General features: G+C 71.9%; 50 protein-coding genes (2 of these 50 only partly in view). 20 read left to right on the top strand and 30 right to left on the bottom strand.

Annotated features, from left to right (window positions below):
* Both ACFYPA_RS16050 and ACFYPA_RS16045 read left to right on the top strand, forming a co-directional pair.
* On the top strand, positions 1-675 hold the 3' portion of the coding sequence (locus ACFYPA_RS16050) for an ABC transporter ATP-binding protein (protein ID WP_389132275.1). 207 nt of this gene lie to the left of the window's left edge; only the last 675 of its 882 coding nucleotides appear in the window; its start codon lies off the left edge, out of view; the stop codon is at positions 673-675.
* Positions 672-1,649 (top strand): iron-siderophore ABC transporter substrate-binding protein, encoded by a 978-nt coding sequence (locus tag ACFYPA_RS16045; RefSeq protein WP_359077859.1) that lies wholly within the window; start codon positions 672-674, stop codon positions 1,647-1,649. Before ACFYPA_RS16050 ends, ACFYPA_RS16045 begins: the two co-directional genes overlap by 4 nt.
* Before the next feature lie 405 nt (positions 1,650-2,054).
* On the opposite strand, the gene ACFYPA_RS16040 is transcribed toward ACFYPA_RS16045, so the two are convergent.
* Positions 2,055-3,107 carry a hypothetical protein gene (locus ACFYPA_RS16040; protein ID WP_389132273.1) on the bottom strand — a complete coding sequence of 351 codons (1,053 nt, stop codon included), beginning with the start codon at positions 3,105-3,107 and terminating at the stop codon, positions 2,055-2,057.
* 75 nt (positions 3,108-3,182) lie between these two features.
* Between ACFYPA_RS16040 and ACFYPA_RS16035 the strand changes: the two genes are divergently transcribed.
* Together ACFYPA_RS16035 and ACFYPA_RS16030 are read left to right on the top strand one after the other, a co-directional pair.
* Positions 3,183-5,636, top strand: a complete 2,454-nt coding sequence (locus ACFYPA_RS16035; protein WP_389132270.1) for a helicase C-terminal domain-containing protein — start codon at positions 3,183-3,185, stop codon at positions 5,634-5,636.
* Between the two features lie 536 nt (positions 5,637-6,172).
* A complete protein-coding gene (locus ACFYPA_RS16030; RefSeq protein ID WP_359085875.1) occupies positions 6,173-7,816 on the top strand; it encodes a DNA repair helicase XPB in 1,644 nt (547 codons plus the stop codon).
* Between the two features lie 21 nt (positions 7,817-7,837).
* Here ACFYPA_RS16030 and ACFYPA_RS16025 read toward each other — a convergent pair whose 3' ends face one another.
* On the bottom strand, positions 7,838-8,023 hold the full coding sequence (locus ACFYPA_RS16025) for a hypothetical protein (RefSeq protein ID WP_359085874.1): 186 nt from the start codon (positions 8,021-8,023) through the stop codon (positions 7,838-7,840).
* 354 nt (positions 8,024-8,377) lie between these two features.
* Here ACFYPA_RS16025 and ACFYPA_RS16020 point away from each other — a divergent pair, with 354 nt between their 5' ends.
* Entirely contained in the window at positions 8,378-10,474 is a 2,097-nt protein-coding gene (locus ACFYPA_RS16020) for an ATP-binding domain-containing protein (protein ID WP_359316342.1), read from the top strand.
* Positions 10,475-10,523: 49 nt separating this feature from the next.
* Here the strand turns inward: ACFYPA_RS16020 and ACFYPA_RS16015 are convergent, their stop codons facing one another.
* Positions 10,524-13,175 carry a glycoside hydrolase family 9 protein gene (locus ACFYPA_RS16015; RefSeq protein WP_389132266.1) on the bottom strand — a complete coding sequence of 884 codons (2,652 nt, stop codon included), beginning with the start codon at positions 13,173-13,175 and terminating at the stop codon, positions 10,524-10,526.
* Between the two features lie 271 nt (positions 13,176-13,446).
* Positions 13,447-14,136 (bottom strand): copper homeostasis protein CutC, encoded by a 690-nt coding sequence (locus ACFYPA_RS16010; RefSeq protein WP_389132264.1) that lies wholly within the window; start codon positions 14,134-14,136, stop codon positions 13,447-13,449.
* Between the two features lie 260 nt (positions 14,137-14,396).
* On the opposite strand from ACFYPA_RS16010, the gene ACFYPA_RS16005 reads away from it, so the two are divergent.
* Entirely contained in the window at positions 14,397-16,700 is a 2,304-nt protein-coding gene (locus ACFYPA_RS16005) for a heavy metal translocating P-type ATPase (protein WP_389132261.1), read from the top strand.
* Positions 16,701-16,738: 38 nt separating this feature from the next.
* Here ACFYPA_RS16005 and ACFYPA_RS16000 read toward each other — a convergent pair whose 3' ends face one another.
* Positions 16,739-17,365 carry a GNAT family N-acetyltransferase gene (locus tag ACFYPA_RS16000; protein ID WP_389132258.1) on the bottom strand — a complete coding sequence of 209 codons (627 nt, stop codon included), beginning with the start codon at positions 17,363-17,365 and terminating at the stop codon, positions 16,739-16,741.
* A 149-nt stretch (positions 17,366-17,514) separates the two neighbouring features.
* Here ACFYPA_RS16000 and ACFYPA_RS15995 point away from each other — a divergent pair, with 149 nt between their 5' ends.
* Entirely contained in the window at positions 17,515-18,675 is a 1,161-nt protein-coding gene (locus ACFYPA_RS15995; protein WP_389132257.1) for a hypothetical protein, read from the top strand.
* A 10-nt stretch (positions 18,676-18,685) separates the two neighbouring features.
* On the opposite strand, the gene ACFYPA_RS15990 is transcribed toward ACFYPA_RS15995, so the two are convergent.
* The 4 genes from ACFYPA_RS15990 to ACFYPA_RS15975 form a co-directional block, all read right to left on the bottom strand.
* The gene (locus ACFYPA_RS15990; RefSeq protein ID WP_389132254.1) at positions 18,686-19,552 is read right to left on the bottom strand and encodes a biotin-dependent carboxyltransferase family protein; all 867 of its coding nucleotides are present in this window, start codon (positions 19,550-19,552) and stop codon (positions 18,686-18,688) included.
* Positions 19,549-20,217, bottom strand: coding sequence for an allophanate hydrolase subunit 1 (locus ACFYPA_RS15985; protein ID WP_389132625.1), 669 nt, complete (start codon positions 20,215-20,217; stop codon positions 19,549-19,551). The genes ACFYPA_RS15990 and ACFYPA_RS15985 overlap by 4 nt, the downstream gene beginning before the upstream one ends.
* Before the next feature lie 74 nt (positions 20,218-20,291).
* The gene (locus ACFYPA_RS15980; protein ID WP_389132623.1) at positions 20,292-21,041 is read right to left on the bottom strand and encodes a LamB/YcsF family protein; all 750 of its coding nucleotides are present in this window, start codon (positions 21,039-21,041) and stop codon (positions 20,292-20,294) included.
* A 114-nt stretch (positions 21,042-21,155) separates the two neighbouring features.
* Positions 21,156-21,812, bottom strand: a complete 657-nt coding sequence (locus tag ACFYPA_RS15975; protein WP_359085867.1) for a maleylpyruvate isomerase family mycothiol-dependent enzyme — start codon at positions 21,810-21,812, stop codon at positions 21,156-21,158.
* 94 nt (positions 21,813-21,906) lie between these two features.
* Here ACFYPA_RS15975 and ACFYPA_RS15970 point away from each other — a divergent pair, with 94 nt between their 5' ends.
* The gene (locus ACFYPA_RS15970) at positions 21,907-22,578 is read left to right on the top strand and encodes a hypothetical protein (protein ID WP_389132251.1); all 672 of its coding nucleotides are present in this window, start codon (positions 21,907-21,909) and stop codon (positions 22,576-22,578) included.
* A gap of 93 nt (positions 22,579-22,671) precedes the next feature.
* Positions 22,672-23,904: a Cmx/CmrA family chloramphenicol efflux MFS transporter gene (locus tag ACFYPA_RS15965; protein WP_389132620.1), complete on the top strand. Its 1,233-nt coding sequence runs from the start codon at positions 22,672-22,674 to the stop codon at positions 23,902-23,904.
* A gap of 6 nt (positions 23,905-23,910) precedes the next feature.
* Here the strand turns inward: ACFYPA_RS15965 and ACFYPA_RS15960 are convergent, their stop codons facing one another.
* Positions 23,911-24,183, bottom strand: a complete 273-nt coding sequence (locus ACFYPA_RS15960; RefSeq protein WP_359085865.1) for a DUF4031 domain-containing protein — start codon at positions 24,181-24,183, stop codon at positions 23,911-23,913.
* Positions 24,180-24,548 (bottom strand): hypothetical protein, encoded by a 369-nt coding sequence (locus tag ACFYPA_RS15955; protein ID WP_359085864.1) that lies wholly within the window; start codon positions 24,546-24,548, stop codon positions 24,180-24,182. Before ACFYPA_RS15955 ends, ACFYPA_RS15960 begins: the two co-directional genes overlap by 4 nt.
* A gap of 124 nt (positions 24,549-24,672) precedes the next feature.
* Between ACFYPA_RS15955 and ACFYPA_RS15950 the strand changes: the two genes are divergently transcribed.
* The 3 genes from ACFYPA_RS15950 to ACFYPA_RS15940 all read left to right on the top strand — a co-directional run bounded on the left by ACFYPA_RS15950 (position 24,673) and on the right by ACFYPA_RS15940 (position 28,237).
* On the top strand, positions 24,673-25,590 hold the full coding sequence (locus tag ACFYPA_RS15950) for a MurR/RpiR family transcriptional regulator (protein ID WP_219575781.1): 918 nt from the start codon (positions 24,673-24,675) through the stop codon (positions 25,588-25,590).
* Positions 25,591-25,700: 110 nt separating this feature from the next.
* Positions 25,701-26,666: an N-acetylmuramic acid 6-phosphate etherase gene (gene murQ, locus ACFYPA_RS15945; RefSeq protein WP_359085863.1), complete on the top strand. Its 966-nt coding sequence runs from the start codon at positions 25,701-25,703 to the stop codon at positions 26,664-26,666.
* 41 nt (positions 26,667-26,707) lie between these two features.
* Complete coding sequence (locus tag ACFYPA_RS15940; protein ID WP_389132247.1) at positions 26,708-28,237, top strand: PTS transporter subunit EIIC; 1,530 nt, start codon at positions 26,708-26,710, stop codon at positions 28,235-28,237.
* A gap of 84 nt (positions 28,238-28,321) precedes the next feature.
* On the opposite strand, the gene ACFYPA_RS15935 is transcribed toward ACFYPA_RS15940, so the two are convergent.
* Positions 28,322-28,927, bottom strand: a complete 606-nt coding sequence (locus ACFYPA_RS15935) for a Uma2 family endonuclease (RefSeq protein ID WP_359085861.1) — start codon at positions 28,925-28,927, stop codon at positions 28,322-28,324.
* A gap of 188 nt (positions 28,928-29,115) precedes the next feature.
* On the opposite strand from ACFYPA_RS15935, the gene ACFYPA_RS15930 reads away from it, so the two are divergent.
* Positions 29,116-29,616: a calmodulin-binding protein gene (locus tag ACFYPA_RS15930; protein ID WP_359316357.1), complete on the top strand. Its 501-nt coding sequence runs from the start codon at positions 29,116-29,118 to the stop codon at positions 29,614-29,616.
* Positions 29,617-29,740: 124 nt separating this feature from the next.
* Here the strand turns inward: ACFYPA_RS15930 and ACFYPA_RS15925 are convergent, their stop codons facing one another.
* The 5 genes from ACFYPA_RS15925 to ACFYPA_RS15905 form a co-directional block, all read right to left on the bottom strand.
* Positions 29,741-30,556 (bottom strand): inositol monophosphatase family protein, encoded by an 816-nt coding sequence (locus ACFYPA_RS15925; RefSeq protein ID WP_359316360.1) that lies wholly within the window; start codon positions 30,554-30,556, stop codon positions 29,741-29,743.
* 79 nt (positions 30,557-30,635) lie between these two features.
* Positions 30,636-31,400: a hypothetical protein gene (locus tag ACFYPA_RS15920; protein WP_389132243.1), complete on the bottom strand. Its 765-nt coding sequence runs from the start codon at positions 31,398-31,400 to the stop codon at positions 30,636-30,638.
* A gap of 609 nt (positions 31,401-32,009) precedes the next feature.
* Complete coding sequence (locus tag ACFYPA_RS15915; protein ID WP_389132241.1) at positions 32,010-32,255, bottom strand: hypothetical protein; 246 nt, start codon at positions 32,253-32,255, stop codon at positions 32,010-32,012.
* Between the two features lie 316 nt (positions 32,256-32,571).
* Positions 32,572-34,965: an excinuclease ABC subunit UvrA gene (locus tag ACFYPA_RS15910; protein ID WP_359316365.1), complete on the bottom strand. Its 2,394-nt coding sequence runs from the start codon at positions 34,963-34,965 to the stop codon at positions 32,572-32,574.
* 41 nt (positions 34,966-35,006) lie between these two features.
* The gene (locus tag ACFYPA_RS15905; RefSeq protein ID WP_359085855.1) at positions 35,007-35,468 is read right to left on the bottom strand and encodes a helix-turn-helix transcriptional regulator; all 462 of its coding nucleotides are present in this window, start codon (positions 35,466-35,468) and stop codon (positions 35,007-35,009) included.
* Positions 35,469-35,731: 263 nt separating this feature from the next.
* On the opposite strand from ACFYPA_RS15905, the gene ACFYPA_RS15900 reads away from it, so the two are divergent.
* The gene (locus ACFYPA_RS15900) at positions 35,732-36,571 is read left to right on the top strand and encodes an SDR family oxidoreductase (RefSeq protein ID WP_359085854.1); all 840 of its coding nucleotides are present in this window, start codon (positions 35,732-35,734) and stop codon (positions 36,569-36,571) included.
* A 101-nt stretch (positions 36,572-36,672) separates the two neighbouring features.
* Here ACFYPA_RS15900 and ACFYPA_RS15895 read toward each other — a convergent pair whose 3' ends face one another.
* The 3 genes from ACFYPA_RS15895 to ACFYPA_RS15885 all read right to left on the bottom strand — a co-directional run bounded on the left by ACFYPA_RS15895 (position 36,673) and on the right by ACFYPA_RS15885 (position 39,438).
* Positions 36,673-38,748: a glycosyl hydrolase family 28-related protein gene (locus ACFYPA_RS15895; protein ID WP_389132238.1), complete on the bottom strand. Its 2,076-nt coding sequence runs from the start codon at positions 38,746-38,748 to the stop codon at positions 36,673-36,675.
* A 215-nt stretch (positions 38,749-38,963) separates the two neighbouring features.
* Positions 38,964-39,206 (bottom strand): hypothetical protein, encoded by a 243-nt coding sequence (locus ACFYPA_RS15890; protein ID WP_389132235.1) that lies wholly within the window; start codon positions 39,204-39,206, stop codon positions 38,964-38,966.
* On the bottom strand, positions 39,196-39,438 hold the full coding sequence (locus tag ACFYPA_RS15885; protein WP_389132233.1) for a hypothetical protein: 243 nt from the start codon (positions 39,436-39,438) through the stop codon (positions 39,196-39,198). The genes ACFYPA_RS15890 and ACFYPA_RS15885 overlap by 11 nt, the downstream gene beginning before the upstream one ends.
* Positions 39,439-39,551: 113 nt before the next feature.
* Here ACFYPA_RS15885 and ACFYPA_RS15880 point away from each other — a divergent pair, with 113 nt between their 5' ends.
* Entirely contained in the window at positions 39,552-39,875 is a 324-nt protein-coding gene (locus ACFYPA_RS15880) for a helix-turn-helix transcriptional regulator (RefSeq protein ID WP_359353938.1), read from the top strand.
* A gap of 193 nt (positions 39,876-40,068) precedes the next feature.
* Positions 40,069-40,881 (top strand): hypothetical protein, encoded by an 813-nt coding sequence (locus ACFYPA_RS15875; RefSeq protein WP_389132230.1) that lies wholly within the window; start codon positions 40,069-40,071, stop codon positions 40,879-40,881.
* A gap of 109 nt (positions 40,882-40,990) precedes the next feature.
* On the opposite strand, the gene ACFYPA_RS15870 is transcribed toward ACFYPA_RS15875, so the two are convergent.
* On the bottom strand, positions 40,991-41,485 hold the full coding sequence (locus ACFYPA_RS15870; protein ID WP_389132227.1) for an N-acetyltransferase: 495 nt from the start codon (positions 41,483-41,485) through the stop codon (positions 40,991-40,993).
* A 76-nt stretch (positions 41,486-41,561) separates the two neighbouring features.
* Entirely contained in the window at positions 41,562-42,005 is a 444-nt protein-coding gene (locus ACFYPA_RS15865; protein ID WP_359085849.1) for a MarR family transcriptional regulator, read from the bottom strand.
* Positions 42,006-42,111: 106 nt separating this feature from the next.
* Between ACFYPA_RS15865 and ACFYPA_RS15860 the strand changes: the two genes are divergently transcribed.
* Both ACFYPA_RS15860 and ACFYPA_RS15855 read left to right on the top strand, forming a co-directional pair.
* Positions 42,112-43,035: a zinc-binding dehydrogenase gene (locus ACFYPA_RS15860; protein ID WP_359085848.1), complete on the top strand. Its 924-nt coding sequence runs from the start codon at positions 42,112-42,114 to the stop codon at positions 43,033-43,035.
* A 149-nt stretch (positions 43,036-43,184) separates the two neighbouring features.
* On the top strand, positions 43,185-44,984 hold the full coding sequence (locus ACFYPA_RS15855) for a DUF4157 domain-containing protein (RefSeq protein ID WP_389132224.1): 1,800 nt from the start codon (positions 43,185-43,187) through the stop codon (positions 44,982-44,984).
* A gap of 302 nt (positions 44,985-45,286) precedes the next feature.
* On the opposite strand, the gene ACFYPA_RS15850 is transcribed toward ACFYPA_RS15855, so the two are convergent.
* The 4 genes from ACFYPA_RS15850 to ACFYPA_RS15835 all read right to left on the bottom strand — a co-directional run bounded on the left by ACFYPA_RS15850 (position 45,287) and on the right by ACFYPA_RS15835 (position 50,457).
* Positions 45,287-45,766 (bottom strand): Ig-like domain-containing protein, encoded by a 480-nt coding sequence (locus ACFYPA_RS15850; protein WP_359085846.1) that lies wholly within the window; start codon positions 45,764-45,766, stop codon positions 45,287-45,289.
* A gap of 211 nt (positions 45,767-45,977) precedes the next feature.
* A complete protein-coding gene (locus ACFYPA_RS15845; protein WP_359085845.1) occupies positions 45,978-46,994 on the bottom strand; it encodes an IPT/TIG domain-containing protein in 1,017 nt (338 codons plus the stop codon).
* Positions 46,995-47,212: 218 nt separating this feature from the next.
* A complete protein-coding gene (locus ACFYPA_RS15840; RefSeq protein ID WP_389132220.1) occupies positions 47,213-47,959 on the bottom strand; it encodes an IPT/TIG domain-containing protein in 747 nt (248 codons plus the stop codon).
* A 779-nt stretch (positions 47,960-48,738) separates the two neighbouring features.
* Entirely contained in the window at positions 48,739-50,457 is a 1,719-nt protein-coding gene (locus tag ACFYPA_RS15835) for a CocE/NonD family hydrolase (RefSeq protein ID WP_389132217.1), read from the bottom strand.
* A 107-nt stretch (positions 50,458-50,564) separates the two neighbouring features.
* Here ACFYPA_RS15835 and ACFYPA_RS15830 point away from each other — a divergent pair, with 107 nt between their 5' ends.
* Positions 50,565-51,281 carry a TetR/AcrR family transcriptional regulator gene (locus tag ACFYPA_RS15830; protein WP_389132617.1) on the top strand — a complete coding sequence of 239 codons (717 nt, stop codon included), beginning with the start codon at positions 50,565-50,567 and terminating at the stop codon, positions 51,279-51,281.
* 149 nt (positions 51,282-51,430) lie between these two features.
* Positions 51,431-52,789, top strand: coding sequence for an alpha/beta hydrolase family protein (locus ACFYPA_RS15825; RefSeq protein WP_389132214.1), 1,359 nt, complete (start codon positions 51,431-51,433; stop codon positions 52,787-52,789).
* 126 nt (positions 52,790-52,915) lie between these two features.
* Here ACFYPA_RS15825 and groL read toward each other — a convergent pair whose 3' ends face one another.
* The 4 genes from groL to thrC form a co-directional block, all read right to left on the bottom strand.
* Positions 52,916-54,541, bottom strand: coding sequence for a chaperonin GroEL (gene groL, locus ACFYPA_RS15820; protein WP_219573636.1), 1,626 nt, complete (start codon positions 54,539-54,541; stop codon positions 52,916-52,918).
* 333 nt (positions 54,542-54,874) lie between these two features.
* Positions 54,875-55,081, bottom strand: a complete 207-nt coding sequence (locus tag ACFYPA_RS15815; protein WP_003967346.1) for a cold-shock protein — start codon at positions 55,079-55,081, stop codon at positions 54,875-54,877.
* 445 nt (positions 55,082-55,526) lie between these two features.
* A complete protein-coding gene (locus ACFYPA_RS15810) occupies positions 55,527-55,805 on the bottom strand; it encodes a MoaD/ThiS family protein (RefSeq protein ID WP_148019364.1) in 279 nt (92 codons plus the stop codon).
* A gap of 40 nt (positions 55,806-55,845) precedes the next feature.
* A protein-coding gene (gene thrC, locus ACFYPA_RS15805; protein ID WP_359085840.1) for a threonine synthase crosses the window boundary here: on the bottom strand, positions 55,846-55,987 show its final stretch. 1,151 nt of this gene lie beyond the right edge of the window; 142 of the gene's 1,293 nt are visible here — the last part of the coding sequence; its start codon lies beyond the right edge, outside the window; its stop codon occupies positions 55,846-55,848.

Here is a 55,987-nt window from a genome sequence, read left to right as displayed (position 1 = left end):
GTGCTCCTGGACGGCACCGAGCTGTCGAAGATCCCCACGAAGCAGATCGCCCAGTCCATCGGGCTGCTCCCGCAGACCCCCGTGGCCCCCGAGGCGATCACCGTCTCCGACCTCGTCGCCCGCGGCCGCCAGCCCCACCAGCACTGGTGGCAGCAGTGGTCCCAGGAGGACGAACGGGCGGTGACCGAGGCCATGGAGCGTACCGACATCACCGCGCTCGGCTCCCGGTCGGTGGACGAACTCTCCGGCGGCCAGCGCCAGCGCGTCTGGATCGCGATGGCGCTGGCCCAGGACACCGATCTGCTGCTGCTCGACGAGCCGACCACGTACCTCGACATCGCCCACCAGGTGGAGGTCCTCGACCTGGTGCGCCGGCTCGCCACCCCCGCCGCCGACGGGACCCGCGGCCGGACCGTGGTGACGGTCCTCCACGACCTCAACCAGGCCGCCCGCTACGCCGACCACCTCGTCGCCATGAAGGCCGGCCGGATCGTCGCCGAGGGCCACCCGCAGGACGTCGTCACCGCCGAACTCGTCCGCGAGGTCTTCGGCCTGGAGGCCGTGATCGTCCCGGACCCCGTGACGGGCTCCCCGCTCGTCGTACCGGGCGCGCCCTGGAGCCCCACCACGCCTGCCGACGCTCCTCCCACCGAACGAAAGGCACCGCTGACATGACCGGAACCCTGCGCAACCGACATGGCCTCCTCGCCGGTTCCCTCGCCGTGACGGCCGCACTCGCCCTGTCCGCCTGCGGATCCTCGGACTCCTCCGACGCGGGCTCCGGCGGCGAGTCCGGCGGCGGTACACACACCGTGAAGACCGCCATGGGCGACGTGGCGGTGCCCGACGCGCCGAAGCGGGTCGTCGTCCTGGACACCGCCGAACTGGACTCGGCCCTCACCCTCGGCGTGAAGCCCGTCGGCGCGACGCACGCGGACGTCGAGTCGGGCTTCCTGAACTACCTGCCCGAGGAACAGCTCGCCGGCATCAAGGACGTCGGCGCGATGATGACGCCGAACCTGGAGTCCATCGCGGCGCTGAAGCCCGACCTGATCCTCACGAGCAAGATCCGGCACGGCGACAAGTACGCCGAACTGAAGAAGATCGCGCCGACCGTGATGACGGAGAACACGGGTTACACCTGGAAGGAGAACTTCCAGCTGCACGCCGACGCCCTCGGCAAGAAGGCCGAGGCGAAGATGGTCACCGACGACTACGCCTCACACACCGCCGACATCACGAAGGCGCTCGGCGGCAAGGAGAAGACCGCCGCGACCGAGGTCAACATGGTGCGGTTCGTCGAGGGCGCGGACATCCGCATCTACGGCAAGCAGAACTACATCGCGACGATCCTCGCCGACGTGGGCCTCGGCCGTCCGGCGATCACGGACAAGGCCAAGGACGGCTTCTCGTACGACGTCAGCCCCGAGAAGATCGACCTCGCCGACGCGGACGTCGTCTTCCACTCCACGTACGGCGACCCGGAGAAGTCCAAGGAGACGCAGACCACGGGCAGCGGCCTGTGGAAGAACATGTCCGCGGTGAAGGGCGGCAAGGTCTTCAACGTCGACGACCAGCTGTGGATCCAGGGGATCGGGTACACGGCGGCGGACAAGATCCTGAACGAGCTCCTGACGGACCTGAAGTAGGACGGCGTCGTCCTTGGTGCGGGGTTCTGTGGCTCGGGGTTCCGTCCTCAATCGCCGGACGGGCTTGGTGCGGGTCCCCCGCGGGGTCGCTTCTGTCCGGTGGGTGGGGGTTCGGGGTCCCTCCGGGGCGTCTCCTCAAACGACGAACGTTCGGCGGGTCCGTAGCCGACCCGGGTCGATGTTCGTCGTCCTGCGGGGACTCCCCTGCACGCCCCCGAACCCGGCCGTCTCGCGTGTGCGACCGGCCGGGACCGGGTGGGGGCGTGCAGGGCAGTCCCCGCAGAAGAGGGCGTACGACCCCGGGTACCTGTTCGTCGTCGGGCGCACACGCCATTTTTGAGGAGAACTGCCCGGAGGGCCCCCACCCCCACCCACCGGGCAGAAGGGCCCCGGAACGGGGCAACCTCACCCGCCCGCCCGAGGGCCCCGCGCCCGCCACACCAGGTACAGCGCCGAGGCCACGGCCGCCCCCCGCAGCACCCACGGCCACGCCTCGCCGATCGCCGGGCTCATCTGCCCCTCCGCGATGGGCGCGCCCCACCGGCCGTCCATCCGGCCCCACAGCCAGACCAGGGCGCCCGCCGCGACGGCCCCGGGCAGCCACATCGCCACCCACTTCGCCTCCGTGCGCGACAACTTGCGGGAGCCGTACGCGAGCAGCCAGCCGACCGCCAGGGGCAGCAGGGCCTGCGGGGCGTCCATCGCCGCTCCGACCGCCAGCAGCGCTGCGGGGAGCAGCAGTCCGGGGTGCGAGAACCCGCGGGAAGGGGCGTCCTCGCGGGCGCGGCGCAGCCGTGGCAGCCGCCGCCTGCGCGGCGTTCCCGCCTCCTCAGCCTCCTCCTCGTGCTCCTCGTCGTCCTCGTACGCGTCGTCCTCGTCCTCGTACGCCTCGTCATCCGCCGCAGGCGGCCTCAGGAGGGCCGGGATCTCCACCCCGCCCCGGAAGCCCGGCACGTCGGTCCCCGCGCCGAACTCGCCGACGTCGCCGAACCGGCCCGGGGCCACGCTCCACCAGTCCGTGTCGTCCCCGGAGGGGCCGAGTTCGTCCGAACCCGCCCGGTGCGGCGGTGACGGCGCCGGCGCGGGTGACGTCCCCGAAGCCTGCCCCCGGGCTTCCGACGCGCCCTTGCGTGAACTGTCTTTCCGGAGCCTCGCCCGGCGCGGGCGCGGGACCCCCGCCGGCGCGCCGCCCGGGTCCGGCTCCTGGGGCGACGGCGGTGTCCCACCGGCCGACGAGGCCGCCGCAGCGACCAGTTCGTCGGGAGTGCCGAGCTTCCCGATGATGCGCCGCACCGCCCCGGGCGTGTCCGCCGCCTGCGCCACGCGCTGCCGGTCGATCTCGCCCCGCAGCGTCGACACGAGCCTCATCCGGGTGCCCGAGGACAGCTGTTGCCGCTGCGCCAGGTCGCCGACCCGGCTCAGGTAGTCGTAGACCAGCTGGTCGCTCTCGATCCCCACGCGATGGTTCCCCTCTACGGCCCTGCACCGACGGTAGCGCCCTCGGGCCTGTCCGGAGCGACTACCGTGGGACGGATGGGGATGACCACACCACCGCGGACGCTCGCCGAGGCTCTGCGCGCCCGGGACGACGAGTCACTGGCCGGGCTGCTGCGTGCCCGGCCCGATCTCCTCTCCCCCGTGCCCGGCGACATCACCCAGCTCGCGACTCGCGCCGGCACCCGTGCCTCCGTCGTCCGCGCCCTGGAGCACCTCGACCGCTTCGCCCTGCAGACCGCGGAGGCGCTGGCGGTCGCACCCGACCCGGCCCCGTACGACATCCTGCTCGGCCTGCTCACGGGCCACGGCCAGGACGACGGGGAGCACCGCGACGACGCGGGCGCCGCGATCGTTGCGGCTTTGCCCGGTGCGCTCGCGACTCTGCGCGAACAGGCCCTCGTCTGGGGCGAGAACGACCGGCTGCGCCTGGTGCGTACCGCCCGTGAGCTGCTGTCGCCGTCCCCGCAGCACCCCTCCCCCACCGGTCTCGGGCCGACCGTCGCCGAGGCCACCGCCGGGATGTCGCCCGGCCGGCTCCAGGAGATCCTCCGGGCGGCCGGACTGCCGGCCACCCATGACCCCGTCTCCGCGGTGGGCGCCCTGTCCGCGCTGTTCACCGACCGCACCCGGATGGGCGAACTCCTCGACACCGCCCCGGTGGAGGCCCTGTCGGTACTGGACAGGCTCGTCTGGGGCCCGCCGTACGGCGAGGTGACCCCGAACCCCACCCCGCCCGTGAAGTGGCTGCGCGACCGCGGCCTGCTGCTGCCCGTGTCGACCCGGACCGTCGTCCTGCCGCGCGAGGCCGCGCTGCATCTGCGCGCCGGGCGCGCCCACCGCGTGCCCGAACCGCAGCCGCCCGCCGTCGTCGCCGCGGCCGAACGCGATCCACAGGCTGTGGACAGCGCCGCCGCCGGTCAGGCGTTCCTCGCGGTGTCGACCGTCGAGGAGTTGCTCAAGAGCTGGAACGGCGGCGGCCCCGCCATACTGCGGGCCGGTGGCCTCAGCGTCCGCGAACTGAAGAAGACCGCCACCTCCCTCGACGTCTCCGAACCCGTCGCCGCGTTCTGGATCGAACTCGCCTACGCCGCCGGGCTGCTGGCCTCCGACGGTGAGGCGGACGAGCGGTACGCGCCGACTCCCGCGTACGACGACTGGACGGAACTGTCCGCCCAGGACCGCTGGGTGGACCTCGCTTCCGCCTGGCTCGCCGCCACCCGCACCGCGGGCCTGGTCGGCGGCCAGGACGCCAAGGGCCGCGCCCTGTCCGCCCTCGGCCCCGAACTCGACCGCTCCGCCGCGCCGGAGGTCCGCCGCCGGGTCCTGGACCTGCTCGCCGCGCTGCCGGCCGGCACCGCCCCGGACCCGGAGTCCCTGCTCGCCCGGCTCCGCTGGGAACGTCCGCTGCGCGGGGCCTCCGCGTCCGCCGGGGACACCACCGACCTGCGCTCCCGGATCGCCCTGTGGACGCTCAACGAGTCGGAGCTCCTCGGCATCACCGGCCGCGGTGCCCTTGCCTCGCAGACCCGCTCCCTGCTCACCGGCGGGCCCGTCGAGGCCGCCGCCCGGCTCGCCCCGCTCATCCCGGAACCCCTCGACCACGTCCTGCTCCAGGCCGACCTGACGGCCGTCGCCCCCGGCCCCCTGGAACGCCCCCTCGCGGACATGCTCGCCGCCCTCGCGGACATCGAGTCCAAGGGCGGCGCGACGGTCTACCGCTTCACCCCCGGCTCCGTGCGCCGCGCCCTGGACGCCGGGCAGTCCGCCGCCGACCTGCACGCCTTCCTCGCCGCGCACAGCCGCACGCCGGTGCCGCAGCCCCTCAGCTACCTCATCGACGACGTGGCCCGCCGCCACGGCCACCTGCGGATCGGCGCCGCCTCCTCGTACGTGCGCTGCGACGACGAGGCCGTCCTCAACGAGATCCTCGCCGACAAGCGTTCCGCGACCCTGCGGCTGCGCCGCCTCGCCCCGACGGCCCTGGCCGCTCAGATCGACCCGGCGTCCCTCCTCGAAGGCCTGCGCGAACTCGGATACGCGCCCGCCGCGGAGTCCGCCGACGGCGACGTCCTGATCACCCGCGCGGGGGCGGTCCGCACGCCGCCGCGCACGGCCCCCGCCCCCGTACCCGAGGGCCCGCCGGTCCCCGACGACACCCTCCTCGGTGCGGCGGTCCGGGCGATCCGGGCCGGGGACACGGCGGCGACGGTCGTCCACAAGGAAACGGGCCCCTCCGCGCCCGCCGGCTCCCTGCCCCGTACTACCTCCGCCGAGACCCTGGTCACCGTCCAGGCCGCGGCGATGACGGGCTCGGCGATCTGGATCGGCTACGTCAACGCGGAGGGCGCGGCCAGCCAGCGGGTGATCGCCCCGGTCCGCGTCGAGGGCGGCTACGTGACGGCGTACGACCACACGGCGGACGAGGTCCGCACGTATCCGCTCCACCGGATCACGGGCGTGGCGGAACTGGCCGACGACCAGACGTCGTAACGGCTCCCCGGGCGCGGTTTTCCGTGGGCTGGGGGTTCCGTCCTCAAGCGCCGGACGGGCTGGGTTTGTGGGTGGGGGTCCGGGATCCCTCCGGGGCGTTTCCTCGAACGACGAACGTTCGGCGGGTACGCGATGGACCCGGGTATCTGTTCGTCGTCCTGCGGGGACTCCCCTGCACGCCCCCGAACCCGCCCGCCGTGAGTCTGCGACGGTCATCGGGCTGATCCGCAGACGCAGGAGCGGCCGGGTGGGGGCGTGCAGGGCAGTCCCCGCAGAAAATGGCGTACGACCCGGGTACCTGTTCGTCGTCGGGTGCACACGCCATTTTTGAGGAGTCTGCCCGGAGGGCCCCCACCCCCACCCACCGGGGCAGAAGCGCACCCCGCGGAGCACCCGCACAAAACCAGCCCGTCCGGCGCTTGAGGACGGAACCCCGCGCCCGGGCCGGGGCACGCAGAACACCCCCGCCCCCACATACGGCACACTGGACGTTTGGCCGGTACACGGCCGCCCCGCCGTAGAAAGGGCCGAAGCGCGTGACAGGACCCCTCATCGTCCAGAGCGACAAGACGCTGCTCCTCGAAGTCGACCACGAGCAGGCCGACGCCTGCCGCCGGGTGATCGCCCCCTTCGCGGAGCTGGAGCGTGCGCCCGAGCACATCCACACCTACCGGCTGACCCCGCTCGGGCTGTGGAACGCCCGCGCCGCGGGGCACGACGCCGAGCAGGTCGTCGACGCGCTCGTGAAGTACTCGCGTTACCCCGTACCGCACGCGCTGCTCGTCGACATCGCCGAGACGATGGACCGCTACGGCCGCCTCACGCTGTCCAAGCACCCGGTCCACGGGCTGGTGCTGACCTCCACGGACCGGCCGGTCCTGGAGGAGATCCTGCGGTCGAAGAAGGTCCAGCCGCTGGTCGGGGCCCGGATCGACCCGGACACCGTGGCCGTGCACCCGTCCGAGCGCGGGCAGGTCAAGCAGACGCTGCTGAAGCTGGGCTGGCCCGCCGAGGACCTCGCGGGGTACGTGGACGGCGAGGCGCACCCGATCGAGCTGGACGAGAACGGCTGGGCCCTGCGGCCGTACCAGCAGCAGGCCGTCGAGGGGTTCTGGCACGGCGGGTCCGGGGTGGTCGTGCTGCCCTGTGGCGCGGGCAAGACGCTGGTCGGGGCGGGCGCGATGGCGCAGGCCAAGGCGACCACGCTGATCCTGGTCACGAACACCGTCTCGGCGCGGCAGTGGAAGCACGAGCTGGTGAAGCGGACCTCGCTGACCGAGGACGAGATCGGCGAGTACAGCGGTACGCGCAAGGAGATCCGGCCGGTCACCATCGCCACGTACCAGGTGCTGACGACCCGCCGTAAGGGCGTGTACGCACACCTGGAGCTGTTCGACTCCCGGGACTGGGGGCTGGTGATCTACGACGAGGTGCATCTGCTGCCCGCGCCCGTCTTCAAGTTCACCGCCGATCTCCAGGCGCGGCGCCGGCTGGGGCTCACGGCCACGCTGGTGCGGGAGGACGGACGCGAGTCGGACGTCTTCTCGCTGATCGGGCCCAAGCGGTTCGACGCCCCGTGGAAGGAGATCGAGGCGCAGGGCTACATCGCACCCGCCGACTGTGTGGAGGTGCGGGTCAACCTGACGGACTCCGAGCGGCTCGCGTACGCGACCGCCGAGCCCGAGGAGAAGTACCGGTTCTGCGCGACGACCGCGACGAAGCGGAAGGTCACCGAGGCCCTGGTGCGCAAGCACGCGGGCGAGCAGACCCTGGTCATCGGGCAGTACATCGACCAGCTCGACGAGCTGGGTGAGCACCTGGACGCCCCGGTGATCAAGGGCGAGACCAGCAACGCCCAGCGGGAGAAGCTGTTCGACGCCTTCCGGCAGGGTGAGATCAGCGTGCTGGTCGTGTCGAAGGTGGCGAACTTCTCGATCGACCTGCCGGAGGCCACCGTCGCCATTCAGGTGTCGGGCACCTTCGGCTCACGTCAGGAGGAGGCCCAGCGGCTCGGCCGGGTGCTGCGGCCGAAGGCGGACGGGCACGAGGCGCGGTTCTACTCGGTGGTCGCGCGCGACACGATCGACCAGGACTTCGCGGCGCACCGCCAGCGCTTCCTGGCCGAGCAGGGCTACGCGTACCGGATCGTGGACGCGGACGAGCTGCTGTCGGACAGCTGACGGCGAGGGTCCTCCGTACGCTCAGTGCGTGCGGAGGACGCCCGCCTCCTCCGCGTACTCGCCGAGGACGACGACGCCGAACGCCGCCCGTACGAAGACCTTGACGGCGCGCAGTGCCTCTCCGGTGCGGTGGTGGGAGTGACCGGTGGCCGCTGTCGCGCCGTGCGCGGGGCCGGTCCTTCGCGGGTTCAGGGTGACGGTGCTCATGTCTTCCATGGTGCTCCGGACGGGCCGCGGGGGCGTCGGTCCGCGGGTGGAACCCTGGGCGCGTGCTTCTACCTCTGGAGTCGCACGGCGTCCCCTACGGGGTGGAGGCGCGATATTCGTTCGCGTCGCACAGGACAGGTCGATACAATCGCCGGTCTGCCCGCCTCCCGCACCGTGGTACCGGCCGTCCGCAAGGACGCGCGCCGGCAGCCGGGGGAGCGCCGCCGACCGGACGGAAACCGGCCGACAGCCGTACGTGCGCCCGCGTGCGTACCAGTGATCGATTCCTGAGCGGACCGCATCGCCTCCCTCGGTGCGGCCCGCCGTCCTGCGTTGAATGCCGGAGGCAACACCGTGCCCGCGCACGAACACGAAAGCGACACCACCACCGACCCCCTCGCCCATGAGCGCGCCCATCTCGCCGCCTCGCGCGCCGCGCTGCGCGCCATGCGCGAGGACGCCCAGGCCCTGAACATCCGCGATGTCACGGCGAACTGGGTGAACGCCGCCGTACTCCAGGCCCAGATCGCCGACCGCATCAAGTCGCTCGCCGACCTCTCCCACACCCCGCTCTTCTTCGGGCGGCTGGACTACCTCCACGTGGTGGGCGCGGCCCAGGCCGAGGGCGCGGAGGGCGAGCAGTTCTACATCGGGCGCCGCCACGTCCACGACGCCGACGGTGATCCGATGGTCATCGACTGGCGTGCGCCGGTCTCCCAGCCGTTCTACCGGGCGTCCCGCAAGGACCCGCTGGACGTCGGTCAGCGGCGTCGCTTCGGCTACACGGGCGGTGAGCTGACCGCGTACGAGGACGAGCACCTCACCGATCCGACGGAGACCGAGCGGACCAGCAAGCTCCTCCAGGCGGAGATCGAGCGGCCCCGTGTCGGTCCGATGCGTGACATCGTCGCGACGATCCAGCCCGAGCAGGACGAGATCGTCCGCAGCGGCCTCGGCGGGTCGGTGTGCGTGCAGGGCGGGCCCGGCACCGGTAAGACGGCCGTCGGCCTGCACCGGGTCGCGTATCTGCTGTACGCGCACCGCGAGCGCCTCGCCCGCACCGGAACGCTCGTCATCGGGCCGAACAAGTCGTTCCTCCACTACATCGAGCAGGTGCTGCCGGCCCTCGGTGAGATGGAGGTGAAGCAGGCGACCGTCGACGACCTGGTGACGGCACAGGTCGAGGTGCGGTCCACGGACGACGCGCGGGCCGCCGTCGTGAAGGGCGACGCCCGGATGGCGGAGGTGCTGCGCAGGGCGATCCGTTCGCACGTGACGATGCCCGCCGAGCCGGTCATGGTGGTGCGCGGATCGCGGCGCTGGCGGGTTCCGGCGTACGAGATCGAGGAGATGGTGAAGGAGCTGCTGGCCCGCGACATGCGGTACGGGGCCGCGCACGAGGCCCTTCCGCAGCGCATCGCGCACGCCGTGCTGGTGCGGATGGAGGAGGCGGGCGAGGCGCCCGACGACCGGGTGCAGAACGCGGTGGCGCGCACCCCGGCGGTGAAGGCGGCGGTGAAGGCGATCTGGCCGGCGGTCGAGCCGTCGAAGCTGGTGCTGCGGCTGCTGTCGGACCCGGAGTTCCTGGCCGCGCACGCGGACGGGCTGCTGAGCGAGGACGAGCAGAAGACGATCCTGTGGGCGCTGCCCGGATCCGGTAAGAAGCCCGCCCGCAGCGTGAAGTCCGCGAAGTGGTCGGCGGCGGACGCGGTGCTCATCGACGAGGCGGCCGACCTGGTGGCGCGTACGCACTCGCTGGGTCACGTCGTCATCGACGAGGCCCAGGACCTGTCCCCCATGCAGTACCGGGCGGTGGGCCGGCGCTGCTCGACCGGTTCGGCGACCGTGCTCGGCGACCTGGCGCAGGGTACGACGCCGTGGTCGACGCGGAGCTGGGAGGAGGCGCTGCACCACCTGGGGAAGTCGGACGCGGTGGTGGAGGAGCTGACGGCGGGCTTCCGTGTGCCGCGCGAGGTGATCGCGTACGCGTCCAGGCTGCTGCCGCTGATCTCGCCGGGTCTGGCGGCGGTGGAGTCGGTGCGTGAGTCGCCCGGTTCGCTGTCGGTCCGGGCGGTGGGGGCCGCAGGAACCGGTGCGCTGGACGCGGCGGTGGTCGCGGCGTGCGCGGAGTCGCTGGAGCAGGAGGGTTCGACCGGTCTGATCGCCGCCGACGCGCGCATCCCGGCGCTGGCCGAGGCGCTGACCGCGGCGGGGCACTCGTATCTCTCCCCCGGTCAGGAGACGACCGCCGAGTCCCGGCTGACGCTGGTGCCCGCGTCGCTGGCGAAGGGTCTGGAGTACGACTACGTGGTGCTGGACGAACCGGCCGCCGTGGTCGACGGCGAGCCCGACGAGCGGACGGGGCTGCGCCGGCTGTACGTCGCCCTGACGCGTGCCGTGTCGGGGCTGATCGTCCTGCACGCGGCGCCGCTGCCGGAGCAACTGGGCTGAGACGGGCGGGGGCGGGAGCGGGTGGGCCCGCCCCCGCCCCCGCGTCCGGTCAGCCGGCCGTGCAGGCCCTCCCGTTCAGCTTGACCGTGCCCGGGTCCGCTGCCGGGCCCGTGACGTCGCTGTTGAACCCGAAGTCGACCGCCGCGCCCGGGGCGAGGGTGCGGTTCCAGGACAGCGGCGCGGCGGTGACCGTACGGCCGTACTGGGCGAGTTCGGCGCTCCAGGTGTGGCTGATCCTCTGGTCGCCCGGCAGCAGCCAGGTCAGGGACCAGGGGGTGAGCGCCTCGGTTCCGGTGTTCTTCACCGTGACCGTGGTGGTCGAGCCGGTGCGCCACGGGTGCGAGGAGTACGTGACGGTGCAGGCGCGGGCCGGGCCCGCCCCGTCACCGGCGTCGTCCAGGTAGGAGGCGACGAAGGCCAGCGGCGCGTTCCAGTTGATGGCGACCTCGTTGGTGGCGTACGAGCCGTTGTCGTCGAGATAACACATCGCCGCCGCGCAGCCGCCCAGCTTCTCGGCGGCCGCCGGGTCCCCGGACGTGGGCGCGGTGAGGTTCGGCCCGCCCGCGAGGGAGCCGGCCGGCGGGTGGGGCAGGTCGGGGTCGCTCTGGTGCGCCCACACCCGGTGGTGCTGGTTCTCGGAGCTGCGCTCGCCGTATCCGGTGACGTACGACTGGTTCAGCGGGTTGCGCCCGAAGAGGTAGTCCGCGCCGCGCAGCACCGCGTCGCGGTATCCGGCCTTCCCGGTGAGGTCGGCGGCGGTGGCGAGCACGATCATGTTGTTGAGCACCTGGCTGTTTGATCCCCAGGCGTAGTTCTGTCCGGCCGGGGCGTACGGCACGCCGTACAGCTGGTCCTCGGTCTGAGCGGCGTAGCGGTCGGCGGCGGTGGTCACCACGGTGCGGACCTGGGCCAACTGGCCGGCGGTCAGGTCGTTGGGCACGGTGGCCAGGGTCAGCACGCCGAGACCCGCGGTCCCGCCCCACCACATGCCGCCGTCGGCCGGGAAGGCCGCGTCGGTGTCGCCGTGCAGGGGCGAGCCGAGGAGCGCCTGGCGGTAGGTGTCGGCGCCGGTGGTGGTGAACAGTTCGGCGGCGGCCCAGTAGAACTCGTCGGAGACGTCGTTGTCGCTGTAGGTGCCGCCGCCGGTCCCGTCGTTGGGGTCGGCGAGCACGTCCGGGTGGGCCTTCGCGGCGTTCCATGCCGTCTCGGCGGCCGTACGGCACCGGGCGGCGAAGTCCGCGTCGTACGGGGCGTAGAGCCGGGCGCACTGGGCGGCCGTGGCAGCCAGGTTGAGGGTCGCGGCGGTGGACGGCGGGTGCAGCTCGCGCTGCTGCGGGTCCAGGTGCGGCATCATCGGCAGGCCGGTCCACTGGGCGTCGTGCACCTTGTGGTGGACCATTCCGGCGAGCGGCTGCCCGGCCGGGACCTGCATGCGCATCAGGAAGTCGAGCTCCCAGCGCGCCTCGTCGAGGATGTCCGGCACGTCGTTGCCGTGCTCGGGGACGCGCAGCGCGCCGTCGCCGAGTTCGGCGGACTCCGCCGCGTCGGCCGTCAGGGTCCGCTCGTAGGTGTCCATCAGTTCGGCGACGGCGATGCCGCCGTTGACCACGTACTTGCCCTGGTCACCGGCGTCGTACCAGCCGCCGCGCACATCGAGCCGGTAGTCGCAGACGCCCGGCTGGCAGGGCACGTCCGTGTCGCCCTTGTTGGGGGCGACATCGAGGTGTCCGGCCGGGCGCGCGTACTGCTCGCCGACGAGGTCCGCGTCGATCTCGATGCCGCTGCGGTTCTGGTAGAAGTACGCGAGCGAGTCGCCGCGCAGGGTGTCGTACAGGTCGGACCCGATCGAGAACGGTTCGCTGACCTGGCCGTCCGCCTCGACGGTGTAGCCGTCACCGGCGGTGGTGACGTCGCTGAAGTCGAAGGTGTGGACGTTCTGGCGCGAGGTGGGGTCGATGCCGCCCGGAGTGGTGGTGCCGGTGGCGGCCGCCGTTCCGTCGGCCGTCCGGAGGGTCCAGGGCAGCGGGTCGGTCGCGTCGGTGACCAGGGTGGCGTTCTTGGGGCCCTGCGGGAGGTAGCCGACCTGGTTCACGCGGACGCGCGAGCCGGTGTCGGGCACGTACACGGGCGGCTCGGCACCGCCGCGCAGGGACACGTCGTCGAGGCAGAAGGTGGCCGCCTCGTCGCTGCCGCCTATCTGGAAGGCGAGCTGGGCGGCGTCGCGGTCCGCGGTCGCGGTGAAGACGTGCGTGACGGGGGCCGCCTCCGTGCCGATCAGGTCGGTCGCGGAGAGGTCCGTCGTCCACGGGTCGGTGGCCATCTGCACGTTGGTGTGGATGGACAGCGGGGTGGTGGAGGTGGCCGTGTAGGTGAGGCTGTACGTCTCCCCCGCGACGAGCGGGATGTCGTTCTGGCCGACGATCACGTCCCACGGGTTGGCCGTTCCGGCCGGTACGTCGGTGCAGAGCCGGCCGTCCGTGACGGCGGCGGCGGTGTTGGCGGTCCACCACCAGGGCGCGGTGCCGGCGGCGAAGTCACCGTTGGTGATCTGCTCCGGGGCCGGGTCGGCGTCCTCGGCGGCGGCGCCCGGTGCGGTGAGGACACCGCCGAACAGAGCGGTGAGGGCTAACGTGCCGAGCACACGGCGCCCGCGCCGGGCGCGGGTGCGACCGGTGGGGGACGGGGGCGGAGAGGCGTTCACCGAGGGGCCTTTCGGTAGCAGCGAATGACGGTCCGAGGCACGACGGTTGAGCGGTGGGAACGCTCCCATTGGCTGAGGAAAACGCCGGGGAGGCACCGTGGGAGCGTTCCCACACCGCCGTGTGGCCATTGTGGAGCCGGTGGTGTTTGTTGCGCCAGGGTCGTGACAGCACGAGCCTGGCGCGCCAGGCCGGACCCCACGCACGACGGGCGGGGGCGGGACGCCGAATCCGGCATCCCGCCCCCGCCCGTAACGCCTGCGCGCGACCGCTCTACGCGTCGAGCACGTCCCGCCATTCCCGTACCGCGGCCTCGTCCACCGGCCCCGACCAGCCGCCGGGCCGGGCGGCCCCGCCGATGTGGACGGCGTCGATGCCCGCGGTGAGCAGCTCCGGCAAGTGCTCCAGCCGCAGGCCGCCGCCCACGAGGATCTGCGGCTCGTACCCGGGCTCACCCTTGCGCGCCGCCTCGACGACCAGCGTCGGGATGCCGTCGTCCACCCCGGCGGGCGAGCCCGCGGTGAGGTACGTGTCCAGGCCCGGCAGGTCGGCGAGGGCCTTGCGCAGCGCGTCCCGGTCGACGGCGCGGTCGATCGCGCGGTGGAAGGTCCAGTCGCAGCCGTCGAGCTCGGCGACGATGCGCTCGACCGCGACGAGGTCGGGATGGCCGTCCTCGTCCAGGAAGCCGAGCACGAACTCGTCCGCGCCCTCCGCACGCAGCTCGCGCGCCTTGCGTACGAGTACGCCGACGTCGCCGGCCGCGAAGCCGTCCGCCACCCTGAGCATCACCCGCAGCGGGATGTCCACCGCGGCGCGGATCGCCGCGAATGTCGCGCAGGACGGGGTGAGACCGTCCGCCGCCATGTCGGTGACCAGCTCAAGCCGGTCCGCACCACCCGCCTGGGCAGCGACCGCGTCGCCCGCGTCGAGAGCGATCACCTCCAGGAGTGCACGGTTGCTCATGGGAACCCAATCCTCCAGAAACCATCTATAGGTCTAGTCCAATGCCAGCCTACGGGGCGGTAGGCGTGGGCGCAGCCTCACCGTGAACGTGAAGATACGCGAGGCCGGCCGCCCGACAGGCGACCGGAGGCGGGCGGCCCGGCGGTCGATGGACGGATGGCCTTGCGTTCGAATAGGGGCAGGGGGTATACCTGAGTCATCCATACATACCCCCTAGGGGTATCAATCGAACTCCGGATGAACGAGCGAAGGAGGGCCCCGTGTCCGCGCAGACCGCAGCCACCGTCGGCACCACTGCCCCCAGTGGTCCCGCCGGTACCGGCGTCGCCGCAGAGGTCGAGCTCGCCATCGGGGGCATGACCTGTGCCTCGTGCGCGGCCCGGATCGAGAAGAAGCTCAACCGGATGGACGGGGTCGAGGCCACCGTCAACTACGCCACCGAGAAGGCCAAGGTCAGCTATCGGGGCCAGGACGTCTCCGTGCGGGACCTGATCGCCACGGTCGAGAAGACCGGGTACACGGCACACGAGCCCGCTCCCCCGGTACGTGCCGGCGACGCCCCCCTCAAGGAGGACGACGAGGCGGACGCGCTCCGCCCGCTGCGTCAGCGGCTGCTCACCGCCGTCCTGCTCGCGTTGCCGGTGATCGCGATGTCGATGATCCCCGCGCTCCAGTTCGACAACTGGCAGTGGCTCTCCCTCACCCTCACCGCACCCGTGGTCACCTACGCCGCCTGGCCCTTCCACCGCGCCGCGTGGACCAACGCCCGGCACGGCGCGGCCACCATGGACACGCTGATCTCGGTCGGCACCTCGGCCGCGTTCCTCTGGTCGCTGTGGGCCCTGTTCTTCGGCACCGCCGGAATGACCGGCATGACGCATCCCTTCGAACTGACCATCGGCCGCACCGACGGCTCCGGGAACATCTACCTGGAGGCGGCTGCCGGCGTCACCGCGTTCATCCTGGCCGGGCGCTACTTCGAGGCCCGCTCCAAGCGGAAGGCGGGCGCCGCGCTGAAGGCGCTGCTGGAGCTCGGCGCGAAGGAGGTCACCGTCCTGCGCGAGGGCCACGAGGTCACCGTGGCCGCGGCCGAACTCCGGGTCGGGGACCGGTTCCTGGTCCGGCCCGGCGAGAAGATCGCCACGGACGGCACCGTGGTGGAGGGCAGTTCGGCGGTGGACGCCTCCATGCTCACCGGTGAGTCCGTCCCCGTGGAGGTCGCGGTCGGCGACCCCGTGACCGGCGCGACGCTGAACGCGGGCGGCCGGCTCGTCGTCGAGGCGACGCGGGTCGGCGCCGACACCCAGCTGGCCCGGATGGCGAAGCTCGTCGAGGACGCGCAGAACGGCAAGGCCTCGGCCCAGCGACTGGCCGACCGGATCTCGGCGGTGTTCGTCCCCGTCGTGATCGCGCTCGCGCTCGGCACGCTCGGCTTCTGGCTGGGCAGCGGTCAGGGCCTGACGGCCGCGTTCACGGCCGCCGTGGCCGTTCTGATCATCGCCTGCCCCTGCGCCCTGGGCCTCGCCACCCCGACCGCCCTCATGGTCGGCACCGGACGCGGCGCCCAGCTCGGCATCCTCATCAAGGGCCCCGAAGTCCTGGAGACCACCCGCCGCGTCGACACGATCGTCCTCGACAAGACCGGCACCGTAACCACCGGAAAGATGACCCTCCAGACCGTCCACACCGCCGACGGCGTCGCCGAGACCGACGTCCTGCGCCTCGCCGGAGCCCTCGAACACGCCTCCGAACACCCCATCGCCCAGGCCGTCGCCACCGGAGCCACCGACCGCACCGGCGCCCCCCTCCCCACCCCCGAGGACTTCACCAACGTCCCCGGCCTCGGCGTCCAGGGCATCGTCGAGGGCCACGCCGTCCTCGTCGGACGCGAGGCGCTGCTGGCCGAGTGGGAGATCCACCTGCCCGTGGAACTGGGCCGTCGCAAGGCCGAGGCGGAGGCCGCGGGCCGTACCGCCATCGCGGTCGCCTGGGACGGCGAGGCGCGCGCGGTCCTGGAGGTGGCCGACGCGGTGAAGGACACCAGCGCCGAGGCGATCGCGCGGCTGCGCGCCCTCGGACTGACGCCGATCCTGCTGACCGGCGACAACCGGGCGGTGGCGGAATCCGTCGCGGCCGAGGTCGGCATCGACGAGGTGTACGCGGAGGTCATGCCGCAGGACAAGGTCGACGTCGTCAAGCGCCTCCAGGGAGAGGGCCGGTCGGTCGCGATGGTCGGTGACGGCGTGAACGACGCGGCCGCCCTCGCCCAGGCCGACCTGGGCCTCGCCATGGGCACGGGCACGGACGCGGCGATCGAGGCCGGCGACCTGACCCTGGTGCGCGGGGACCTGCGGGCCGCCGCCGACGCGATCCGGCTGTCACGGAAGACGCTCGGCACCATCCGTACGAACCTGTTCTGGGCCTTCGCCTACAACGTGGCCGCGCTGCCGCTGGCCGCGATGGGGCTGCTGAACCCGATGATCGCGGGCGCGGCCATGGCGTTCTCCTCCGTGTTCGTGGTCGGGAACTCGCTGCGGCTGCGCGGGTTCCGGGCGGGGGTGTAGTCCACCTCGGCCTCGGCTTGTGGGGCCTGACCCGTCGGTCAGGCCCCACAGGCGCGTGCGATGCGCTCTTCGAGCGCCTTGCGCCGCTCCGGCCACTCGTCCGCCGTGATCGAGAAGATCGCCGAATCGCGCAGCGTCCCGTCCTCACCCGGCGCCCACGACCGGGACCAGTTCCGCAGCACGCCCTCGGGGCTCGCGCCCACCGATTCGATGGCGGCCCGGGAACGGCTGTTGCGGGCGTCGGTCTTCAGGTCGACCCGCGCCACCTGCCAGGTCTCGAACGCGTAGCGGAACAACAGGTACTTGGCCTCTGCGTTGATCCCCGAGCCCTGGGCGGAGGCGGCGAGCCAGGTGAAGCCGACCTCGATCGCGCTCAGCGTGTCCTCGTCCAGCCAGTGCCGGGGCTCCCAGTACGCCGTGACGCCGACCGCGCGGCCGGACGCCCGGTCGATCTGCGCGTACGGGAACAGCTTCCCGGTGACGGTGCGGGCGAGTTGGGCGTCGAGGTAACCGCCGACCTCATGGGCGCGGGGCACCCAGGTGAAGCGGTACGAGCTCCGGTCCTCCTCCGCGGCCACCGCGAGATCCTCCGCATGACGGTGCCCCAGCGGCTCCAGGCGCACGCGCGCGCCCTCCAGAACCGGTCCTTCCAGCACGAAAGCCATCGCTCACCCATCCAGTCGCCCTACGGAATGTCCTGGGCAGCCTTCCAGAGACCGTGCGGCCCTGTCGTGCGATTTCGGCCGGGCCGAAGCTGCGGTAACAGGGCTTGTGGGCAGCAGCGTTGTCAGTGGCCGCGCCTACCATCGGATCCATGACGACATGGCTGCACGACGCGTTCCCCGGCCGCGAGGTGAACCTCGCCTTCGCCCGGGGCCTGCCCGCCGACGCCTTCCTCGAGGGGCTGCGCGAGCAGAACCGCGAGCCGCTCGCCCGGGGCGAGGCGGACGGCTGGGTGTGGGCCGTGCACGACATGATCAACGAGGAGGAGGACACCGACTACGAAGAGGTCGACTACGGGCGGCTCTGCCCGCAGGGGGCGGAAGTGGTCGTCTTCGTGACCGAGCCGTGCAGCGCGAAGGCGCACGGCCCCCAGTTCGTGTACTACCGCGAAGGGCGCACGACGCTCTTCTTCAGCTTCGAGGACTTCCGACAGCAGCGGGTGGGCGACAACCCGGACTATCTGTCGGCCGAGCTGCTTTCGGCGGGCTTGATAGGCCCGGCGGCGGAGTGCCAGGAGTGGGAGGACGGCGCGCACGACTGCTACGAGCACGAGGACGGCGACGAACTGCGGCTGGTGCGGACGATCGCCGACGCCTTCGGCCTGCCCTCCCCGCCGCTGGCCGCCCTGCCGCGCGACCCCTCGCCGCTCGCCGCGCCGCTCGCCGCGCCGCCCGCCGCCACGGAGCCGGTGGGCGCGGTGAGCGGGACGAGCCCGGTCGTCGCCCCGGGGACGTACGCCGTCCACGCCCGGGGCATCGATGTGACCGAGCTGGCCGCCGCGTGCGCGGAGGCCGGGTATCCGGCCCGTACACAGGGCGAGTCGGGCGGCTGGGCCTGGGTGACGTGGGACGCGGCGGCCGTGCGCGGCGGCGAGGTGTCCCAGCTGGCGGGCTTTCTCACCGGATTCCGCTACGACGAGCGCTTCGGCGGGCCGGACCGGGTCGAGACGGTCTTCCTTTCGGGCACACCCGCGTGCGCCTGCCCGAACGGGCGGAACTACAGCATTCAGCACTGCGAGGACCACCCGTTGCAGTTCGAGAACAGCCGGGGCGGATTCGGGCGGACGTACTTCAACGTCGGCCGGGGCCGGGAGACGCAGCGCCACGGAGATCTGCTGCTACGGGAGCTGCTGGACGCCGGGATCGTCGGCCGGGAGACCCCGGCGTACGACGCCGATCCCGACTTCAACGCCGACGGCGCCGTCACGATGCGGATCATCGCCGACCACTTCGGGCTGCCCGCCACGACCTGACCGCCACGGCTCACCTCCCGGCGCGCACGAACCGCACCCCCGTCCCCGCCCCCGCCTGGGCCGCCGCCGCGAGCGCGGGTCCGGCGACGACACCGACCACCGGGTAACCGCCCGTCGTCGGATGGTCGTTGAGGAACACAACCGGCCGCCCGTCCGGCGGGACCTGGACGGCGCCGAGCACCATGCCCTCGCTGGGCAGTTCGCCCGTACGGGCCCGCTCCAGCGGCGGGCCCTCGGTGCGCAGGCCGATGCGGTTGCTCTGCGCGCAGACGCGGTACGCGGCGGTGGTGAGCGTGCGGAGGGCGGCGGGCGTGAACCACGAGTGGCGGGGGCCGAAGTACACCGGGAGCACGAGTTCGGCGGGCGCGCCCGGCCACGGAACGGGGTCGACGGCGGGTGCGCCGGCCGACGGGGTGGGTCCCAGCGGCAGTACGTCCCCGTCGCGCAGGGGTGCCGGGCCCAGCCCGGAGAGCAGGTCCGCGGACCTGCTGCCCAGCACCGGCTCCGACGCCACGCCGCCCGCGAACGCCAGGTAGCTGCGGAGGCCGTGCACCGCCGGCCCCACGTCCAGCACCGCACCCGCCGGCACCCGCACAGCCGCGCCCCAGGCCACCGGCCGCCCGCCCACCGTCACCCGGCAGGGGGCCCCGCCGACGACCACGCGCACCGCACGGCCGGGGCGGACGGCGCAGCCGGTGGCGGTCGTCTCCAGGACGGCCGCGGTGACCGGGTTGCCGGCCAGCCGGTTGGCGAGCGCGGCGGCGGGCGCGTCGAGTGCGCCGGCCCGTCCGACCCCGAGGTGAGCGAGTCCGGCGCGGCCCTCGTCCTGCACGGTGGTCAGGGCGCCGGCGCGGACCACCTCGAAGGACGCCGTCATCGCGCCGCCTCCACGAAGCGCACCCGTGCGCCCGGTCCGAGCAGCGCGGCCGGTTCACGGTGCGGGTCCCACAGCGGCCCGGGGTCCGGCATCCGGCCGATGAGCTGCCAGCCGCCGGGGGACGGGCGCGGGTACACCCCGGTGTACGGGCCGGCCAGCGCCACGGCGCCCGCCGGGACGCGGGTGCGCGGGGTGGCCCGGCGCGGCAGGTGGAGGTGGTCGGGCAGGCCGGTCAGATAGCCGAAGCCGGGGGCGAACCCGCAGAAGGCGACCCGGAACGCGGTCCCGGCGTGGATGCGGGGCACCTCTGCGACGGCCACGCCCCAGGCCTCGGCGACGTCGGCCAGGTCCGGGCCGTCGTAGACGACGGGGAGCTCCACCGCCGCAGCCGTGTCGGGGAGCGGCGGCGGTATGTGCCAGGTCGGCAGCTCCCGGGCGAGCGCGGCGGCGCCCCGCGCGATGCCGTCGAGCAGCACCGTGCGTTCGCCGGGCACGATGTCGCGGACGTCCGGCAGTTCGCCCGCCGCACGACGCCGCAGCACCTCCGCGTGGAAGGCCTCCGCGGCCTGCCGTCCGTCCAGCTCGACCAGCAGCGCCCGGGGCCCGGCGGGCAGGACGACGAGCGGCGGGGCGAACACGGCCTGCTGCGGCTGCGAAGGCGGCAGCGCGCGCGGGTCCTCTCCCTGCTGCCCCTGCTCCCCCTGCTCCCCCCGCGAACCGAAGTCGGGGCGCCCCGTGCTCACGCGAACGCCCGCACCGCGACGCCCGCCTCTTCCAGCGCCGCCCGGACCTGTCGGGCGAGCGCGGCGGCTCCCGGGGTGTCGCCGTGGACGCACAGCGAGCGGGCGTCCACGGGTATCCGGCGGCCGTCGGCCCCGGTCACGCTCCGGTCCACGGCGAAGCCCACGCTGCGGCGTACGACCTCGGCCGCGTCGCCCACCACCGCGCCGGGCTCCGCGCGCGGCACGAGCGTGCCCTGCGGGGTGTACGCGCGGTCGGCGAAGGCCTCCTCGACGGCGGGCAGCCCCGCCGCCCGCGCCCGTGCGAGCAGCCGGGAGCCGGGCAGCCCGAGGACGGTCAGGCCCCCGCCCGCCAGCCGGACGCCCTCGATGACGGCGGCTGCCTGCTCGTCGTCCCTGACGGTGCGGTTGTAGAGGGCGCCGTGCGGTTTGACGTACGAGACGCGGGAGCCGGCCGCTTCCGCGAACACCCGCAACGCACCGATCTGGTACGCCACTTCGGCGGCGAGTTCGGCGCCCGGTACGTCCATGGCGCGGCGCCCGAAGCCCGCCAGGTCGCGGTAGGAGACCTGCGCGCCGATCCGTACACCCCGCGCCGCCGCCGAGTCGCAGACCCGCCGCATCACGGAGGCGTCCCCCGCGTGGAAGCCGCACGCCACATTGGCGCTGGTCACACAGGCGAGGAGCGCTTCGTCGTCGGTGAGCGTCCAGCGTCCGAAGCCTTCGCCGAGGTCGGCGTTGAGGTCCATGACCGCGACCGGCGCGCCCGCCGCGTCCGGCCCGTCCGCCCTGCCGGGCAGGTTCGTCAGATTCGTCACGGGCGCACCGTAGCGCCCGTCCCGCGCCCCATGTGCGGGGACGCCTCAGTCGAAGAGGCCGAGCTCGCTCTCCCGGACGCCCTCCAGCTCGTACCGCGTCCCCACCAGCGGCCGGTCCGCGCAGAGCCTGATCAGCGTGGCGCCGTCGCCCCGGTACCGCCCGGGGGCACGGCCCTCGCGCTCGACGCCGATGGTCACTTCCCGCCCGCTGTCCGTGAGCTCCGCGACGAGCAGCGGCACCTTCCGGCGCAGGGCGCGCGGGACGAGCAGGCCGAGCGCGTGCGGGAACCCGGCGCCGTCGTACGCCCCGGGCAGTCCCCAGGCCGCGCGTACGTCCCCCGCGTGCACCCACTCCCCCAGGGCCACCGCGTCCAGCACCCCGCCCGCGGCGGCGATCACCGGGCCGGCGTCGGTCATGCCCCGCTCCAGCTCGTCCACCACCTCGGTGTGCGTCCAGCCGGTCCGTTCGGCGATGTCCCGGGCGTTGCACCCGGGGCTGAACACGTCCGGCCCGAACCGGCTCTCCACCACCCGGCTCAGCACGGACCCGCAGTGCGCGAGCACGTCCCGCACCGTCCAGCCGGGACACGCGGTACGCAGGGCGAAGTCACCGTCCGACGCGGACCGCAGCAGCGGGATCAGGGCGTCCCGTTCGGTGCGCAGGAGGAGACCGGGCAGCTCGGGATCACGTTCGTCAGCCATGGCCACAGCCAACCACCCCGGCCTCGGGCGCACTTGGTGTTCGGCGCCCCGGGTGAACAAGGACACAGGCCGCCGGACGATCTAGTCTCGGTTCATGGACGACATGGACCGGGCCCCCCGCAGCAGTGAGGCCGGCGCGCTCCGCGGCCGCTGGCACGAGTGCGTCGTCGCGGCCCGGGGCGGTGGCGTGGGCCCCGACCCGTTGCCGTACGCCGACAACCTCCTGGCGCGGTGGGCGGAGCCCCAGCGGCGCTACCACACCACCGCCCACCTGGCCGCGGTCCTCGACCACGTCGACACGCTCGCCGCTCATGCCGCGGACGCGGACGCGGTACGGCTGGCCGCGTGGTTCCACGACGCGGTCTACCGGCCCGACCGCTCCGAGAACGAGGAGCGCAGCGCCGTCCTGGCCGAGCGCGCCCTGCCCGAGGCGGGGGTGCCGGGCGCGATCACCGCCGAGGTCGCCCGCCTGGTCCGGCTCACCGTCTCGCACGACCCGGCCGACGGCGACAGCAACGGCGAGGTTCTGTGCGACGCCGACCTCGCGATCCTCGCGGCGCCGCCGAAGGAGTACGCGGAGTATGCCGCCCGGGTCCGCGCGGAGTACGGCTTCGTTCCCGACGAGGCGTTCCGGGAGGGCCGGGCGGCGGTGCTGCGGCAGTTGCTGGAGCTGCCGCGGCTGTTCCGTACGCCGCACGGGGCGGCCGAGTGGGAGGCGCGCGCCCGGCACAACCTGGGCACGGAACTGGAGCTGCTCACGCCCTGAGCACGGCCCGTGCCGGAACGCTGCGGGGGAATGCCAGGGGCCATCGCGCTGTTGGCACCTGTCATGCCCGACTCTGCCGCTCGCCGCTCCCGTATGCCCCTGGCCGTGTACATCCTCGGCCTCTCGGTCTTCGCCCTCGGCACGAGTGAGTTCATGCTGTCCGGGCTGCTGCCACCCATCGCCGAGGACATGAACGTGTCCATTCCGCGGGCCGGGCTCCTCATATCCGCCTTCGCGATCGGCATGGTCGTCGGCGCCCCGCTGCTCGCCGTGGCCACGCTCCGGCTGCCACGTCGCACCACCCTCGTCGCGCTGATCTCCGTCTTCGGCCTCGGTCAGATCGCGGGCGCGCTCGCGCCGACGTACGAGGTGCTCTTCGCGTCCCGGGTGATCAGCGCCTTCGCGTGCGCCGGGTTCTGGGCCGTCGGGGCGGCCGTCGCCATCGCGATGGTCCCGGTGAACCAGCGGGCCCGTGCGATGGCCGTGATGATCGGCGGGCTGTCCATCGCGAACGTGCTCGGGGTGCCGCTGGGCGCCTTCCTGGGCGAGAACCTGGGCTGGCGGTCGGCGTTCTGGGCGGTCGGGGCGGCCTCGGCCGTGGCGCTGGCCGGGGTGGCGACGATGATCCCCCGTATCCCGTTGCCGGACGAGAAGCCGCAGCTCAAGCGGGAGCTGGGGATCTACCGTGACCGGCAGGTGTGGCTCTCCATCGTGCTGACCGCGCTCGCGGCGGGCGGGGTGTTCTGCGCCTTCAGCTACCTGGCACCACTGCTGACGGATGTCGCCGGGCTGGACTCGGGCTGGGTACCGACCGTGCTCGCACTGTTCGGAATCGGCGCGCTGGTCGGTACGACGATCGGCGGCCGGGTCGCGGACGCGCACCTGTTCGGGGTGCTGCTGACCGGGATCGCGGCTTCGACCGTGTTCCTGGCCGCGCTGGCGCTGTTCGCGTCGAACCAGGCCGCCGTGATCGTCCTGTCGTTCCTGCTGGGCCTGTCGGCGTTCTACACGGCTCCGGCGCTGAACGCCCGCATGTTCAACGTGGCGGGCGCCGCCCCGACCCTGGCGGGTGCGACCACCACCGCCGCGTTCAACCTGGGCAACACCGGCGGGCCCTGGCTGGGCGGCACGGTGATCGACCTGGACTTCGGCTTCGAGGCCACCGCGTGGGCGGGGGCGGCGATGACCGTGCTGGCGCTGGTGACGGTGGTCTTCTCGCTCCGGTTGCAGCGCAGCCGCAACGCGTCGTCCCGGCTGGTGGCGGGCGCCCCCGCTGCCACGTCCGGGAGCGTGGCGGCGGAGTCCGCCGCCTCCACGACCGTCTGAGCCGGTTCAGCCCGGAGCGGGGCGGCCCTTGGGGCGGCGCAGGCCCGCTTCGGTGATGCGGCGGACCAGTTCCTTGGAGCCGATCTGCCGGGCCCCGGCCCGTACGGCGTCCTCGTACCGCGCTTCCGGCACGTCGTAGTGGTCGCGCTCGAAGGCGCGGGGCGGGCAGCCGATGGACGCCGCGAAGGTGTGGAGTTCCTCGAAGGACACGTCGCTGACCAGGTGCGACCAGAGCCGTCCGTGGCCCGGCCAGTCCGGCGGGTCGATGTAGAGGGTCATGGCCGCACTATCCCGGCGAGCGAGCCGACGGGGGCGACGGCGACCGTCGCCTTCGTGCAGACCCAGTGCGGGTCGGGGCCCAGCTCCGGCTCGACGTCCAGGGCGTGCGGGTCGCCCGCGTCGCAGACCGGGCACAGCGGCCAGCGGCCGTACCGCTCCAGCAGGGCGTCCTGCACGTCCTGGGCGACGAGGCCGACGACGAACTCCGCCCCTTCCGGCCACTGCTCCAGCCACCAGCGCCGGTGCGTCACCGCGTCCTCGACCAGCGAGACGATCTCCGCCTCGGCGACGTCTCCGGCGGCGAGGTCGGCCATGACCAGTGCGCGGGCGGTGTGCAGTGCCTGCTCCAGGGGGTTCAGCTCCATGCAGCCATTGTCCACCTGCCCGCGCGGCGCCCCTTCCCCGTTCCGCCGGAGGCGGGCTCGTTCCGCCAGAGGTCGGGACCAAAGGGGGGTTGACGGACACCGGGGTTGAAAATATCTTTCAAAGGTGACCAACGACCTGAAGGAAAGTTTCAGCGCTGATTCGCCGCCCGCCCCGGCAGCCCTCGCGGCGAAGGTGCGGACGCTCGCGCCGTCCATGACCCGCTCCATGCAGCGGGTCGCCGAGGCCGTCGCCGGCGACCCGGCCGGTTGCGCCGCCCTGACGGTCACCGGTCTCGCCGAGCTCACCGGCACCAGCGAGGCGACGGTGGTCCGCACCGCCCGCCTCCTCGGCTACCCCGGCTACCGGGACCTGCGCCTCGCACTGGCCGGTCTCGCCGCACACCAGGAGTCCGGCCGGGCGCCCGCCGTCACCGCGGACATAGCGGTCGACGACCCGATCGCCGACGTGGTCGCCAAGCTGGCCTACGACGAGCAGCAGACCCTCGCCGACACCGCCGCCGGGCTCGACACCGTGCAGCTCGGTGCCGCCGTGGCCGCGGCCGCGACCGCCCGCCGCATCGACATCTACGGCGTGGGCGCCTCCTCGCTCGTCGGCCAGGACCTGGCCCAGAAGCTGGCCCGTATCGGCCTGATCGCGCACGCCAACATGGACCCGCACCTCGCGGTGACCAACGCCGTGCAGCTGCGCTCCGGCGACGTGGCCATCGCGATCACCCACTCCGGTTCGACGGGCGACGTCATCGAGCCGCTGCGCGTCGCCTTCGACCGCGGCGCCACGACCATCGCGATCACCGGCCGTCCCGACGGCCCGGTCACGCAGTACGCCGACGTCGTACTGACCACGTCCACGGCCCGCGAGAGCGAGCTGCGCCCGGCCGCCATGTCGAGCCGCACGAGCCAGCTGCTGGTCGTCGACTGCCTGTTCATCGGGGTCGCGCAGCGTACGTACGAGACGGCGGCCCCCGCCCTCGCCGCGTCCTACGAGGCGCTGGCCCACCGCCACACCCCCCGCACCCGCTGACCGACGGCCACTCGGCAGCACGAGCACTCGCACCCGCACCCGCACCCGCACCCGCACCCGCACCCGCACCCGCAGAACCGTACGAGTTCAAGAAAGCAGAGCCGCTCTCCATGACCTCCCTCACCGACGCCGACGCCACCACCCCCGACGGTTACGGCGAACTGCGCGCCCAGCTCGCCACCCTCACCACCGAGGCGTTCCGCCCCGAGCTCGCCGAGATCGACCGGCTGGCCACCTCGGAGATCGCCCGGATCATGAACGACGAGGACCGGACCGTCCCGGCCTCCGTCGCCGAGCGGCTGCCCGAGATCTCCGCGGCGATCGACGCCACCGCGGCGCGCATGGCCCGCGGCGGCCGGCTGATCTACGCGGGCGCGGGCACCGCGGGCCGCCTCGGCGTGCTGGACGCCAGCGAGTGCCCGCCCACCTTCAACACCGACCCGGCCGACGTGATCGGTCTGATCGCCGGCGGGCCGTCCGCCATGGTCACCGCCGTCGAGGGGGCGGAGGACAGCAAGGAGCTGGCCGCCGCCGACCTCGACGCGCTGGGTCTGACCGCCGACGACACGGTGGTCGGTATCTCCGCCTCCGGCCGTACGCCGTACGCGATCGGCGCCGTCGAGCACGCCCGCACCAGGGGGGCCCTAACCCTCGGACTCTCCTGCAACGCCGACTCCGCGCTGGGCGCCGCCGCCGAGCACCCCCTGGAGGTCGTCGTCGGCCCGGAGCTGCTCACCGGTTCCACCCGGCTGAAGGCGGGCACGGCACAGAAGCTCGTCCTCAACATGCTCTCGACGATCACGATGATCCGGCTCGGCAAGACGTACGGAAACCTCATGGTCGACGTGCGCGCCTCCAACGAGAAGCTCCGCGCCCGTTCCCGGCGGATCGTCTCGCTGGCCACCGGAGCCTCCGACGCGGAGATCGAGGCCGCGCTGGCCGCCACCGACGGCGAGGTGAAGAACGCCATCCTGACCATCCTCGGCCAGGTCGACGGCCCCACCGCCGCCACGCTGCTGTCCGCGTCGGACGGACACCTCCGCGCCGCGCTCGCAGCGGCCCCCCGCACCACCTGACCCCGAGCTCCACCTCCCCGCACAGCAAGGCACCACGCACCATGGCTACAGAAGACAAGAACCGCGCCACTGCCGCCGCGATCCTTCCGCTCGTCGGTGGCGCCGCGAACGTCAGCTCCATCGCCCACTGCATGACCCGGCTCCGGCTGGGTCTGCACGACCGTTCGCTCGTCCAGGACGAGGCACTGAAGGCCGTGCCCGCCGTCATGGGCGTGGTCGACGACGACACGTACCAGATCGTTCTCGGTCCCGGTACGGTCGCCCGCGTCACGCCGGAGTTCGAGAAGCTCGTCGAGGAGGGCCGGGAATCGGCCCCGGCCCCCGCGTCGGCCGCCGCCCCGCTCACCGCGGAGGAACTGGCCGCGCAGGGTGCCGAGATGAAGGCGGCGCGGAAGGCGAAGAACGCCACGCCGTTCAAGCTGTTCCTGCGCAGGATCGCCAACATCTTCGTGCCGCTGATCCCGGCCCTGATCGGCTGCGGCATCATCGCGGGTCTCAACGGCCTGCTGGTCAACCTGGAGTGGCTGCCCTCCGTCACCCCGGCCCTGGCGGCGATGGCGTCCGGCTTCATGGCGCTCATCGCGGTCTTCGTCGGCTACAACACGGCGAAGGAGTTCGGCGGCACGCCGATCCTCGGCGGTGCGGTCGCGGCCATCATCGTCTTCCCGGGCGTCGCGAACATCGAGGCGTTCGGCCAGAAGCTCTCCCCCGGCCAGGGCGGTGTCCTCGGCGCCCTGGGGGCGGCGGTGCTCGCGGTCTACGTGGAGAAGTGGTGCCGGCGCTGGGTCCCGGAGGCGCTGGACGTCCTGGTCACCCCGACCCTGACGGTCCTGATCTCCGGTCTGGTGACCATCTTCGGCCTGATGTACGTGGCGGGTGAGGTCTCCACCGCGATCGGTACCTTCGCCGACTGGCTGCTGTCCAACGGCGGCGCCGGCGCGGGTCTCGTCCTCGGCGGCTTCTTCCTCCCGCTGGTCATGCTGGGCCTGCACCAGGCGCTGATCCCGATCCACACGACGCTGATCGAGCAGCAGGGCTACACGGTCCTGCTCCCGATCCTCGCCATGGCCGGTGCCGGCCAGGTCGGCGCGGCCATCGCGGTCTTCTTCCGCCTCCCGCGCAACGAGTCGATCCGCAGGACCATCAAGTCCGCCCTGCCCGCGGGCTTCCTGGGTGTCGGTGAGCCGCTGATCTACGGTGTCTCGCTGCCGCTGGGCCGCCCGTTCATCACGGCGTGCGTGGGCGGTGCGTTCGGCGGCGCGTTCGTCGGCTTCTTCAACCAGCTCGGCGACGCGGTGGGCTCCACCGCGATCGGCCCGTCCGGCTGGGCCCTGTTCCCGCTGCTGGACGGCAACCACGGTCTGGGCGCGACGATCGCGATCTACGCGGGCGGCCTGGTCGTCGGTTATGTGGCGGGCTTCGTCGCCACCTACTTCTTCGGCTTCAGCAAGGACCTGCTGGCGGAGTTCAACGTCTCCCAGGAACCGGCCGCCTCCCCGGTCGCGGCCACCGGCCCGGCCACGGTCGGCGCGGGCCCGGACACCACCGCGAAGGAACCTGCGGGGGTCTGACGGACCACGGAAGAACAGGGAAGGGCGGCACCCCCGGGGGTGCCGCCCTTTTCCGCCGCTGTACGCCTCAGGCCGGGGTACGCGTCAGCCCGGGAAGGCGTCCGTGGACAGCGTGACGTCGAAGGGCGCCGGCAGCACGAGCGGCTTCCCGAACGGCACCGGGTCGGAGCGCTTGTACGTGCCGTCCTCGTTGGGCTCGGTGAACAGCGTGGCCATCGCCCCGCGCGTGTCGAACCGGTCGATCAGCAGGTACATCGGCACTCCTCCGCGCGCATAGGCGCGGTACTTCTTCGTCCGATCCTCGCGGGCGTTCCCCTTCGACGTGATCTCGACGATGAGCAACGCCTCGGAGGCGTCCACCGGATCGCTGGTCTCGGGGTCGGCGGTATCGATCAGCTCGGCCGGCATGACGACGAGATCGGGAACATACAGCTTGTCGAGGGGGGCCACATGCACCCCCAGGGTCTGGTAGATCTCCAGCTCATCGGGCAGATTCGCGTAGAGGCGGCGCTGCACCTTCGCGGCGATGCCGTTGTGATGCGCGTGCGGCGGCGGTACCAAGACGATCTGCCCTTCGTCGATCTCGGCGCGCCACCCCTCGGGCACGTCCAGTTCCTGCCAGGTATGAAGCAGGTAGTCCCACGGGCGGCCTTCAGAGTCCTGCTGGTGCTCGACCATCGCGGCGGTCATCGCGGGTCCCTTCTCCTGAAGCCAGTCCGGGGAGCGTAGATCGACAATGCAGCGGCGCACGGCCGCTTTCCTCAGCGTCCCACGATCGTGTGAGCGACGCACCGAACGCCCCCGCGTTCCGGAGAAGTCGGCAGCGCGCCGCCTTCACTCTTAGTAGCCATTCCGCTACCGTCCGTGATGAGACGACCATGATCATCATGGTCACCCCGGCATCCCTGGAGACTCCCATGCGACACCTCGTCACCAAAGCCGCAAGCCTCGCGGCCGTGGCCATGCTCGCCTTCACCGCGGCCCAGCCCGCCCAGGCCACCCAGAGCCGAGAGGGGGCGCGTGACGCCGCCGTCGCACCCGCGTACTTCGAGATGACGGACATCACGCGAAGCACGTTCGTCGTAAAGCTGGTCGAGGAGCGCGAGATCAACCACGCAAGGGACCTGGTGAGTGGTGCCACCACGGAGCAGCCGCACGTGATCGGCCGCATCGTGAAGCGTACGGCCGCGTACAACCCGCGGTGGAGCTTCCACTACGACCCGCAGACCGTCCAGTTCTTCGACTACGCCATCGAGGTCTGCGACGCGACAGTGCCGTACGTCGAGGAGCACCTCGACGAAGCGGGCGGCGCCTTCCTGCCCGGCAACGTCTTCTGCCCCTGGTCCTCGACCCTCGTGAAGGAGGTCCCGGCCCCGTAGCACCGGTCGCCGGACAAGGGCGCGCGCGTCGCGCGCCCCGCGGCACGATGCCCGCACCCGCTCGCCGGGGTGCGGGCGAGTGCGCGATGCGCGGGCGGCCTTCCGCAAGGGGAGGACGAACTGCTCAGCGGTCGGCCGCCGCCTGGGCCCGGACCATCTCCAGCAGCGCCTCGTGCGTCTCCCGGTCGGCCGCCGCGATCAGCCCGCCCCGGCCGGTGTGCGGCGGCAGGCCGCGCAGGTCCGTCACCACACAGCCGGCGGCTTCGCAGAGCGCGATCCCGGCGGCGAAGTGCACGCTGTCGCGCAGGTCCCCGTCGGTGACGTACGCGGCCCTGCGGCCGGCGGCGACCCAGGCCACGGCCAGGGTCGTGGAGACGACGCGCGGCCGGAACCGCTCGGCGAACTCCGGGGCGGCGAGGAGTTCCACCGCCCGGAAGGCGGGGGCGTTGGGGAACGGTGGGTCGAGGTTGACGTCGACGAGGCTGGAGGCGGGCGAGGGCGTCAGTTCCTCGTCCACGCCGGCCGTACGGACGCGAGCGTGTGCGCCGTCGGTCCAGAACACCTCACCGCTGAACGGGTCCGCCGACGCGGCCGCGGTGACGGTGGGCCCCACCCGCAGGGCGACGTTCACCGCGACCAGCATGTTCCGCACGGCGTAGTTCAGCGTCCCGCACAGGGGATCGACCAGCCATCGGCGACGTGCGTCGCCCGGGCCGGTCCGGCCGCTCTCCTCGGCTGTCACGGCGTCGTCGGGGCGGGCGGCCCCCAGCACACCGAGGATGGCCTTCTCGGCGGCGAGGTCCGCGGCCGTCGCGAAGTCACCGCCGGGCTTCTCCGTACGGGGCAGTGAGGTCCCGTACATGTCGCGGACCACCGCCGCCCCCGCCTGGGCGGCTTCGAGGGCCAGTCGCGCATCGGTCTTCGTGTCCATGCTCACCATGCCCGGCAGGCTATCGGCGCGCCGCCCCGCCCCTCACCGCCGTAGCCGCTCTGCCGGCCGGCCGCCGCAGCAGCCTGCCTCAGACGGAATCAGCGCCGGCCGCCTGCGTGCGGTTCCAGTCGTGCAGGATGCCGTCCCAGTCGTGCCGGGGAAGGGACTCGGTGGAGTCTGCGGCCCAGCCGCTCATGCCCTGTCCGTACATGGTGCCGGTCCAGGTGCCGTGCTGCCCGGAGGGACCGGCCCCGTCGAATGACGAGGGCCAGGACCCGGCCGCGGGCGCGTGCAGGGTGCGGGCGGAGGAGGACGGGGTGGGCGGGTCGGAGACATGTCCGCCGTCCGCGCGCCGGTGACGGCCCCCGTCGCGTCGCGCCGGGCTGAGGCGGCCGTCCGCGAACAGGCGCTGGGCCCGGGAGACCAGTTGGGGAAGCCCGACGCCGAGCCGGGTCGAGAGCGTCGCGGCCTCGATCCCCCCGTTCCACCCCTCGACGAGCAGGGCGTCCTGAGCGGGAGACCACTCCTGGCCCCGTGTGGGCGCCGACGGCTGGAGGGAGGCCCCTTCCGACCGGGGTGCCGGTACGGGGGACGGCGCGTGAAGCGGGCGCTCCCCCGTGACTGTCACGGTCTCCGAGGCCGAGGTGGAGCGGGAATCGCCCTCCCCGGGCCGGATTCCCGACTCCGGGCCGGGGCCCTCGCCCGGTGACGGGGTGAGCAGCGCCGCCGCGAGTGACCGCGCGACGTCCTTGCCCACGGTGCGCCGGGCCAGGCGCACTTCGCGCTCGGCCAGTCCCAGCAGTTCGGCGACCGCGCCGTCACTGCCCACCGAGACGGCGAAGGCGGCGAGCATCCTCACACGCTCGGCCTGGCACCCGTCAAATACCGACTGCGCCTCTCGCACGCTGTCGTCCGCACCGCAAAACGCTTCGGCCAGCACAGCATGCCGCTCCCACAGTTCCCTTGATTCCACGAGTGGTTCAACGTCGACGCGCCAACTTGGAACCGACACATTGAGACAAGATCACCCGGTTGGTCCACTTTCACGCGCTCGCCCCTGCAATCGGAGCATCCGCAGGGTCTCTTCCGTTTCTTCGTGAAAGTGCCGATAGGAGGTCAGGCGGCGCCAGTCGGCGTCGAGAACCCCCGGGAGCGTGGCTTCGCGCGCGGCCCACAGCCTCAGCAACTGCGCGTACAGCGGCGTAGCCTCCGCTCCGCCGCTTTCCCGCCCCTCAGTCACGTGCGGCAGCATCACGTCGGGGTGTGAGTTCGCGACACGGGGGCCGGGCAGTTCCGCGCCCCTCCTGCGAGCACGGCCTTGCGGAATCGAAGGGGCGAAACCACTGCCTACCGCCGTCGGGCTGTCAGATGCGCTCATGGCCGTAGAAACGATTCTTTTTCCCAGTCGTCACTGTCGCGTCACTCTCGCAGGCCCCGGAACCGGTCGGACCGGTCGGCGCCCTCACCGCGGCAACTGCCCCTGCCGGTTGATCTCCGTGACCCGAGCGCGTAGCGCGAGCCCAGGCGGGGCCGGCCGGACGGACTCGGGCGGGCAGTCCCACTCCGGGCCGCCCCCGGGGGGCCGCAGCCGCACATAGGGTCCGGCCCACCCCGTCACCCGGCCCACCCGGCCGTCCCGCTCGTCGACGGCGAACGACCCCCGTTCCGGCACGGAGACATTCGGGCCCCTGCCACGCTCACCCGCCATGACCGGCCGCCTTCCCGCACAGCGGCCTGTTCCGCTCCTTCATCGCCATGATCCATTCATTCCACGCCGCGTAACCGAAATGCGTACTTAGCGTGCCAATTCTTCCGGGATCCCGGAATCGGCACAGGTCCGCCACGTCACGCACCGAAGTGGAGCGCGCCGCACCGGACCGGCCCACTCCAGTGCGCCGGGGCGCGCAGACCGGCGCACTCCGGCCACCCCCAGCCACCCCCGGCTGCCCCGCATATCCCCGTGCCGAACGGGCGGAGGGCTCGGAGTCCGGGCTCCGGACCCTCCGCCCGTCACCGCGGTCGTGTCAGCGGCCGACGTACGCCGCCAGGTGCTCGCCCGTGAGGGTGGAGCGGGCGTCGACGAGGTCCGCGGGCGTTCCCTCGAAGACGACCTTGCCGCCGTCGTGACCGGCGCCCGGGCCGAGGTCGATGATCCAGTCGGCGTGCGCCATCACCGCCTGGTGGTGCTCGACGACGATCACGGACTTGCCGGAGTCGACGAGCCGGTCGAGCAGGCCGAGCAGTTGCTCGACATCGGCGAGGTGGAGTCCCGTGGTCGGCTCGTCGAGGACGTAGACGCCCCCCTTGTCACCCATGTGCGTGGCCAGCTTCAGGCGTTGGCGCTCGCCGCCGGACAGCGTGGTGAGCGGCTGACCGAGGCTGAGGTAGCCGAGGCCGACGTCGGCGAGCCGGTCCAGGATGCGGTGCGCGGCCGGCAGGTGCGCCTCGCCCGAGCCGAAGAACTCCTCCGCCTCGGCCACCGACATCGCGAGCACCTCGCTGATGTCGCGGCCGCCGAGCTCGTACTCCAGCACCGCCGGCTGGAACCGCTTGCCCTCGCAGTCCTCGCAGGGAGTGGCGACCCCGGCCATCATCGCCAGGTCCATGTAGATGACGCCGGCGCCGTTGCACGTGGGGCAGGCACCCTCGGAGTTGGCGCTGAACAGCGCCGGCTTCACACCGTTCTCCTTGGCGAACGCCTTGCGGATCGGGTCGAGCAGTCCGGTGTACGTCGCCGGGTTGCTGCGCCGCGAACCACGGATCGGGCTCTGGTCGATCGACACCACGCCCTCCCCCGCCGGAATCGAGCCATGGACGAGCGAACTCTTGCCGGAACCGGCGACACCCGTGACGACGACGAGGACCCCGAGCGGGACATCGACGTCGACCTTGCGCAGGTTGTTCGCCGTCGCGCCCCGGATCTCCATCGCACCGGTGGCCTCGCGCACCGTCTCCTTGACGGCGGCCCGGTCGTCGAAGTGGCGCCCGGTGATCGTGTCACTGGCCCGCAAGCCCTCGACCGTGCCCTCGAAGCAGATGGTGCCGCCGCCCGAACCGGCGCCCGGGCCGAGGTCGACGACATGGTCGGCGATCACGATCGTCTCCGGCTTGTGCTCGACGACGAGCACCGTGTTGCCCTTGTCTCGCAGCCGTAGCAGCAGGTTGTTCATCCGCTGGATGTCGTGCGGATGAAGCCCGATCGTGGGCTCGTCGAAGACGTAGGTGACATCGGTGAGCGACGAGCCGAGGTGCCGGATCATCTTGACGCGCTGCGCCTCACCGCCCGACAGCGTGCCCGCCGGCCGGTCGAGCGAGAGGTAGCCGAGGCCGATCTCCACGAACGAGTCGAGCGTCTGCTGCAGCGCGTCGAGCAGCGGCGCCACGGACGACTCCTCGATGCCGCGTACCCATTCGGCGAGGTCCCTGATCTCCATCGCGCACGCGTCGGCGATGCTGATCCGCTTGATCTTCGAGGAGCGGGCGCCCTCGCTGAGCCGCGTCCCGTCGCACTCCGGACAGGTGGTGAAGGTGACCGCGCGCTCCACGAACGCCCGGATGTGCGGCTGCATCGCCTCCTTGTCCTTGGACAGGAACGACTTCTGGATCTTGGGGATCAGCCCCTCGTACGTGAGGTTGACGCCGTTGACCTTGACCTTGACCGGCTCCCCGTAGAGGAAGTCCCGCAGCTCCTTCTTGGTGTACTTGGCGATCGGCTTGTCCGGGTCGACGAAGCCGGACTGGGCGTAGACCTGCACGGTCCACTGGCTGTCCGACTTCCAGCCGGGGATGGTGAACGCGCCTTCGGCCAGTGACTTGGTGTCGTCGTAGAGCTGGGTGAGGTCGATGTCGGAGACCGAGCCCCGGCCCTCGCAGCGCGCGCACATGCCGCCGGTGCGGTGGAAGGTCGCCTTCTCCGCCTTGGTCCTGTTGCCGCGCTCGACGGTGATCGCACCGCTCGCCCGGACCGAGGCGGTGTTGAAGGAGTAAGCGCTGGGCGGGCCGATGTGCGGCTTGCCCAGCCGGCTGAACAGGATGCGGAGCATCGCGTTCGCGTCGGTGGCGGTGCCGACCGTGGAGCGGGGGTCGGAGCCCATCCGCTGCTGGTCGACGCTGATCGCAGTCGTCAGCCCTTCGAGTACGTCGACCTCGGGCCGCGCCAGCGTCGGCATGAAGCCCTGCACGAAGGCGCTGTAGGTCTCGTTGATCAGCCGCTGCGACTCGGCGGCGATCGTGCCGAACACCAGGGAGCTCTTGCCCGAGCCGGAGACACCGGTGAACACGGTCAGCCGGCGCTTCGGGATCTCGACGCTGACGTCCTTGAGGTTGTTCACGCGCGCGCCGTGCACACGGATCAGATCGTGGCTGTCGCCCGCGTGCGGTGCGGTCGACGGCGTCTCCGCCCTCTTGGCCCTGGTCATCGTTGTCTCCATCTGTCGGCGGGACGGCACTCGCCGTCACGCTAATCCGGCTCCCTGGCGGGCGCTTCTCGATTTCTGACCGGTCGTGTCACCTGCTTCTCCAGGCACGACGGCACCCCCGCACCGCCCTGCGCGGTCTGTTCCGCCTCCCGCGCCTGCCGCCGGTAGACGCTGGGCGACACCCCGACCAGTTCGGTGAAGCGGGTGCTGAACGTACCCAGCGACGAGCAGCCGACCTCGAAGCAGATCTCGGTCACGCTGAGGTCGCCGCGGCGCAGCAGGGCCATCGCCCGCTCGATGCGCCGGGTCATGAGGTAGCCGTACGGGGGCTCGCCGTACGCGCGCCGGAACTCCCGGCTGAGGTGCCCGGCCGACATGTGCACGCCGCGGGCGAGCGCCTCGACATCCAGCGGCTGCGTGTACTCCCTGTCGATGCGGTCACGGACGCGGCGGAGCCGTGCGAGGTCGCTCAGGTGCTGTGCGGGGTCGGTTCTGCTGGTCACCCGTGAAAGCGTGCCACGCCGGGCCGCGCCTTGCCCTGCGTTGCCACAAGGTGCCCGCCGGACGGGCCGGAGCGGTACTCCTGGCCGTGTACGGACAGGTCCGGCGAGGGTGGCTCAATTCGTCCCCCCGACCGACGGGTCCCCTTTCGTGTCCCCCTCCGGTACCCAAGACTGTTCCGCTGGAGGAACGGGGTGGGGAAATGACGGGGAGCACTTCCGCTCCCTCGCTTCCGTCCCGTCACCCACGAAGACAGGAGCCGTTCATGCCCACCTGGTTCGTCACCGGAGCCTCCCGCGGTCTCGGCCTGCAGATCGCCCGCGCCGCCCTGGCGGGCGGTGACGCGGTCGTGATCACGGCCCGTGATCCGGACAGCCTGCCGGACGACCTGAGGCAGTCGGAACGCGTACTCGGCACTGCGCTGGACGTCACCCGCGACGAGGACATCGCGCGGGCCGTCGAGGCGGCCGTCGACCGGTTCGGCGGGATCGACGTGCTGGTCAACAACGCCGGCCGCGGGCTGATCGGCGCGCTGGAGGAGATCACGGACGCCGAAGCGCGCTCCCTGTTCGACCTCAACGTCTTCGGCCTGATCAACGTGACCCGCGCAGTCGTCCCCGTGATGCGGGAAGCGGGCCACGGCAAGATCGTGCACATCGGATCGCAGTCCGGATTCGAGGGCACGCCCGGCGCCAGCATGTACAGCGCCTCGAAGTTCGCCGTCGCCGGGATCAGTGAGTCCCTCTCCGTGGAACTCGGCCCGTTCGGCATCCAGAGCATGGTCGTGGAGCCCGGCGTGTTCCGTACCGACTTCCTCGACAGCAGCTCACTGTCCACCGCCGCCCACCGCATTCCGGCCTACGACGGCACTCCTGCCCACCAGGCCCTCGACTGGACCATCCAGGCCAACCACACCCAGTTCGGCGATCCCGCCAAGGGTGCCGCGCTGATTTACGAAGTGACCTGCCAGGACAAGCTGCCCGCCCACCTGGCACTCGGCCGTGACGCCGTCGAGCGTCAGCACGTCAAGATCGCCCAGCTTCAGGACGACCTCGCCGCGTGGCAGGAGAAGTCCTCCGCCACCGCCCGCGACGACGCGGTCTGAACAAGCCCGTCGAACTCCGGTCCGTCTCCACGGACCGCGGCCGGCGCCCGGCATCAGGTCGATACCGGGCGCCGGGGCGGCCGTGCCGTACTACGCGTGCTTCACCACGCCCCCGGCGCGGGCGGCGGGACGACCGGCGGGCGGTCGTCGCAGGTGATCGTGTTCGGCAACAGCCACGGCGCGAGCCAGCCGCCGTCGTTGCCGCCCCGGTCCGTGAGGGAGAACTCCGAACCCGTGGCCGGGAAGTTGAACGAGCCGCAGTTGTTCACGCCGACCGCGCCGACGTTCCGCGCGTCCACGTTCTCGAAGCTCGCCCCGCCCGCCGCGCGGGCGCTCAGCACCGAGGTGCCCGTGCCGTCGACCCTGATGTCCTTGAAGTGGACGCCCTCGATGTCGTACTGGTCCTTCACGGCCCAGTCGGAGACGAGCATGATCGCGTTGTAGGTGCTGTCGAGGTAGTGGTCGCCGGTGACCCGGAGGTCGGCGGCGTCGATGCTCCGGTCCAGGGCGAAGATCCACAGGGCCCCGAGCCCGATCTTCCAGTTCAGCTCGTACGTCCCCGCACGGACCGTCGTGTTGTCGCGCAGGTCCAGCTTCCCCGCGAACGGCTCGGCCCCGAAGCGGGAGCCGACGTGCAGGGCACTGCCCTCGCGGACGGGGTCGGCGACCAGGTTGCCCGAGACGGTGGTGTCGGTGCCGCCGTAGATCGCGATGCCGTTGGCGAGGACCGGGGACTGGACGGTGTTGTGGTCGAAGGCGTTGCGGGCGTTCGCCGTCGTCTCGGACCACATGGCGAGGCCGTCGTCGCCGGAGTTCCGTACGAAGGTGTTCGTCACCCGTGAATCGGTGACGCCGGTATGGAAGTTGATGGCGTCGGCGATCTGGTCGACGATGATGGTGTCGCTGATCCGCAGGTTCCTCATCGGTCCGTCGAACCACATGCCGACCTTGGTGTGGCTGATGTGCAGGCCCTCGATGGTCGAGTCGCTCAGCGCGCCGCCGATGCCGTTGACCTGGTCGGTGTCGATGCGGCTCCGTACGTCGCCCTCGATGGCGAAGCCGGACAGATGGACGTCGCGGCTGCCGCCGTCGGCCGCGTCCCTGCCGTAGAAGCCGACGCCGGTGTGCAGCGATCCGTCGGCTGCGGGCTCGTCGAGGGCGACCTCGTGCCCCTTGATCTTCGTGTACCAGTTACCGGCGCCGGTGATCGTGACGCCGTCGACGACGATGTGCCGGTCGACGCGGTACGTACCCGGCGGGATGTAGACCTTGAGGTGCGTGCGCCGCGCGAAGGCGATGGCCTTCTCGATCGCGCCCGCCGCGTCGCGCCGGCCGGTCGGATCGGCTCCGAAGGCCAGGACGTTGGCGGCGAGCAGTTCGACGTGCGGCCGGCCGACAAGCTCCGAGTCCAGCAGATCGACGACCGTCCACGCGGCGGCCCGGCTCCCGGCGGGGACGGTGAGCCGTACGGTGTCACCCGCGCGGTACGTCCGGCCGAGCAGGAGCCGCTGCTCGTCGTAGAAGTGGCTGGGCCGGAACGGCTTGTCGATGGCCGGGGCGGGGGTCGTGGCGGCGGGCACGCAGGAGCACTCGGTGATCCACCAGTCGGGGTGGAGCAGCCCGGCGCCGGGGTCGTCGGAGAACGGGTACTGGTTGTACAGCCAGGAGTACTGCGAGGTCAGCGTCATCGTGGAGCGCTTCTTGCCGTTCACCGCGACGTCCAGCGGCGCCGTGATCCCGCCGCCGCCCGGCGCGTCCGGGATGCTGTAGCGCACGGTGATCGCGTTGGCCGCCGAGGGCAGCGTGAACTCGACGTGCTCGCCCGGGGTGAGCTTGACCGCCTTACGGCCGGACGCCTCTGCGGGGAGCGCGTACGCGCTGCGGTCCGGGCCGATGACCGTGCCGTCGGTGACCGCGTTCTCCGCCTCCTGCTCGGCGAACGCCACCTTCGCGCCCCGGCCGGCCACGAGAGCCGGATCGAGGGCGGCCCGGGTGACGACGGGGGCCGGGGCGGCGGGAGCCGGGGCGGCAGCGGGGTGGGCGCCCGCAGGCGTACCGGCCAGCACGCCGAGACCGACAGCCGCCGCGGTCAACGAGGCGACCGCGGTCGCGTACCACCCCGTTCGGCGTTGCGGTCTTCGCGCTCTCGCTCCGACACCGGTGATCTTCCGTGACATCGCAGGCCCGTTTCTCTGAGGAGGAGGGAGAGGGGGTGAACGACCGGGACGTCCGGGTGGGGCGGCCGCCTGGAAGGTGAGGCGACAGTAGGACCCGTACGTCCCGCCCCACAAGACTCCTGCGAGGAGATTTCGAGTCTCTGCCACTCAAGTGCAGATACTCGTCGCCTTTTTGCGCCCTTCAGCCGCATGGTTGCAGGCGTGATCCACCCCCGTCACCGGGGCAGTTGCCCCTCCCGGTTGACCTCCCTCACCCGCGCCCGCAGCGCGAGCCCCGGAGGGGCCGGCCGGACAGAAGCGGGCGGGCAGTCCCACTCCGCCCCGCCGCCGGGGGGACGCAGCCGCACATACGGGCCGACCCACCCCGCCACCCGGCCGACCCGCCCGTCCCGCGCATCGACCGCGAACGACCCGGGCTCCGGCGTACAAACCTCCAGGTCGTCGAAGTCAGCCGTCATGACCGATCCGCGTCCCTTCCAGCACCTGCGTCAGTCGCAATGCGGTGTCGAGGTTGCAGCGGCCCAGGTCGACGAGCGCGACCGGCTCGTCACCCGCGAACGAGACCGGATCGATCCGCAGCGACGGCAGCACGACCCCGACCCCCGCGAACCCTCCCCGCAACCGAGCCACCAGCTCCTCCGCCTCTCGCACCCTGCCTGCTGCCGCCTTGCGCCGTTCCGTAGTCGTCATGATCCATTCCTTCCACTCTGAGTAGTTCCGATGCATACCCAGCGTGGCCAATCACTCGTTAGCCTGGAAGAGGCGTGATTCCGACAACCACACGCGTGCCACCGGAAGTTGTCATGCCAGGACCCAGAAAGCTCGACCCCTCCTCCTCTCCACGCGCCCTTCCCGGCGCCGAACTCCGCCACCGAAGAGAGGACGCGGGCCTCCCCCAGTCCGATCTCGGCGCCCCGCTCTTCGTCAGCGGATCGTTCATCGGTCAACTGGAGTCGGGCGTACGGCGGATACAGATGGACCAGGCGGAGAAGTTCGACGAGATGCTGGGCCAGCCCCGCACCCACACACCGCGCCGACCGGGGCTCAAGCGTCGAGATCCGAGCGCTCTTTCAGCGGAATGGATGGCGGGATTGATTCCCACCCACCCTCCCTGCCTGGCGGGTTGACTTTTCGCGATCGACTTGCGACGGAGGGTAATGACGCTCTAGCGTCAGCCAGGACACGACGGCCCCCGCCGGTGCGCAAACACCGAGCAGGGGCCTGACCAGGACGATCGAATCGAGCGATCCCATGGCTGCCAGCCAGCTTAGTGCTGCCCCTGTTCCCCCGCCCGGCCCCGCGCCCACGCTCGACCATCCGATGGCGAATCCCGGATACGGCAAGCGTTCGGCACCCGACCAACGCCCCCGCACCGGCCACGACTTCGCCCATCTCCTCCCCCGCGACGCCGCCGTCGCCTCGTACATCGACGGGCTGTGCGACGGCGCCGACATCTCCGTGAAGATGCTCGCCAAGGTGCTGCCGTACGGGCAGTGCGCGCTGCGGACCACGCTGAACCGGCTCCAGGAGGCCGGGCACCTGCGCCGGGGCAGTGAGTGCGTGGCGACCGAGGAGGTGCTGCTCTGGGTGACGCGCACGTTCTTCTCCCGTACCGCGCGCGACGACGAGTGGTGGGCGGCGTACACCAGGGGCGACGTGCCGCCCACCCAACGGCCCACCCGATCCCGGGCGTTCGTCCTGTTGGCAGCCCTCGTCAGGGCAGCGCCCACGCTCCAGATGTCCAGAGCGAACTACACGACACTCGAACCGCACGTCAACGAGTGGTTCGAACGGGGCGCCACCGAGGCCGAGATCATCTACGCGATGACGCAGGGGCTGCCGCTACGGGTCCACAGCTCCGTCGACTTCGTCGGCGCGAGGCTGCTGAAGAAGCTGCCGCCCGCCCGGGTCGCGCCTGTCCGCCAGGTCGTCCTGCGGACCCTGGAATGCAGCGAGTGCCGCGCCCCCGGCTCGCCGGAGGCATTGCGGGGCGGCGTCTGCGGAGCGTGCCGCGGCAACCCCGCCGCCGCGCCCACCGGCCCGGCGGGCGCGGTTCCCGAGCAAGGCGTGCGGGCCCGGATGAGCGCGGTGCGAGCGGGGCTGGTGCCCCGGTCGGAACGTACCCGCCGGTGAGCCGCTCCGGCCCCGCCGAGGTCGCCCGGCGCGCATCGCACGGGGCGCGGCGGCACTGATCGCCGTCGCCACCTCATGCGCTTCGCGGGAGGCGCCGACCGGCGCCCGGTCAGGCGAGATCCGGGAGCGCCAGCCAGTCCCGCCAGGAGAGGTCACGTCCGACGTAACGCGGTCGTTCGAAAGGCCAGGCCTCGGCTATCCACTGCGGGACGAGTGCGTCGAGCGCGCGCTCGAGGTCGGTGCCGACCTGGTCGTCCACCACCCACCAGGAGATCTCGGCGTCGGCGCCGGCCTTCTCCGGAGGATCGATGTAGACACAGCCGAGCAGGGCCGTGCCCGCGTCGTCGAACACCGCGTAGTTGAAGGACTCGTGGGCCGCGATCTCGTTCTCGTGCCGCACCAGATCTTTCAGGTCCTGCTCAAACGTCATAGTGGCCGGCGGCCAGCCCCAGGCCTCGCCGTAGATGGCCCACAGACGTTCCCGCGAACCCATCACAGCCGGGTAGTCGAGCTCGGTGTCGGCACCGCTGATCGGCCGCAGGTGGCCACCGCCGGGGAGAGCAACGTGGACGGGGTGGACAAAGTCGGAGGGCAGCCAGGTCATGGGCGGGAGGCTAGCTGACGTCCCGTCCCCCGGCACCCGGTTAAATCCCGGGCTCGGACCGCATCGAGGTGAAGCCCTACGCCTCGTGCACCCGGGTCAGCAGCTCCATCAGCCGGTCGCCCTCCGCCTCGCTGAGCGGCGCCAGCAGCTCGGCATTGGCCCGCTCCGCCAGCTCGGCGCACCGTTCCAGGGTCCGCACGCCCGCCTGGGTCACGGTCACCGCGTTCTTGCGGCGGTCCCGCGCATCCGGCTCCCGCACCGCCAGCCCCGCTTCCTCCAGGTGGTTGAGCAGGAGGACCACGTCCTTCGCGTCGAAGCCCAGCCGGCGCACCAGATCGGCCTGGGCGAGAGGCCCGTATTCGGACACTGCCGCCAGGACCGCGTGGTGCGGCAGTTTCAGCCCTTCCTCGGCGAACGCCTCCGCGACCAGGGCCCGGCCCCGCGCCGCCACCCGGCCGGTCAGCCAGCTCGGCAGTGACTGGATGTGCGCCAGGGCTCCCGGACGTTCGGTACGCGTCATGAGAGCAGGCTACCCGAAGTCATTGGACTTCCCAACGAATGCGGCCTACGATCGCAATCCGTTGGACATTCCAACGATCCAGCGCCTGTCTCCCCCGGAGGTGTACATGCGTCGCGTCCGCCACGAGGTCAACGGCGGCCCTGAGGTTCTCTTCGTAGAGGAGGTGCCCGTCCCCGAACCCGGCCCGGGCGAACTGCTGGTACGGGCCGAAGCGGTCGGGGTCACCCTGCCCGCCGTCCGTAAGGTGCGCGAGGGCACCGTGCCCGGTCCGCTCGGCGGAGAGGTGGCGGGCGCCGTCGCCGCCGTCGGTACCGGCGTCACCGATTTCGCCGTGGGCGACCGCGTCACCGGCCTCTGCTTCTCTCACGCCTACGCCGAACTGGCCGTCCTGCAACAGGCGATGGCCTCCCGCATCCCCGAGCGGGCGACCGCCGTCGACGCCGTGTGCCTCGTTCGCAGCGGGCTGGTGGCGCGCGGCGCCTACGAGGCCGGCCGACCCCGCCCCGGCGACTCCGTCCTGGTGACCGCAGCGGCAAGCGCGATCGGCACCCTCGCCCTGCGGTACGCGAAGGCGGGCGGGGCCTCGCGACTGGTCGCGGCGGTCAGCAGTGCGGACAAGGCGGAGTTCGTCCGCGCACTCGGCGCCGACGAAGTGGTGGTGTACGGCGACGAGTCCTGGGGAGAGCCGGTCGACATCGTCATCGACGGGGTCGGCGGAGAACTGCTCGGCCCCGCCGTGCGCGCCCTGGCCCCCGGCGGGCGGCTGGTCGCCTTCAGTTCGGGGGGCGGCACGATCGACGCGTACGAATTGCTGGTCCGAGGCGCCTCGGCGATCGGTTTCCAGATGGCGGCCCTCGCACGGGGCAAACCCGAGGTGTACGCGCGGTGGCTCGAAGAGCTGTGGGGGCTCCACCGTGACCGCACCCTGCGCTCTTACGTATCGGCCGAGATCCCGCTCGCCGAGGCGGCACGCGCCCACGAGCTCATCGAGTCCCGTCGCAACCTCGGCAAGGTCGTACTGGTCCCATGAGCGCCACCGGACCGCGCTGCTCCCGCTGTCCGGGAAAACTCCCGGCGCCCCGGCGGGCAACGGTTCCTGCCCCCTGAGGGCCTGGTACACCCCGTATGCCCCAGGTATACATGGAAGGTTCACTCAGCCCAGCCCGGAAGGTCACCCGGATGCGCCCGCACGCTTCCAAGCCCGCCCACGACGGCGCCGAGACCCAGCGTTCGACGGCGCGCAAGCCTCTTCGTGCGCCGGAGAGCGCCGGAAACGCCGGGCGGGCCGGGAACGCCGCCCCGCAGGGGTTGCTCCCGCTGCCGCTCGCGGTGGGGAACGCGGCCGTGGTCCAGATGCTCCGGCAGGCGGGCCACCCCGGGGCCGAAGAGGCGCATCAGCACGAGGACGGGCAGGCGGCCTCCGTGCAGCGCTCCGCCGTCCACGACGTGCTGCGCTCCGCCGGGCAGCCCCTGGACCACGGGACCCGTACGGACATGGAGGCCCGGTTCGGCGCCGACTTCACCGACGTACGCGTCCACAAGGGCGGCGCCGCCCGCACCTCCGCCGCCGAGATCGGCGCTCGCGCGTACACCTCGGGAAGCCACATCGTGCTGGGTGACGGCGGCGGCGACCGGCACACCCTGGCCCATGAGCTGACCCACGTCATCCAGCAGCGCCAGGGCCCGGTGAGCGGCACCGACAACGGCGGCGGCCTCCGCGTCTCCGACCCCGCCGACCGGTTCGAACGGGAGGCGGAGGCTCAGGCGACGCGCGTCCTGTCCGGCAGCGCGCCGGCCCGTCGAACGGCGGAGACATCCGCCCCCGCCCCGGGCTCCGGCTCCGCGCCCGTACAGCGGATGCGCAGCGACAACCCCCACGCCGCCGGCGGCGCGCACAACGGGTGGGAACTGACCGCGCACCACGTCGTCGCCCACTCCCAGCTGACCGGCGCTCTGGAATCCGTGGACCCCGGGAAGCGGGCGATTCTGCTGCGCCAGGCGGTGCCCGAGGTGATCACCGACACGATGCTGGCGAACCTGAAGGTCCAGGTTCCGCCGCACATGAACCGGGACGTGTTCAGGGAGGGGTTCCGCTCCGCTCTGGTCAAGACGGGTGGCGGCGACACGGCCGAGTACCAGGGGAACAACCTCAACGAAATCCGCTACGCCTTCTACGAGTGGCAGGGCGGCAACCAGTTCCTCGGCCCCAGCACCAGCCTCCGCGCGGAACCGACCAGCAGCGGGGAGGACACGGACTACGACGGCCTGAGCTTCTCGCCGCTCGGAGCCGCGCGGTTCACGAGTCTCACCACTCTGGGAGACGAGCTGAAGGCCGCCAACGCGGCCCGGGACAAGAAGAAGCAGGCTCGGCTGCTCCGCGAGATCCTGAGCATCACCGTGAACGCCACCCCGCATCCGTTCGACGCCGCGGCCTGGACCGAGGTGACGTCGGCGGACGAGGTGGACCGGCTGGCCGGCGCCCTGGACAGGGACCACATGCGGGACTACACGTACTTCATGATGCGGATGGACGCGATCGAGCAGGGGCGGTACACCGGGATCACCCATAACCCGGAGAAGACGAAGTTCTTCTACTTCGGTGAGCCGATCCACCCCGTGGAGATCAAGGGCTCCTTCCTCTACATCAAGCGGAACACCCCGCAGGCGACCCTCGTCGCGAAGGAAGTGGTGCCGCTCTCCCAGCTCCTGCCCGCCGTGCGGACCAGCGGCGCGGACGTGGAGTTCGAGCACCCGGCCGGCGGCCATTACGCCAACGGGGGCCTCACCCTCGACGGGTACACCGAGTCGGTCCCCGTCGAGGAGATCGCCCCCGGCCGGTACCGGATGAAGAAGAACATCCATCAGAACCGGAAGCTCGAGGTCAACGCCCCCGGCATGAAGATGTCCGACTACTGCATGCAGGTCGGGGTCCCGACCTCCACCTTCCTGCCCCGCGTTCTGGTGGAGGCGCTGGCCTGAGGGCGCTCCCGTCATCCCCGGTGGATGAGAGCGCGGCGTCGGATGCGGTGCGTCGCAAGGCGGAGGGGCGTCCGCAGACTGGATGTATTCGGGCGTTCCGACAACGGAGGGGGTCCCCCCGTGCCGTTGAGGCTACGGGGGAGAGGTGCCGTAGCTGTCGGCGCGCGCCCGCCAGGGATGACGGGACAGCCCTCAGGGAGTGTTCCTCTCCCCGCGCCGGCACGGGCCCATGAGCAGGTCCCGTCGCTGCGAGCCAGGAGCACTCGCTCCCACCTCGGGCGCCCCCACGCGAAAGCCCGGGGCTAGTGCTTGTAGATGTTGACGGTGTTGTTGATGTCGCCCACGGAGAAGGTGATCAGGCCACCACAGGCGAGGAGGCAGAAGCCGGGGGTCGGATCGGGCGGCGTCGGGGTCGAGGTGACCTGGACGGTCACGGTGTTGTTGGAGGCATCGCACTCCGTGTTGCCGTTGTAGGCGGCGGTGATGAGGTGCGAGCCCGCGGTGGTGAACGAGGCGGTCTGCCCGGCCTGGCCGTTGGCGTTCACGGGCACGGTGCCGAGCAGGTCGTCGCCGTCGAAGAACGTCACGCCGAGCCCACCGCTGGTGTCGGCGGGGCAGTCGACCGTGGCGGTCAGTTGCACCGGAGTACCTACCTCGGCGGTCTGCGGAGTGGCCGTCACCGTGGTGCTCGACGCTGCGGCCCAGGCGGGCGAGGCCATCCCCAGCACGGCGGCCAGGGCTGTGGCGACGACCAGTCTCCCTCTGCGTGGTGTGATTCTCACCGGTACGGCTCCTTGTTCTGTTGCCGGGCCGGCGGGTCGCTGGCCCGTGGAGCTTCACGCTATGGCGGTCCTTTTGCCCCGCAGGGAGGCCGCGCCCACAAGTAGCCTGGTTGGGTCAGCAGCGCGGAAACGGCCCTCGGGCGACTGAACGGGCGGTCGGCACAAGGAGTTGTACGAGCGGTTCTCGCGTCGGCTCCTCGTCGTCCGGTTGTCAGATGCCGGGCGCGGCGACCCGCGTATAGGCCGGCCCTGAGCCGCTGCCGCCCGCCGTGGTGACGCTCACCGCCACCGGACCGGGAGGGCCCGCGGGTGCGATCGCGGTGATCTGTGTGTCCGAGGCGACGGTGAAGGACACGGCCGTTCCGCCGAAGGTGACGGCCGAGGCGGTGGCCAGGTTCGTGCCGGTGAGGGTGACCACGGTGCCCGCGGACGTCGGACCGGTCGTGGGCGCCAGTGCCGTCACGGTCGGCGCGGCGACGTACGTGAAGGCGACGGGGTTGCTCGTGCCGCCCGGGGTGATCACCGTGATGGGGGAACTCCCCGTTCCCGGCGGGGCGGTGGCCGTGATCTGTGTCGCCGACACCACGGTGAACGAGGCGGCGTTGGTACTGCCGAACCGCACGGCACTGGCGTTGAGCAGATCACTCCCGGTCAGCGTGACCACCACACCACCGGTTGCCGGGCCCTGGGCCGGGCCGCCACCGGTGAGCACGGGAGGCGCGGCGTAGAAGAAGAAGGCGTCCGGGGCACTGGTGCCACCCGGGGTGGTGACGCTCACGCCGGCGGCCCCGGCACTCCCCGCGGGTGTCACGGCAGTGATCTGGGTGGCCGAGTTCACCGTGTACGAAGTCGCCGGGGTTCCGGCGAAGGCGACCGCTGTGGCCCCGGTGAACCCGGTCCCCGTGAGCGTGACACCGGTGCCGCCCGACGTCGGGCCGTTGCTGGGCGCCACTCCCGTGACCACCGGCACCTGCGCCACGACATAGGTGTACGTCAGCGAGTTGCTGTTGCCGGTCGGATGGACGACGGTCAGCGCCGCCGCACCCGCGGCGCGGGGCGGGCTGACAGCAGTGATCTGGGTGGCCGAGTTGATGGTGAAGGACGTCGCGTTGGTACTGCCGAACCGTACGGCGGTGGACCCCGTCATCCCCGTGCCGGTGAGGGTGACGGTGGTGCCCCCGGTGGTGGGCCCTTGCGTGGGATTGATGGTGCTGATCGTGGGCGGCATGAGGGTGCTCCTATGGCAGCCTGGGCAGAGCCCGGGATGATGCGCGTATCCGGACCGGGCCGGGACGAACCGTCGTGTTCGCGGTGACGGCGGAAGAGGGCCGTCCGCCCACCGAGGACCGGGCGCCCGGACGGGACGGGTGCCTCGGCCACCGCTCGGGGAGCGGTGGCCGAGGCGGGCTGCCGCCCGGTGGGGACGGGCGGCAGTGCGGACGACCGTCAGATACCGGGGGCCGCGACGTAGGTGAACGCGCCGGCGGCCGTGTCGGAACCGGCCTGGTTGGTCACCACGACATCGACCGCGCCGGCTGCGCCGGGCGGCGTCACCGCCGAGACCGTGGTGGAGTTCACCAGGCTGAACGGTGCCGGGATGCCGCCGAAGGTGACCGACTCGGTGGTGCCGAGGTCGGTGCCGGTGATGGTGACCCCGGTACCGCCGGACGTCGGTCCGGAGGCGGGCGTCACCGTGGTCACCGTGGGGACGTCCACGTAGGTGTAGGACAGACCGTTGTTCGACCCGCCCGCGGTGGTCACGCTCACTCCGACGGGGCCGGCCGCCGCGCCCGCCGGCACGGCGACGGTGAGCTGGGTGTCGGAGACGACCGTCGGTGTCGCGGTGTTGCCGCCGAACGACACACTGGTGGCCGTCGCCAGCCCGACTCCGTTGATCGTGACCGTGTTGCCGCCCGCCAGCGGGCCCGATGTCGGCCCGAGGGAGGACTTGAACGGGGCTCCGACGTAGAAGAACTGAAGCGGGTTGCTCGTGCCACCCCCGGTGGTCACGGTCACCCCGACGCTGCCGGCGCCCGAGGGCGAAACGGCCGTGACCTGGGTCGGCGACACGTTGGTGAAGGAGGTGGCCGGCTTGCTGCCGAAGGTGACGGCGGTGGTGCCGGACAGGTTCACACCCGTGATGGTCACCGGTGTGCCACCTCCGGTGGATCCCTGGTTGGGAGAGATAGGCATGGAGGGACTCCTCGCTGACAGGACAGGGACAGAGGACACAGCGGAACCTGGGGATCTGCGGAACTGTCCCTCGCGGAAGAACCTCGCGAGAGGACGGAGAGCTGAATCGTGCCACCGGTAAAGGAAGTTCCTTCGTGGGCACAAAGAAAAACCGGCAGACGCCGCCCTATACCGTATTCCCCGGTTATGGGATGGGCGGCCCACCGGTTCGCTGCTTCAAGTACCCCACAAAGAGGTACTCCTGGCAAGGTGTCAGCCTCGAAACTGGGGTCGCGGAGCTCTTCGGTGGGCGCTCGCGTACCACCGGCGCACACCATCGCCCTCGGCTCTGCCGGCACAAAAAAAGCCAGCCGGCACCGCGTGAGGCGGTACCGACTGGCGATCCAACCCCGTTCGGGTGCCCATCGTGATCCCGGCGGACCCGCGCCCTCCCCACGTGTGGAGGGAACAGTTCACCCCGGCGCCACGCTTCCCGAGCGGTACGGGCTGCCCAATGGCTGGAGTTCATCCAGTAACGCAGTATCCCGGCATATGCCACAAGCCCCGCACCCACCGCGTCACCCGATCGGAGTATCGCCCGTGACCGGCGCACGTGAAATGCCGGCTCCATTGTGCGTACGCCGACCGCGAACACCGCACGCTGATAACGGCTTTGGGGTTCGCGCGTTACCCGCTCCATTACCGGAGGTGCCGAATTCCGTCGCCGCAGCACGCGTGGGGACCGTGGCCCTTTCCCCGCCTGTTCTCCGCTGCGGCGTGATGCTGATCGGAGCTACGGCTCAGGGGGTACGTCCCGCGGAATCCCGCGCCCCCGCTCCATCCGCCTGCTGGGGCAGCATGAGCGCGGAATCCGCGTGCACGGTGACGCGTACCGGCATGAACTCCCGCGCCTCCGCCCTGGCTTCGCCCGTCCCGGGGTTCGGCGCGTAGCGCGGGTGCGCGCCCGCGCTGATCTGCCAGCGGATGCGGTGGCCTGCGGCGAAGCGGTACGCGGTGACGCTCATCGGGACCGTGAGGTGTGCCGGGTCCTCACCTGACGTACGCACCTGGGCGAGTCCGTCGCAGACGTTGGTGGAGCGGCCCGCCGCGTCCACGTCGCACAGCCGGGTGAAGACGTCCCCGAAGCCGGTGTCCGTGGACGCGCTGATCCTCGCGGAGACGGCGCCCAGCACCGTGACGGCTTCGGTCAGGACCGGGCCGGTGAAGGTGAGGACGTCATCGCGGGACTCCAGCGTGCGGTTGTCCCGGGAGCCGGCCATGAGCGAGAGGAGCGGACCGCCGAGGGAGGGGGTGGGGTCGGCCGGGTCGTGGCCGATGGACGTCAGGGGGGCGTTGTCCGTGGGCGGCTGCTGGGTGAGGTGGCCGTCGGCGGTCGGGTGCCACGCGGTGGTGGCCGGGGTGAGCGGCCACGCTTCGAGGTCCCGCCATGCCGCGTCCGCACCGCCCGTGTGCATGCGTACGGGGGTGGGGCGCAGCTCCGAGGGGTCACCGCACAGGTGCGCGCGGAGCCAGGCCAGGCTCTCGGCGAACACCTCGGGCCAGCCTTTCTGGAGGGCGGAGGTGTGGGTCCAGGGGCCGACGAGCAGGGCGGATTCGGCGCCCGCCGCGCGCAGCCGGGCGTACTGCGCGAAGGTCTGGTCGACGAGGGCGTCGTGCCAGCCGGTGATCAGGGCGGTGGGGATGCCGGGGCGGTCCGCCGCCTCGGCAGCCGACGCACCCCGCCAGTACGGGGCGTCCGCGTCCGGGTGCGTCAACACGTCGTCGAGCCAGGGCACTTCCTGCCCGAACGCGGCCGCGCACGCCCCCCGGAGCGGACGGGCCGTGACGATGTCCTTCAGGCGTCGCTTGAGCCGCAGGGTCGCCTTGATGAACGACGGCATGCCGCGGTGCTGGTACGTCATGCCGGTGCCGACGACGAGCGCGTTCTCCAGGTGGAGCACACCGTCCGTGTGGAAGAGGGCGTACGGGTCGTGCAGGCCGACCTGCACCACCATGGCCTTCAGCTCCGGCGGCGGGTCCAGGGCGAGCGCCCACTGGACGTAACCGAGGTAGCTGGGCCCCACCGTGCCGAGTGTGCCGTTGAACCAGGGCTGCTCGCGCAGCCAGTTCACCGTGGCGAGGCCGTCGGCGGCCTCGTTGCGCCAGAGGTCGAAGGTGCCGCCCGAGCCGCCGGTGCCACGGCAGCTCTGCACGATCACGTGGAAGCCCTGCTCGGCGAAGAGCATCCCGTACTGGGGGGACCAGGGCACGCCCCGCCCGTAGGGCGAGCGCACGAGGAGGGTGGGGAAGTCGCCCGCCTCGCGGGGGAAGTAGTGGTCCGTGATCAGGGGGCTGCCGTCGGCGGCGGGGACCGTCAGGCCCGGCTCCCAGGCGATCCGGTGGCGCCTGGCCGGCAGATTGCGCCAGGTGGCCCGCACCATGCGCGCGGAGAGCGGCGGCTTCACGGCCGACGGCGTCCAGGCAGGCCCGGGCACGGCGTCGCGCGTGGGTGATGTCATCGTTCGCCTCCATCGCTCAGAACATTCTCGTACTGTGTACGAGAATAGACGATGCTTGGATGAGCGGGACAGGAACCCTCAGCAGTGAGGAAGGGAGCAGCACGATCGTGACCCGTGCCGAAGGTGCCGGTGCCACCGGCGTCGACCCCCGCGAACTCTGGCTGACCCCGGACCGGCCCCGCCGGGGGCGCAGGCCCGCCTTCAGCCGCGAGGCCATCACGGTGGCGGCCGTCGCCCTGGCCGACACCGAGGGAATCGACGCGGTCACCATGCGGCGGGTCGCCGCCGAGGTGGGCGCCGGGGTCATGTCGCTCTACAGCTACGCCCCCGACAAGGAGACGCTGCTGGACCTGATGATCGACCACGTCAACGGCGAACTTCCGACGTCCGGTCCGCTCACCGGCGACTGGCGGGCCGACCTCAAGTCCATCGGGCACCTCCAGCGCGACCACATGCTCCGCCACCCCTGGCTGGCCACCGCGGTGCCCGCCCGCCGCACGCTCGGCCCCCGCACCCTCGCCTTCCTGGAACACGCACTGGCCGCCCTGCGCCCCAGCGGCCTCGACGGCGGCGCCCGGCTGGAGGTCTTCGCCCAGCTCACCGCGTTCGTGGCCGGGCACGTGGCCCACGAGGTGGCGCAGGCGGAAGCCGCTCAGGCCCCCGGCCGGGCCGCCGCCGAGGCGCTCTACCTCGCCGCCGTCGCCGCGGACGGCCACCACCCGGAACTGGCCGAGGCCCTCGCGTCGGCCGGCCGGCCGGTCACCCCCGACGCCACGTTCGCCCGCTTCCTCAACCGCCTCGTCGACGGCCTCGACGCCGGCTGACCGGCGGCCGCCCCCTACCGGGGTAGCAGGCGTGGACCGGCCGATCGGCACTCCGGTATCACGCGCCCGGGGACACGGGCGGGGCATCGTGGGGACGTCCGCAGCACAGCGCCCCACCGCCCACCGTCCCACCCGAACGGGGAGTTCCAGTGACCGCAGTCCCGCGTCCCCTCACCCACGCCCGTCGGCACGTGCTCGTCACCGGGCTGGCCGCGACCGCCGCGCTGGCCGCGTCCGCCGTACCGTCCGCCGCGGCCGGAAGGCGCGCTGCACGGACCGGGAGCGGAAGCGCCCGCACAGCCGCGAGCGGGAGCGCCCGCACGGCCGGGACCGCCAAAGCTCACGCAGCACTGCCGACCGCCCGACTGCCGCGCCCCACCGGCCCGTTCGACGTCGGCTCCACCACGTTCCACCTCGTCGACCGCACCCGGACCGACCCGTGGGCACCGGAGTCCTCCCCGTACCGCGAACTCATGGTCAGCGTCCGCTACCCGGCCGCGCCCGGCGGGCACGAGCCCCGTGTGCCGCAGATGTCCGCCGCCGCGGCCGCCCACTTCGGGGGGCCGGAGGGCGCCGCCGCCCTGAACCTGGGGATGGCACCGGGGACAGCCGACTGGGGCGCCACGCTCAGCCATGCCCGCCGGGACGCACCCGTGCACCCCCGGGCCCGCCGGCTGCCCGTCGTCCTGTACTCCCCCGGACTCGGGGACCCGCGCACCTGGAACACCGCACTCGTGGACGACCTGGCGAGCCGCGGATACGCGGTCGTCACCATCGACCACACCTACGAGGCCACCGAGGTGGAGTTCCCCGGCGGCCGCCTCGCCACGATGCGGATCTTCGACGGCGCCCCGCCCACCGACCCGGACGCGGTCAGCGCCCTGCTGCGGAAGGTCGTCGCCGTGCGGGTGGCCGATACGCGGTTCGTGCTCGACCGGCTGCCGGGGCTGAACCGGACGCGCTTCGAAGACGTACTCGATCTGCGGCGGGTCGGGATGTTCGGCCACTCCGCGGGTGGCTTCACCGCGGCCCAGGCGATGCACGACGACCGCCGGATCCGGGCGGGCGTCAACATGGACGGTCAGATGGACTACGTCGGCGGGGAGTTGCCGGACGGGACGCGGCTGAGCACGGTGGCGCTGGAGGGGCTCGAACGGCCGCTGCTGCTGATGGGTACGGAGGGCGGGGGTTCGGGCGACTACCGGCAGCAGCCGTCCTGGGCAGCGTTCTGGCGGAACACCCCCGGGTGGAAGGCGAACGTCACCCTGACCGGCTCGCGCCACGCCTCCTACACCGACGCGCAGGTACTGCTGCCGCAACTGGCCCGGCAGGGCGCGGAGCCCGGCGGCGGGCTGACGGCGGCGGTCGGGACGGTGCGGCCGGACCGGGCGGCGGCCTCGGCCCGGACGTATGTGACGTCGTTCTTCGGGCGGTGGCTGCGCGGCCACGACGACCACCTGCTGGACGGCCCCTCCGTCCGCTTCCCGGAGATGGTGTTCACCCGCTGAGGGCTGTCCCGTGATCCCTTGCGGGCGCACGACGACAGCCCTGGACGCACATGAAGCCGGCCCCCGGGGATCACTCCCCGGGGGCCGGCTTCGTACAGCTGTGCAGGAACTACCGATCCGTCAGGATCAGAAGTCCATGTCACCGCCCGGCATGCCGCCCGGAGCGCCGCCGGCAGCGGCCTTCTCCGGCTTGTCGGCGATGACGGCCTCGGTGGTGAGGAAGAGCGCGGCGATGGACGCGGCGTTCTGCAGGGCGGAGCGCGTGACCTTCGCCGGGTCGAGAATGCCCTCGGCGATCATGTCGACGTACTCGCCGGTCGCGGCGTTGAGGCCGTGACCGATCGGCAGGTTGCGCACCTTCTCGACGACGACGCCACCCTCGAGACCACCGTTGACGGCGATCTGCTTGAGCGGAGCCTCCAGCGCCAGCTTGACGGCGTTGGCGCCGGTCGCCTCGTCACCCGTGAGCTCGAGCTTCTCGAAGACGGCCGAGGCCTGGAGCAGAGCCACGCCACCACCGGCGACGATGCCCTCCTCGACGGCGGCCTTGGCGTTGCGCACCGCGTCCTCGATGCGGTGCTTGCGCTCCTTGAGCTCGACCTCGGTCGCGGCACCGGCCTTGATGACGGCCACGCCGCCGGCCAGCTTCGCGAGGCGCTCCTGGAGCTTCTCGCGGTCGTAGTCCGAGTCGGAGTTCTCGATCTCGGCACGGATCTGGTTGACGCGACCCTGGACCTGGTCGCTGTCACCGGCGCCGTCGACGATCGTCGTCTCGTCCTTGGTGATGACGACCTTGCGGGCGCGGCCGAGCAGGTCGAGACCGGCGTTCTCCAGCTTGAGGCCGACCTCCTCGGAGATGACGGTGCCACCGGTGAGGATGGCGATGTCGCCGAGCATGGCCTTGCGGCGGTCACCGAAGCCCGGGGCCTTGACGGCGACGGACTTGAAGGTGCCACGGATCTTGTTGACGACCAGGGTCGACAGGGCCTCGCCCTCGACGTCCTCGGCGATGATCAGCAGCGGCTTGCCGGACTGCATGACCTTCTCGAGCAGCGGAAGGAGGTCCTTCACGTTGCTGATCTTCGAGTTCACGATCAGGATGTACGGGTCGTCCAGGGACGACTCCATGCGCTCCATGTCCGTGGCGAAGTACGCCGAGATGTAGCCCTTGTCGAAGCGCATGCCCTCGGTGAGCTCGAGCTCCAGGCCGAAGGTCTGGGACTCCTCGACCGTGATGACGCCTTCCTTGCCGACCTTGTCCATGGCCTCGGCGATGAGCTCGCCGATCTGGGTGTCGGCAGCGGAGATGGAGGCCGTCGAAGCGATCTGCTCCTTGGTCTCCACGTCCTTGGCCTGCTCCAGGAGGGCGGCGGAGACGGCCTCGACGGCCTTCTCGATGCCCCGCTTGAGAGCCATCGGGTTCGCACCCGCGGCCACGTTGCGCAGGCCCTCGCGGACGAGCGCCTGGGCCAGAACGGTGGCGGTGGTCGTACCGTCGCCGGCGACGTCGTCCGTCTTCTTGGCGACCTCCTTGACCAGCTCCGCACCGATCTTCTCGTACGGGTCCTCCAGCTCGATCTCCTTGGCGATGGACACACCATCGTTGGTGATCGTGGGGGCGCCCCACTTCTTCTCAAGGACGACGTTGCGGCCCTTGGGGCCGAGGGTGACCTTGACGGCGTCGGCGAGCTGGTTCATGCCGCGCTCAAGACCGCGCCGGGCCTCCTCGTCGAAGGCGATGATCTTGGCCATATGAAGTGGTCCTCCCGGACAGGGGTGGATTTCTCCGGACCGAGTGGCGCCCGCGACGGACGGCCTGCCGTCTGCCGGTTCCTTGCCCCGACAGACCTGCGGGCCTCACCGGCCCGGTCCAAGTTTCTGTCACTCTCACCCAGAGAGTGCTAAGCCAATAATTAGCACTCGACCCCCGAGAGTGCAAGCGTCCCCCTCGGAGTGTGGACAGCGACCGGGGGGAGGCGACGGAGCGGTCGGGGGCACGGGGAAACGGCCCGGGACGCGCGGAGGGCCCGTACCTCTGGGGTACGGGCCCTCCGTGCGTGAGTAGCGTGTCGAACCCGGCCGGGCTCAGCCGACGGCGAGCTTGACCATGTCCGCCTGCGGCCCCTTCTGGCCCTGCGAGATCTCGAATTCAACTCGCTGACCCTCTTCGAGGGTGCGGTATCCGTCCATCTGGATCGCGCTGTAGTGGACGAAAACATCCGCACCACCGTCGACCGCGATGAAGCCGTACCCCTTCTCCGCGTTGAACCACTTGACGGTGCCCTGAGCCATGCCTAACTCCCCTATGTACTGGCCCTTGCACAGGACCGCACTTCGCGGGCCCGGGTCAGAACCCACCCTCCGACAGGAGAGGGTGCGTGCGCCGGAACGCGTCGACCGCGGCCGAATGTATCTGCCCAACTGCCCTCTGCAACAGGTCAATCGGACGAGAATTCTGAGCAGAACCGATCGCCCGAACATGGGGAATTCATGAGGATCCAGGGCAAGTCGGGCCAGGCAAAGGCGACTTATGGCGCAAGGAGCTCAAGCACATTGGCTGCTTCTGGTCGTGGCGCGGCGCATTCTCATATGCGGGGGGCACGGGCAGCGGAGGGGGCTTCCCTCACTCTACCCCGCTCAACCATGCAGAATTGCCCCCTCCGCTTCTCTCGCGGAGGGGGCAATCGTGGTCACGCTGTGAAGTCGGCCCGGCGGCCGGAAAGGCCGGGCCGCGGGCTCAGCAGCCGCCGGCGACGGCCGGGATGATCGAGATGCCGGCGCCGTCCGGGGTGACCGCGTCCAGGCCGCCCTCGAAGCGCACGTCGTCGTCGTTGACGTACACGTTCACGAAGCGGCGCAGCTTGCCCTGGTCGTCCAGGACGCGGGCGGCGATGCCGGGGTGGTCCTTCTCCAGGGACTCGATGACCTGGGAGAGGGTCGCGCCCTCGGCCGGGACCTCGGCCTGGCCGCCCGTGTAGGTGCGGAGGATGGTGGGGATACGGACCTTGACGCTCATGGTGTGCCCTTCCTGAAGTCTCGGGTGGTCGGAAAGCTCGTCAGCTGCCGGCGAGGCCGGCGGCGCGGAAGGCTTCCAGGCTCGGGCGGATCGTGGCGCTCGCCTGCGAGGTGGCGGCCACCGCGTCCAGCGTCTTGAGGCCGTCACCGGTGTTCAGGACGACGGTCGTGAGCGCCGGGTCC

It is taken from the genome of Streptomyces sp. NPDC005775 (genome assembly GCF_042871565.1).
In the GTDB taxonomy this organism is placed as follows: domain Bacteria; phylum Actinomycetota; class Actinomycetes; order Streptomycetales; family Streptomycetaceae; genus Streptomyces.
This window is presented reverse-complemented; position numbering and strand designations above follow the sequence as displayed.

What these genes read in the sequence shown, in the direction of transcription:
- ACFYPA_RS16045 (WP_359077859.1), top strand. Translation starts at nt 672, where the DNA reads ATGACCGGAACCCTGCGCAACCGACATGGCCTCCTCGCCGGTTCCCTC.
- ACFYPA_RS16035 (WP_389132270.1), top strand. Translation starts at nt 3,183, where the DNA reads ATGGGGATGACCACACCACCGCGGACGCTCGCCGAGGCTCTGCGCGCC.
- ACFYPA_RS16025 (WP_359085874.1), bottom strand. Translation starts at nt 8,023, where the DNA reads ATGAGCACCGTCACCCTGAACCCGCGAAGGACCGGCCCCGCGCACGGC.
- ACFYPA_RS16010 (WP_389132264.1), bottom strand. Translation starts at nt 14,136, where the DNA reads ATGAGCAACCGTGCACTCCTGGAGGTGATCGCTCTCGACGCGGGCGAC.
- ACFYPA_RS16000 (WP_389132258.1), bottom strand. Translation starts at nt 17,365, where the DNA reads ATGGCTTTCGTGCTGGAAGGACCGGTTCTGGAGGGCGCGCGCGTGCGC.
- ACFYPA_RS15995 (WP_389132257.1), top strand. Translation starts at nt 17,515, where the DNA reads ATGACGACATGGCTGCACGACGCGTTCCCCGGCCGCGAGGTGAACCTC.
- ACFYPA_RS15990 (WP_389132254.1), bottom strand. Translation starts at nt 19,552, where the DNA reads ATGACGGCGTCCTTCGAGGTGGTCCGCGCCGGCGCCCTGACCACCGTG.
- ACFYPA_RS15980 (WP_389132623.1), bottom strand. Translation starts at nt 21,041, where the DNA reads ATGGACCTCAACGCCGACCTCGGCGAAGGCTTCGGACGCTGGACGCTC.
- ACFYPA_RS15975 (WP_359085867.1), bottom strand. Translation starts at nt 21,812, where the DNA reads ATGGCTGACGAACGTGATCCCGAGCTGCCCGGTCTCCTCCTGCGCACC.
- ACFYPA_RS15970 (WP_389132251.1), top strand. Translation starts at nt 21,907, where the DNA reads ATGGACGACATGGACCGGGCCCCCCGCAGCAGTGAGGCCGGCGCGCTC.
- ACFYPA_RS15965 (WP_389132620.1), top strand. Translation starts at nt 22,672, where the DNA reads ATGCCCCTGGCCGTGTACATCCTCGGCCTCTCGGTCTTCGCCCTCGGC.
- ACFYPA_RS15960 (WP_359085865.1), bottom strand. Translation starts at nt 24,183, where the DNA reads ATGACCCTCTACATCGACCCGCCGGACTGGCCGGGCCACGGACGGCTC.
- ACFYPA_RS15955 (WP_359085864.1), bottom strand. Translation starts at nt 24,548, where the DNA reads ATGGAGCTGAACCCCCTGGAGCAGGCACTGCACACCGCCCGCGCACTG.
- murQ (WP_359085863.1), top strand. Translation starts at nt 25,701, where the DNA reads ATGACCTCCCTCACCGACGCCGACGCCACCACCCCCGACGGTTACGGC.
- ACFYPA_RS15940 (WP_389132247.1), top strand. Translation starts at nt 26,708, where the DNA reads ATGGCTACAGAAGACAAGAACCGCGCCACTGCCGCCGCGATCCTTCCG.
- ACFYPA_RS15935 (WP_359085861.1), bottom strand. Translation starts at nt 28,927, where the DNA reads ATGACCGCCGCGATGGTCGAGCACCAGCAGGACTCTGAAGGCCGCCCG.
- ACFYPA_RS15930 (WP_359316357.1), top strand. Translation starts at nt 29,116, where the DNA reads ATGATCATCATGGTCACCCCGGCATCCCTGGAGACTCCCATGCGACAC.
- ACFYPA_RS15925 (WP_359316360.1), bottom strand. Translation starts at nt 30,556, where the DNA reads ATGGTGAGCATGGACACGAAGACCGATGCGCGACTGGCCCTCGAAGCC.
- ACFYPA_RS15920 (WP_389132243.1), bottom strand. Translation starts at nt 31,400, where the DNA reads ATGCTCGCCGCCTTCGCCGTCTCGGTGGGCAGTGACGGCGCGGTCGCC.
- ACFYPA_RS15915 (WP_389132241.1), bottom strand. Translation starts at nt 32,255, where the DNA reads ATGGCGGGTGAGCGTGGCAGGGGCCCGAATGTCTCCGTGCCGGAACGG.
- ACFYPA_RS15910 (WP_359316365.1), bottom strand. Translation starts at nt 34,965, where the DNA reads ATGACCAGGGCCAAGAGGGCGGAGACGCCGTCGACCGCACCGCACGCG.
- ACFYPA_RS15900 (WP_359085854.1), top strand. Translation starts at nt 35,732, where the DNA reads ATGCCCACCTGGTTCGTCACCGGAGCCTCCCGCGGTCTCGGCCTGCAG.
- ACFYPA_RS15895 (WP_389132238.1), bottom strand. Translation starts at nt 38,748, where the DNA reads ATGTCACGGAAGATCACCGGTGTCGGAGCGAGAGCGCGAAGACCGCAA.
- ACFYPA_RS15890 (WP_389132235.1), bottom strand. Translation starts at nt 39,206, where the DNA reads ATGACGGCTGACTTCGACGACCTGGAGGTTTGTACGCCGGAGCCCGGG.
- ACFYPA_RS15885 (WP_389132233.1), bottom strand. Translation starts at nt 39,438, where the DNA reads ATGACGACTACGGAACGGCGCAAGGCGGCAGCAGGCAGGGTGCGAGAG.
- ACFYPA_RS15880 (WP_359353938.1), top strand. Translation starts at nt 39,552, where the DNA reads ATGCCAGGACCCAGAAAGCTCGACCCCTCCTCCTCTCCACGCGCCCTT.
- ACFYPA_RS15875 (WP_389132230.1), top strand. Translation starts at nt 40,069, where the DNA reads ATGGCGAATCCCGGATACGGCAAGCGTTCGGCACCCGACCAACGCCCC.
- ACFYPA_RS15870 (WP_389132227.1), bottom strand. Translation starts at nt 41,485, where the DNA reads ATGACCTGGCTGCCCTCCGACTTTGTCCACCCCGTCCACGTTGCTCTC.
- ACFYPA_RS15865 (WP_359085849.1), bottom strand. Translation starts at nt 42,005, where the DNA reads ATGACGCGTACCGAACGTCCGGGAGCCCTGGCGCACATCCAGTCACTG.
- ACFYPA_RS15860 (WP_359085848.1), top strand. Translation starts at nt 42,112, where the DNA reads ATGCGTCGCGTCCGCCACGAGGTCAACGGCGGCCCTGAGGTTCTCTTC.
- ACFYPA_RS15855 (WP_389132224.1), top strand. Translation starts at nt 43,185, where the DNA reads ATGCGCCCGCACGCTTCCAAGCCCGCCCACGACGGCGCCGAGACCCAG.
- ACFYPA_RS15845 (WP_359085845.1), bottom strand. Translation starts at nt 46,994, where the DNA reads ATGCCGCCCACGATCAGCACCATCAATCCCACGCAAGGGCCCACCACC.
- ACFYPA_RS15840 (WP_389132220.1), bottom strand. Translation starts at nt 47,959, where the DNA reads ATGCCTATCTCTCCCAACCAGGGATCCACCGGAGGTGGCACACCGGTG.
- ACFYPA_RS15835 (WP_389132217.1), bottom strand. Translation starts at nt 50,457, where the DNA reads ATGACATCACCCACGCGCGACGCCGTGCCCGGGCCTGCCTGGACGCCG.
- groL (WP_219573636.1), bottom strand. Translation starts at nt 54,541, where the DNA reads ATGGCCAAGATCATCGCCTTCGACGAGGAGGCCCGGCGCGGTCTTGAG.
- ACFYPA_RS15815 (WP_003967346.1), bottom strand. Translation starts at nt 55,081, where the DNA reads ATGGCTCAGGGCACCGTCAAGTGGTTCAACGCGGAGAAGGGGTACGGC.
- ACFYPA_RS15810 (WP_148019364.1), bottom strand. Translation starts at nt 55,805, where the DNA reads ATGAGCGTCAAGGTCCGTATCCCCACCATCCTCCGCACCTACACGGGC.